This window comes from Gluconobacter albidus (assembly GCF_002005485.1).
GTDB lineage: Bacteria > Pseudomonadota > Alphaproteobacteria > Acetobacterales > Acetobacteraceae > Gluconobacter > Gluconobacter albidus.
Genome location: NZ_CP014689.1, coordinates 1255312 through 1312982 on the forward strand (window position 1 = coordinate 1255312; position 57671 = coordinate 1312982).

At 56.2% G+C, this 57671-nt stretch carries 47 protein-coding genes and 1 pseudogene (1 of these 48 running past the window's edge); 22 read left to right on the forward strand and 26 right to left on the reverse strand.

All coding sequences use genetic code 11. The features are described from left to right. The 4 genes from A0U94_RS05585 to A0U94_RS05600 all read right to left on the reverse strand — a co-directional run. Positions 1-1552, reverse strand: the 5' portion of a protein-coding gene (locus A0U94_RS05585) for a TonB-dependent receptor (protein ID WP_077802729.1). Its footprint begins 833 nt before the window's first position; only the first 1552 of its 2385 coding nucleotides appear in the window; its start codon is at positions 1550-1552; its stop codon lies beyond the left edge, outside the window. Then, complete coding sequence (locus A0U94_RS05590) at positions 1549-2847, reverse strand: MFS transporter (protein ID WP_077802730.1); 1299 nt, start codon at positions 2845-2847, stop codon at positions 1549-1551. Before A0U94_RS05590 ends, A0U94_RS05585 begins: the two co-directional genes overlap by 4 nt. Then, entirely contained in the window at positions 2844-4067 is a 1224-nt protein-coding gene (locus tag A0U94_RS05595; RefSeq protein WP_077802731.1) for a LysR family transcriptional regulator, read from the reverse strand. Before A0U94_RS05595 ends, A0U94_RS05590 begins: the two co-directional genes overlap by 4 nt. Positions 4068-4670: 603 nt before the next feature. Beyond that, positions 4671-5849 carry a globin domain-containing protein gene (locus tag A0U94_RS05600; protein WP_077802732.1) on the reverse strand — a complete coding sequence of 393 codons (1179 nt, stop codon included), beginning with the start codon at positions 5847-5849 and terminating at the stop codon, positions 4671-4673. Between the two features lie 79 nt (positions 5850-5928). On the opposite strand from A0U94_RS05600, the gene A0U94_RS05605 reads away from it, so the two are divergent. Further along, complete coding sequence (locus tag A0U94_RS05605; RefSeq protein ID WP_062029055.1) at positions 5929-6381, forward strand: RrF2 family transcriptional regulator; 453 nt, start codon at positions 5929-5931, stop codon at positions 6379-6381. Positions 6382-6400: 19 nt separating this feature from the next. Here the strand turns inward: A0U94_RS05605 and A0U94_RS05610 are convergent, their stop codons facing one another. The 5 genes from A0U94_RS05610 to pxpB all read right to left on the reverse strand — a co-directional run bounded on the left by A0U94_RS05610 (position 6401) and on the right by pxpB (position 11111). Then, entirely contained in the window at positions 6401-7576 is a 1176-nt protein-coding gene (locus A0U94_RS05610) for an MFS transporter (RefSeq protein WP_149026689.1), read from the reverse strand. Positions 7577-7724: 148 nt separating this feature from the next. After that, the gene (locus tag A0U94_RS05615; protein ID WP_077802734.1) at positions 7725-8642 is read right to left on the reverse strand and encodes a DMT family transporter; all 918 of its coding nucleotides are present in this window, start codon (positions 8640-8642) and stop codon (positions 7725-7727) included. 71 nt (positions 8643-8713) lie between these two features. Then, the gene (locus A0U94_RS05620) at positions 8714-9481 is read right to left on the reverse strand and encodes a LamB/YcsF family protein (RefSeq protein WP_062107241.1); all 768 of its coding nucleotides are present in this window, start codon (positions 9479-9481) and stop codon (positions 8714-8716) included. Continuing rightward, the gene (locus A0U94_RS05625) at positions 9478-10482 is read right to left on the reverse strand and encodes a 5-oxoprolinase subunit C family protein (protein WP_077802735.1); all 1005 of its coding nucleotides are present in this window, start codon (positions 10480-10482) and stop codon (positions 9478-9480) included. Before A0U94_RS05625 ends, A0U94_RS05620 begins: the two co-directional genes overlap by 4 nt. After that, complete coding sequence (pxpB, locus tag A0U94_RS05630; RefSeq protein WP_077803868.1) at positions 10479-11111, reverse strand: 5-oxoprolinase subunit PxpB; 633 nt, start codon at positions 11109-11111, stop codon at positions 10479-10481. Before pxpB ends, A0U94_RS05625 begins: the two co-directional genes overlap by 4 nt. Before the next feature lie 377 nt (positions 11112-11488). Between pxpB and A0U94_RS05635 the strand changes: the two genes are divergently transcribed. The 4 genes from A0U94_RS05635 to A0U94_RS05650 are packed head-to-tail and all read left to right on the forward strand — an operon-like array spanning position 11489 to position 14488. Next, positions 11489-12244, forward strand: a complete 756-nt coding sequence (locus A0U94_RS05635) for an SDR family oxidoreductase (RefSeq protein WP_062107297.1) — start codon at positions 11489-11491, stop codon at positions 12242-12244. Between the two features lie 5 nt (positions 12245-12249). Next, complete coding sequence (locus tag A0U94_RS05640) at positions 12250-12684, forward strand: acetyl-CoA carboxylase biotin carboxyl carrier protein (RefSeq protein WP_077802736.1); 435 nt, start codon at positions 12250-12252, stop codon at positions 12682-12684. Continuing rightward, positions 12681-14048: an acetyl-CoA carboxylase biotin carboxylase subunit gene (gene accC, locus A0U94_RS05645; protein WP_077802737.1), complete on the forward strand. Its 1368-nt coding sequence runs from the start codon at positions 12681-12683 to the stop codon at positions 14046-14048. Before A0U94_RS05640 ends, accC begins: the two co-directional genes overlap by 4 nt. After that, positions 14045-14488: a biotin/lipoyl attachment domain-containing protein gene (locus A0U94_RS05650; RefSeq protein ID WP_077802738.1), complete on the forward strand. Its 444-nt coding sequence runs from the start codon at positions 14045-14047 to the stop codon at positions 14486-14488. The genes accC and A0U94_RS05650 overlap by 4 nt, the downstream gene beginning before the upstream one ends. Before the next feature lie 52 nt (positions 14489-14540). Here A0U94_RS05650 and A0U94_RS05655 read toward each other — a convergent pair whose 3' ends face one another. Next, positions 14541-15743, reverse strand: coding sequence for a pyridoxal phosphate-dependent aminotransferase (locus A0U94_RS05655; RefSeq protein ID WP_077802739.1), 1203 nt, complete (start codon positions 15741-15743; stop codon positions 14541-14543). Positions 15744-15917: 174 nt separating this feature from the next. Here A0U94_RS05655 and A0U94_RS05660 point away from each other — a divergent pair, with 174 nt between their 5' ends. Beyond that, positions 15918-17393 (forward strand): aspartate ammonia-lyase, encoded by a 1476-nt coding sequence (locus A0U94_RS05660; RefSeq protein ID WP_149026691.1) that lies wholly within the window; start codon positions 15918-15920, stop codon positions 17391-17393. On the opposite strand, the gene A0U94_RS05665 is transcribed toward A0U94_RS05660, so the two are convergent. Further along, on the reverse strand, positions 17386-18324 hold the full coding sequence (locus tag A0U94_RS05665; RefSeq protein ID WP_062029076.1) for a LysR substrate-binding domain-containing protein: 939 nt from the start codon (positions 18322-18324) through the stop codon (positions 17386-17388). The genes A0U94_RS05660 and A0U94_RS05665 overlap by 8 nt on opposite strands. 235 nt (positions 18325-18559) lie before the next feature. Here A0U94_RS05665 and A0U94_RS05670 point away from each other — a divergent pair, with 235 nt between their 5' ends. Beyond that, positions 18560-21037: a TonB-dependent receptor plug domain-containing protein gene (locus tag A0U94_RS05670; protein WP_077802740.1), complete on the forward strand. Its 2478-nt coding sequence runs from the start codon at positions 18560-18562 to the stop codon at positions 21035-21037. A 1-nt stretch (position 21038) separates the two neighbouring features. On the opposite strand, the gene A0U94_RS05675 is transcribed toward A0U94_RS05670, so the two are convergent. Genes A0U94_RS05675 through A0U94_RS05690 form a run of 4 tightly spaced genes read right to left on the reverse strand, consistent with a single transcriptional unit; the run spans position 21039 to position 26048 of the window. After that, entirely contained in the window at positions 21039-22640 is a 1602-nt protein-coding gene (locus tag A0U94_RS05675) for a dipeptide ABC transporter ATP-binding protein (RefSeq protein WP_077802741.1), read from the reverse strand. Then, entirely contained in the window at positions 22637-23452 is an 816-nt protein-coding gene (locus tag A0U94_RS05680) for an ABC transporter permease (protein ID WP_077802742.1), read from the reverse strand. Before A0U94_RS05680 ends, A0U94_RS05675 begins: the two co-directional genes overlap by 4 nt. Continuing rightward, a complete protein-coding gene (locus A0U94_RS05685; protein ID WP_077802743.1) occupies positions 23449-24441 on the reverse strand; it encodes an ABC transporter permease in 993 nt (330 codons plus the stop codon). Before A0U94_RS05685 ends, A0U94_RS05680 begins: the two co-directional genes overlap by 4 nt. Continuing rightward, positions 24438-26048 carry a TIGR04028 family ABC transporter substrate-binding protein gene (locus tag A0U94_RS05690; RefSeq protein WP_244178087.1) on the reverse strand — a complete coding sequence of 537 codons (1611 nt, stop codon included), beginning with the start codon at positions 26046-26048 and terminating at the stop codon, positions 24438-24440. Before A0U94_RS05690 ends, A0U94_RS05685 begins: the two co-directional genes overlap by 4 nt. A 366-nt stretch (positions 26049-26414) precedes the next feature. Here A0U94_RS05690 and A0U94_RS05695 point away from each other — a divergent pair, with 366 nt between their 5' ends. From A0U94_RS05695 to A0U94_RS05715, 5 genes are all read left to right on the forward strand, one after another. Further along, entirely contained in the window at positions 26415-29045 is a 2631-nt protein-coding gene (locus A0U94_RS05695; protein WP_244178088.1) for a TonB-dependent receptor plug domain-containing protein, read from the forward strand. Between the two features lie 34 nt (positions 29046-29079). Continuing rightward, positions 29080-29730 (forward strand): CMD domain protein, encoded by a 651-nt coding sequence (locus A0U94_RS05700; RefSeq protein ID WP_077802744.1) that lies wholly within the window; start codon positions 29080-29082, stop codon positions 29728-29730. Beyond that, the gene (locus A0U94_RS05705; RefSeq protein ID WP_077802745.1) at positions 29727-30341 is read left to right on the forward strand and encodes an alkylhydroperoxidase domain protein; all 615 of its coding nucleotides are present in this window, start codon (positions 29727-29729) and stop codon (positions 30339-30341) included. The genes A0U94_RS05700 and A0U94_RS05705 overlap by 4 nt, the downstream gene beginning before the upstream one ends. Before the next feature lie 96 nt (positions 30342-30437). Then, positions 30438-31445, forward strand: coding sequence for a putative FMN-dependent luciferase-like monooxygenase (locus A0U94_RS05710; protein WP_062028081.1), 1008 nt, complete (start codon positions 30438-30440; stop codon positions 31443-31445). Positions 31446-31558: 113 nt separating this feature from the next. Continuing rightward, positions 31559-32419: an SDR family oxidoreductase gene (locus A0U94_RS05715; protein WP_062028082.1), complete on the forward strand. Its 861-nt coding sequence runs from the start codon at positions 31559-31561 to the stop codon at positions 32417-32419. A gap of 146 nt (positions 32420-32565) precedes the next feature. On the opposite strand, the gene A0U94_RS05720 is transcribed toward A0U94_RS05715, so the two are convergent. The 9 genes from A0U94_RS05720 to A0U94_RS05760 all read right to left on the reverse strand — a co-directional run bounded on the left by A0U94_RS05720 (position 32566) and on the right by A0U94_RS05760 (position 42711). Beyond that, on the reverse strand, positions 32566-34938 hold the full coding sequence (locus A0U94_RS05720) for a TonB-dependent receptor plug domain-containing protein (protein ID WP_244178089.1): 2373 nt from the start codon (positions 34936-34938) through the stop codon (positions 32566-32568). A gap of 288 nt (positions 34939-35226) precedes the next feature. Next, a complete protein-coding gene (locus A0U94_RS05725; protein ID WP_077802747.1) occupies positions 35227-36549 on the reverse strand; it encodes an LLM class flavin-dependent oxidoreductase in 1323 nt (440 codons plus the stop codon). An 11-nt stretch (positions 36550-36560) separates the two neighbouring features. Then, the gene (locus A0U94_RS05730; protein WP_077802748.1) at positions 36561-37502 is read right to left on the reverse strand and encodes an ABC transporter substrate-binding protein; all 942 of its coding nucleotides are present in this window, start codon (positions 37500-37502) and stop codon (positions 36561-36563) included. 141 nt (positions 37503-37643) lie between these two features. Then, positions 37644-38429 (reverse strand): ABC transporter ATP-binding protein, encoded by a 786-nt coding sequence (locus tag A0U94_RS05735; RefSeq protein ID WP_077802749.1) that lies wholly within the window; start codon positions 38427-38429, stop codon positions 37644-37646. Next, positions 38423-39343: an ABC transporter permease gene (locus A0U94_RS05740; RefSeq protein WP_244178090.1), complete on the reverse strand. Its 921-nt coding sequence runs from the start codon at positions 39341-39343 to the stop codon at positions 38423-38425. Before A0U94_RS05740 ends, A0U94_RS05735 begins: the two co-directional genes overlap by 7 nt. Positions 39344-39417: 74 nt before the next feature. After that, positions 39418-40482 carry an ABC transporter substrate-binding protein gene (locus tag A0U94_RS05745; RefSeq protein ID WP_077802751.1) on the reverse strand — a complete coding sequence of 355 codons (1065 nt, stop codon included), beginning with the start codon at positions 40480-40482 and terminating at the stop codon, positions 39418-39420. Positions 40483-40504: 22 nt separating this feature from the next. Further along, positions 40505-41050: a flavin reductase gene (locus A0U94_RS05750; RefSeq protein WP_077802752.1), complete on the reverse strand. Its 546-nt coding sequence runs from the start codon at positions 41048-41050 to the stop codon at positions 40505-40507. Further along, entirely contained in the window at positions 41040-41768 is a 729-nt protein-coding gene (locus A0U94_RS05755; RefSeq protein WP_338030058.1) for a peroxiredoxin-like family protein, read from the reverse strand. The genes A0U94_RS05750 and A0U94_RS05755 overlap by 11 nt, the downstream gene beginning before the upstream one ends. 58 nt (positions 41769-41826) lie before the next feature. Then, positions 41827-42711 (reverse strand): LysR substrate-binding domain-containing protein, encoded by an 885-nt coding sequence (locus A0U94_RS05760; RefSeq protein ID WP_077802753.1) that lies wholly within the window; start codon positions 42709-42711, stop codon positions 41827-41829. A gap of 133 nt (positions 42712-42844) precedes the next feature. Between A0U94_RS05760 and A0U94_RS05765 the strand changes: the two genes are divergently transcribed. The 4 genes from A0U94_RS05765 (at position 42845) to A0U94_RS05780 (ending at position 47099) form a co-directional block, all read left to right on the forward strand. Next, entirely contained in the window at positions 42845-43939 is a 1095-nt protein-coding gene (locus A0U94_RS05765) for an LLM class flavin-dependent oxidoreductase (protein WP_077802754.1), read from the forward strand. Positions 43940-44079: 140 nt separating this feature from the next. Continuing rightward, positions 44080-44886: a class II aldolase/adducin family protein gene (locus A0U94_RS05770; RefSeq protein WP_077802755.1), complete on the forward strand. Its 807-nt coding sequence runs from the start codon at positions 44080-44082 to the stop codon at positions 44884-44886. Positions 44887-44898: 12 nt separating this feature from the next. Next, on the forward strand, positions 44899-45495 hold the full coding sequence (locus A0U94_RS05775) for a cysteine dioxygenase family protein (protein WP_077802756.1): 597 nt from the start codon (positions 44899-44901) through the stop codon (positions 45493-45495). Further along, positions 45492-47099, forward strand: a complete 1608-nt coding sequence (locus A0U94_RS05780; RefSeq protein WP_077802757.1) for a rhodanese-like domain-containing protein — start codon at positions 45492-45494, stop codon at positions 47097-47099. Before A0U94_RS05775 ends, A0U94_RS05780 begins: the two co-directional genes overlap by 4 nt. 68 nt (positions 47100-47167) lie before the next feature. Here the strand turns inward: A0U94_RS05780 and A0U94_RS05785 are convergent, their stop codons facing one another. Then, positions 47168-48331, reverse strand: a complete 1164-nt coding sequence (locus tag A0U94_RS05785) for an acyl-CoA dehydrogenase family protein (protein ID WP_077802758.1) — start codon at positions 48329-48331, stop codon at positions 47168-47170. 238 nt (positions 48332-48569) lie between these two features. Between A0U94_RS05785 and A0U94_RS05790 the strand changes: the two genes are divergently transcribed. Beyond that, a complete protein-coding gene (locus A0U94_RS05790) occupies positions 48570-49409 on the forward strand; it encodes an ABC transporter permease (RefSeq protein ID WP_077802759.1) in 840 nt (279 codons plus the stop codon). After that, complete coding sequence (locus A0U94_RS05795) at positions 49409-50137, forward strand: ABC transporter ATP-binding protein (protein WP_077803872.1); 729 nt, start codon at positions 49409-49411, stop codon at positions 50135-50137. The genes A0U94_RS05790 and A0U94_RS05795 overlap by 1 nt, the downstream gene beginning before the upstream one ends. A gap of 33 nt (positions 50138-50170) precedes the next feature. On the opposite strand, the gene A0U94_RS05800 is transcribed toward A0U94_RS05795, so the two are convergent. Continuing rightward, the gene (locus A0U94_RS05800; RefSeq protein ID WP_077802760.1) at positions 50171-50497 is read right to left on the reverse strand and encodes a YnfA family protein; all 327 of its coding nucleotides are present in this window, start codon (positions 50495-50497) and stop codon (positions 50171-50173) included. Between the two features lie 120 nt (positions 50498-50617). On the opposite strand from A0U94_RS05800, the gene A0U94_RS05805 reads away from it, so the two are divergent. The 4 genes and pseudogenes from A0U94_RS05805 to A0U94_RS05835 all read left to right on the forward strand — a co-directional run bounded on the left by A0U94_RS05805 (position 50618) and on the right by A0U94_RS05835 (position 57091). Beyond that, positions 50618-51403 carry a meso-2,3-butanediol dehydrogenase gene (locus tag A0U94_RS05805; RefSeq protein ID WP_077802761.1) on the forward strand — a complete coding sequence of 262 codons (786 nt, stop codon included), beginning with the start codon at positions 50618-50620 and terminating at the stop codon, positions 51401-51403. A gap of 1166 nt (positions 51404-52569) precedes the next feature. Further along, complete coding sequence (locus tag A0U94_RS05815; RefSeq protein ID WP_077802762.1) at positions 52570-52755, forward strand: YaeH family protein; 186 nt, start codon at positions 52570-52572, stop codon at positions 52753-52755. Between the two features lie 1620 nt (positions 52756-54375). Next, positions 54376-55863: a xylulokinase gene (gene xylB, locus A0U94_RS05830; protein ID WP_077802763.1), complete on the forward strand. Its 1488-nt coding sequence runs from the start codon at positions 54376-54378 to the stop codon at positions 55861-55863. A gap of 146 nt (positions 55864-56009) precedes the next feature. Beyond that, positions 56010-57091: pseudogene (locus tag A0U94_RS05835) on the forward strand (IS5 family transposase). Positions 57092-57671 lie beyond the last annotated feature (580 nt).

Genomic DNA, 57671 nt, shown 5'->3' on the forward strand with positions numbered 1-57671 from the left:
CAAGCCGTCCCTGCGCGATCTGCGTCCCGTTGATGGCAAGGCTCTGCGTCGGAACACTGTTTCCCGCATTGACGATCATGGACTTGAAGCCTGCATTGACCGTCAGGTTTTTCGTAATGCGGTAGGTATCCTGAAGATGGAAGACGAACGTGTTGGTCGAAAATGCTTCCTGCCAGGGCTGGGCAAAAACCTTGCTGGTCGGAAAACCCGTTGTCGGATTGCCCAGTGTTCCCTGTCCCAGAAGCGGCGCTTCCGTGAAATAGCGGCTCTCGTTGAAGTTGCCGTACTCGTACCAGACACCGGCATTGATCGTATGACGTGCGATTTTGTAGGTGAGTGCGGTCTGAAAACCGCCACGAGCGATTTCCGGCGTCTGAATGCGTTGTGACAGCGGCGCTCCGTTTGGAGACGGCATGTAGGGCGTCGTCCAGGTGCTGTAGCCGGTATCGGCATGACCATAGAGCGTGGTCTTCCAGTTCAGACGGTCCGTGAAGTTTTCGTCCAGGGTCAGGCCCCCCAGATAGTCAACCCGGTTGGCCGTACCGGCATAATAGGCCGCGTCATAGGGATCGTTGGTCTTGAGATATTCCGGCCGATAGATCCCCTGTGCCGCATGATAGGCTGCCGTATAATCCGGATAGTAATTCGCAAGGTTGGGGCCGACCGTATGCAGGTAATTCATGGTCATGTCCTGGTAGTCAAACTGCTGCGTCGAGCTCCAGTCGAAGAAGGCCTTGATTGAGGAGCCCCGCGCCAGCGGCTGGACGATCTTGGCGTTCACCTGATCCGAATAATCATAGCCGCCACCCTTCCACAGGTTCATGTTCGTTCGGGCATAGGCGACATAAAAGCGCGTGCCGGACTTGTTGAGGTCTCCGCTGTCCAGTCGCACATAGGTCCGCATTGCAGAATTGCTGCCAAAGGTCTGGCTGACGGTGCCACCGCGTTTGTGATCGGGGTCGAGGGAATGGATCTGGATTGCACCGCCCAGATTGCTGGTGGAGGCTACGTCGATCGCCCCCGCCCCCTGCGAAACATCCACGCCGCCGACATCATCGGAGATGATCGAGCGCGTAACGCTGAGTCCGTTGTAATTATTGAACTGCTGGTCTCCGAGAGGGATGTCGTCAAGCGTGAATCCGAGCTGGGACTGGCTGAAACCGCGCATGAAAATCTGGCTGGAATATTCATAGGCTCCGAACGGATCGGCGGACTGGTAGACGACGCCGGGCAACTGGCTCAGGACCTTGAGCGGAGAGGTTCCCGGCGCGCTCTGCTGCATCATGCTGTGCGTAATGCTGGTCATCTGGCGTGTAGAGCCATGACCGAAAACGGTAATGGCCTCATCGCGTCCGAGAATTCCGGGTTCCTTTTTCGCAGGAACTCTCGGAACGCTCTTCTGAGCGGCCGGAGTATGTGCCTTCCGGGCTGTACCATCCGGAACCCGGTCGGCCGCCTGCGCCCCTGCAGACAGTATTCCCGAAAAAAATACGGGAATGATTGCCACGCCACTGAGAACGGTCGAAAGCGTGAGAGCCTGTCGCGTGATCATTTCATTGTTCCTTGGTTTGCCCGATCAGGCAGGGAGAAAGGGGACATCGGGAATGGAGCGTGGCTGCTCGACGCATCCGTTTCACGAAGTCCGAACTGGTAGATGGCGGCGCAGATGACCCCTACGCCGCAGGCAACGAGCATCGAGGGGGCGAAGGATCCGAAATGGTCCACCATGATGCCGGTAATGACGGGGGCAAGCGCGCCACCAAGTGAGCCCCCCGTATTCTGGATCGCCTCAAGCGTCGCGACGCGATGCTCTGCGGCAATGACGGTTCCGAGCGTCCATGCCGCGCTCATGGCGAGACCTCCGGCAAACAGGGCGGTTGCCATGAAAGCCATCGAAATGACCAATCCGGTATGGAGTGTGGTCAGGCCCGTCATCACAGCCGCCGCGAGCATCGCGAGAACGACCGGCCGCCGGCAGGCTTCCAGCCGGCCCATACCCCTTGCCATCAGGCGGTCGGAAAGCAGCCCGCCCGTCAGGTTACCGGCAAAACCGCAGATCTGGGGAAGGGCCGAGAGCAGTCCTGCCTGTGCGGCAGTGAGATGGTAGGCGGACTGAAGCCACGCGGGCAGCCAGGTCGCATACAGCCAGGTCAGGTAGATAATTCCGGCAAAACCCGCGGTCACAACCCAGCTGGACCGCTGGCGCAGCAGATATCCCAGGTCATCGCGAAGCACGGATGACGCCTGTGCGGGAGTAGTAACAGGGCCTGTCGGATCACGGTAATAGAGTACCCAGATCAACCCGAGCAGCAGGCTGAGGATCCCGATGCTGACGGACATTCCCCGCCATCCCTGAAACGCCATGATTGCCAGAAGCACCGGTGGCGCAAGAGCCGGGCCGAGGGCCGCAGACCCGTTGAACAGTCCGATAACGGTCCCTCGCTCCGCAGGCGGAAACCAGCGCACGAGAACGCGTGTTCCAGCCAGGAACAGCGGGGATTCCCCCATTCCGAGCAGAATTCGGCATATGAACAATCCCGCCACGCCTGACACGAAGCCAAAGCCGATCTGTGCGCAGGACCACAGGCACAGACCAGCCCCAAGCAACAGCCGTCCACCAAGGCGGTCCGCCAGAAGTCCCGCGGGAATCTGGCTGACCAGATAGGCCCATGCGAAGACGGACAGCAGCCAGCCCATGCCGGTGTAGGACATGTGCATGTCTGACATGATGGCGGTATTGCCGATGGAGAGAGCGGACCGGTCAATATAGCTGATGCAGCCTGCCAGCACGAGCAGAGCGACACTCAGGCGACGGCGCCACCCCGGAACAGCCGGAATGACTGTCATGCCGCAGACTTCCGGTGACGTCTGTTTTCCAGCAGGCAGGATTTCAAACGTTCAATGCTGGCGGGATTGGAATGGGTCTTTTTCCAGATCAGGCGCGTGATCATGCGATAGCGTGAAGGCAGCGGCAGAGAGTCCACATCCTGCGGGCGAAAGGAGCCGGCAGGCATGATGGCGCAGCATGTTCCATCAATGACGAGGCGAAGCATGAGAGAGATGGACTGCGTTTCAAACACCGATGCTGGTACCAGCCCTGCGTGTTCCAGAAACTGGTCTGTCAGGCGTCGTAACCCCGTACCGAACGCGGGTATGGCCAGCGTGCCACCTTCGATCAGTGAAGAGAGCATTCCGCCGTTCAGAGTATGCCCTCGGGCGAAGACCAGATGCAGGTCCGATATTTCCAGATCCACGTGATCAAGAGTGGGGGGAACATCCAGAAGGTCGGTCAGGCCAACATCGTAAGTATCTTCCAGAAGTCCTTCGACCATCGTGGGGGCTGCCAGCGTGGAAACCGTCAGGGTGGGCTGATAACGGCGTTCACGCCACAGACGCACAAGTCTGGCCAGTGTCAGCGTCAGGGAACTGTCGCTGCTGGACGGCATCATGGAGGCCAGTCGCAATGTGCGGAATTGGCGGAAATAGCTGAAATTTTCGTCCCGCATGATGCTGCGATAGGTTTGATCGGCCCGCTGGCATCCTTCCAGCAGCAATTGTGCTTCAGGCGTAAGCTGCATTCCGAAAGGAGAACGTATCAGAAGCTTCCGATTGAGGATTGTCTCCAGTTTCTGGATTTGACGCGACAGGGTTGGCTGGGAGATCGAAAGCTTTCGGGCGGCTTTTGCGACGCTCCCGACCTCGCAGACCGTCAGGAAGTAGCCAATCATGCGAAGGGTCAGGCCCGTCTGCAGGAGCATCCGCAAGTCCGTAAGACTCAGGGATATTACTGATTTTTCCAATGCGTCCTGCGGAGGTGACACGAGTTCAACACCCCAGTAAAGCAGAGACAGGGCAGACCGATAGAGGCTCTGTCCGCAAGCCGTTGGAACGGCTTCGGGGTATCGCCGCTTTGACGTGCGAAGGAGAAGCGGAAACTCCATCGACTGTTCAAGACCCTGCACCGCATGGTTGACGGTCGAGGAGCTGACGCCCAAGGCTTCAGCCGCTTTTGCCGGTGAGCCCACGTCAATCAGAGCCACAAAATATGTGAGCGCAGGTAATTCCATCGCCAACAGCCCTCACAAGACCCGAAATATATTGAACAATATAAAATAGTTCAATATAAAAATTAACTAACAAGATTGTATGAGAACACTGTCGTCACGGGGCTGCAATAAAAAAATGCTTTTATGCATATCTTATGCAAAAAAAAGCATTCCATGTTGCGCTATTCGGCAACGGCAATCCCGACTGACGACTGCTGAGGTCGGGTAATGCAGTTCATTTCACCGGACAGGTTTGTAAAGAAGATGCCTCTGACAGGAGGCTGGTTCAGATATATAATATGATGTTGTCTAGAAGACCTATTTTGAAAATAAAACGTGTTTGTGGGACCGTATACTTGGAGAATGTATTTTAGGTTCCTGTAGAACTCATGGGATCTTTAAGCCCGACCTAGGCATGGATACATTGCTTTGCAAATCCAATCTGGGACAAATCGACACGTGAATAAGAATGCGGTTGTCTGAGTATTCGAAACCAAGATCCGCCATAGCGACATGAAGCGACTGTTGAAGTCGGCCAGTCCGCTTTATAAAAAACATCCTGAAAAGAAGGTTTCTCTTCAGGATGCCTGTAAAATAAAAATGATTATTGCGGCGCTCTGAGGGTTAATCCGTGACGCCGGTGTCTGGTCCGAATGTTTCGTACCGAAGATGGTCGACGGGAATACCCGTTTTAGAAAGACCCTGGATCGTATCACGCATAAAGCCCACCGGGCCGCAGAGAAAGATCGTGGCGCTGTGCGGAATACGCGCTGCAATCCACTCCGCATCCGGGCGACCATCAATTGATGTCAAGCGTGTATCAAGGGTGATGCGACTGCCAGAATTACGAACGATTTCAGCCAGTCGGGTGGCAAAAGGCGCCGTCTCGCGGGAGTGGGCGATCTGTACGATGCTGACGGCAGGGTCTTGGGGACGGGCAGCCAGATCCTCGATCATGCCGATCATGGACGTTGCTCCAATACCTGCGAAAACGAATGCCACCGGGGTATCGAAATGTTCAGGCAAAATGAAGTTGCCTGCAGGTGGAGAGAGCCGGACTTCATGCCCTTCGCAACTCTGGCTGTTCAGCCATGACGATACGGTACCATCCTGAACATGGCGCACGCTGATGGTGTAAGAATCATGGTTCGGGCGGGACGTGATGCTATAGTTTCGGCGCGTCCGGCCATGATCCGGAATATCCAGATCCACACCGACATACTGTCCGGGTACAGCCTTGATAACAGGCTTGCCGTCCGTCGGCCTGAGTTCCAACGTAGTGACATTTTCACAGAGCGGGGTGGCCTGAACGATCCTGAAAGTCCTCCATCCTGTCCAGCCCCCTTCAGCATGAGTACTGACATCGTAAAGCTGGTGTTCGCGGCCCATCAGGATATCTGCCAGAGCCCAGTAGGCGCGGCCCCAGGCATCGAGAATGGCGGGCGTTGCGGCGGCACCGAGGACATGCTGGATTGCCCCCAGCAGAGCGGTTGCAACATGCGGATAGTGTTCCGGCAGAATTTCCAGACTGACATGCTTCTGTGCAATCCGTTCTACGGCGCTCCCCATGACACCAAGATTGTCGATGTTCTTCGCATAAGCGAGAACCGCCATCGCAAGGGCGCGGGGCTGCGTGCCTTTGGACTGGTGGGTGGGATCAAACAATTCCGAAATGGCCGGATCCGCCAGAAGGCGATGATACATTTCCGTAGTGATGGCCAGTCCGTGCGCTTCAAGTGCAGGCACGGTAGCCTTGATGATGGCGATAACGTCTGGAGTAAGGCTGCGATCTGAAGTGGACATGATGGGTCCCCTTAAAGGTGTATATAATTTACACCTTTAAGGTCGTGACTTCTGTGTGTCAATCTGTCAAATGACTCGTATGCGCCTGACCCTTCATACCGATTACGCATTGCGGACCCTGCTGTATCTGGGCGCGCGCCCTGAAGTGCGGGTTTCGATCCGTGAGATCGCGCATGCTTACGGAATCTCCGAAAATCATCTTGTTAAAGTGGTGCATCGTCTGGGGCAGGGGGAATTCATCAAGACAATCCGTGGTCGAGGCGGCGGTCTGATGCTGGCGCGCCCTGCCGAAGAGATCAGGATCGGGACTGTGGTGCGGTTTACGGAAGAGGACATGATGTTGGTGGACTGCGATGGTCTGTCCTCAGGAGGCCGGCCCTGCATCCTGTCACCAGCCTGCAGGCTGCGAGGGGTTCTCGGTGAAGCGCTGGACGCTTTTATGGGTGTGCTCGACCGCTATACGCTGGCGGATATCCTTCAACCCACCGATCTCGCCAGGCTCTTTCCAGAACTCGCCAAGCCGTCTTCATAAAATACTTTCTGCTCTGGTTTTACGGGGCGCGTTGCATGGAAATTGGAGCGCGAACCAGCAGGAGTGAGAGCAATCCGGCTCCTGTCAGGGCCGCCGAACACATATACCACGCCATATCGAAACGCCCGGTGTAGGACACGATATAACCCGTTACGATCGGTGCAAAAAGACCAAGAGAGTTGCTACAGGTCAGGGTAACGCCCGTCACCGTGCCGATTTTGTCTCCGTCTTCGACCAGGTCTGTAAGCAGAGCCGTATTCGCACCGTTCGCTGCAATCAGGCAGGCCAGCGAACCTCCAAGGATCAGGAGAATGGGTGTCATGGTATGGAACCGGGGGAGAAAGCCGATCGTGGCGGCTCCTCCAAGGCAGGCTGCAACGATGAACCTGCGGCGTGGCGGATGGATGCCGTTCCGGAAAGTGAAATGTTCAAGAATACGGCCGATGACGATCGCACCAACAGCTGCGGCGAGATAGCAGAGTGCTGTCCGATTACCTGTTCCGGTAATATCAATATGAAGTTCGTGAATGAGGTAAAGGGGCATCCAGGACATGACCAGAAAATTCAGGTAGTTCTGGGTACACTGGACAACGAGAATACCCAGAAAAGACCGTGATCTGAAAAGGTTCCGGATTGACCCAAGGGAAAAGGGCGCGCGGGTAGGGAGAGACGTCCTGTCGGCTGGGGCGCGATAGACCAGCCACCAGATTGCGGCCCAGACCAGCCCGATCACCCCGAGTGCCATGAATTCGAAGCGCCAACCGAAGAACGAGATCAGGTAAGCCCCGGCGATCGTACCCCCAGCCAGTCCAAGCTGCATGCCGGTCAACAGGATCGTCATGACGGAGCCGCGTTCTTTTGGGAGCGCCCAGTTACGGACAACCGTAGCGCCGACACCAAAGGTCGGTGCCTCTCCGACGCCGAGCAGAACACGCGTCATCAGGAACTGGGTGATGTTGTGAGCCATTCCCCCCAGCAACATTGCAAAAGACCATATCGATACTGCGAGACTGCCGATCAGTCGCGCCCCTTTGCGGTCGAGGAGCATGGTTGAAGGAAGATTCAGCAGGAAATACGACCAGAGAAAGCTGGAGGAGACCCAGCCCATCTGTACGGGAGAAAGTGTGAATTCTTTCCCGAGCGTGGGCAGGGCGATGGAAAGCGCTGCACGGTCACCGTAGCTGATGACGTACATCAGAAAGACCAGAATGAAAAATATGTATCGAGACGGAATGTTCCGTTTCCGGGATATGAACGTTGTGGCTTGATCGGGTGTCACGCTGTCATTCTCCGGGAATTTTTGCTGTTGGGTACGATGATAGGTATGGAAAGACGAGGAAAGCTCAGGAGCCCTCGGCGGCTTCAACTGTTGCGACGACTGCCGCTCTGGCTTTCGATGCCCGGTCATGGCGCAGCATCCAGACGCCTGATCCGATGATCAGAACTGCGCCGGCAGCCATGGCGGAGCTGGGAATTTCGCCAAAGCCGAGCCAGCCGATCAGTGCCGCCCAGAGCAGACCCGTATAGGCGAATGGACCAATGGCAGAGACCTGCGTCGAAGCAAAAGCCTCGGTCTGAAGAACCTGGGCAATTCCGGCAAAAGCGCCCACAACCACCAGACACAAACCGTCCTGCCACCCTGGTGTGATCCAGATGAAAGGGAGGGGCGCAGCCGTCATGACTGTCATGAGAATGGCCTGCCATAACGAAATCGTCGTACTGGCCTCGGTGGCCGAAAGCTGGCGGATCTGCATGGTCGTCAGCGCACCGACCGCTCCCTGTGCCAGCGCCAGCAGATAGATGATGGTGGACACCGATGTAGCGTCTGTATTGAGAAGCCCTTTTCCAAGAGCGACAACCACGACACCTGAAAACCCGATCAGAACCGCAATCCAGCGCTGAAGGGAAGGCCGCTCCTGCAGCAGCGGGATTGAAAGCAGCACAAGAAACAGGGGCTGGGTGTAGGAAAGGACCTGCTGTTCTGCCAGCGGCAGTCGTGTCACGGTGATGACGACCATGATCATGCTGATCAGCCCGACGACAGATCTGATCAGGTGACCACCAAAGTGATGCGTTCTGAGGACAATACCTGTTCTGGAGGCGATCAGAAGTACAAAAGGCAGAGAAAAGAGGTTGCGAAAAAAGATGATCTCAAGAGCTGGAAGCCGCGTTCCGGTGAGCTTTTGAAGGGCATTGAGCGCCGCAACAAAAAACGTGGCCGATGCCAGAAGCAGGGCGCCGCGTTTCAGATCATGCTTCATTTTAACTTATACCTCGATGCACGATACTGACGCAGTAGTGTCTGAAGGACTGGTCAGGGGCATTATGATTGTTAGTCGTGAAGCCGGAACGCCGGTGTCAGGACTGCCCCGACAGCTTCAATTTCTGAGCGGATGGCTTTTGCCAGTTCCAGTGATCCCGGCGTATCGCTATGCACCAGAATGGACTGTGCCTTGACCTGAAGCCGCGATCCCACAGAGGTCGTGACAGACCCGTCTTCAAGAAACTGCCTGACACGCGCTCTGATGGCAGCCAGATCGTGGATGACGGCGCCCGGCTGGTCGCGCGGAACAAGCGTTCCAAGGCTTGTATAGGCCCGGTCTGCAAGAAACAGGGTCTGAACACGAAGCCCTGCCGTCTCGGCTGCACGCTCCGTCAGCTGTCCGGGCATACAGAAGACCGTCAGTTCACGATCCAGCGCGGCGATGGCGCGGGCAAGCCTCAATGCCAGACCGGCATCGGCATTGGCCATGTTTCCGAAGGCGGCGTGATAGCTGACATGCGTGACGCGATGTCCGTGTAAGGCTGCCACGGCCTGCAGCGCACCGATCTGGTAAACCATCATGGCTTCCATATCCGCATCCGAAATGGACATGGAACGGCGCCCAAAACCTATCAGATCCGGCAATCCCGGATGTGCACCAATTCCGACACCTTTTGTTTTCGCGCGCTGAACGGTGCGGTTCATGATGGCGTAGTCGCCGGCATGAAAGCCACAGGCGATATTGGCTGACGAGATAACGTCCATCAGCCCGTCATCGTCAGCGATACGCCAGCGGCCAAAGCCTTCGCCCATGTCGGAGTTTAGGTCGATCTTCATGCTGTGCCTCGGGAGTTTGTGCCATTTCGTGACTGACAGGAGGCGCGGTAATGGGCGACCATCAGGCGGAGATCATCAAGGTAACTGTCGATTGGCTGCTGGGCCGCGATGCCTGTCTTATGGCTGCATTCGACAAAGCGGATAGATGTTCCAATCCGCGCCTGGGCCAGACGCCACAGATCGGCCTCGATCACGGTTGCGATGCGAGGGTAACCCCCAGCGGTATTCGCATCGGCGAGCTGGACGATAGGCTCACCCGCCGGAGGCACCTGTACGATGCCCGGAATAATGCCGTATGATCGCAGCTCGATCCGTTCGAGCAGGGTAAGTGGGGTGCCGCTCAGGCGATATCCCACGCGATTGCTCTGGGGCGTGATGCGCCAGCCCTGATCCCAGAAACGCTCCCGGGACTCAGGTGTAAAACGCGTATAATCCGTTCCAGGCACCGCGCGCAGCAGAACGATTTTCCCGTCGTCAGACTGATTTTCAAGAACGCGCGCTGGTGGAACCGCGCCATAACCTGAGAGCGAAGCGGACGCGGGTTTCGTGGCAAGCTCATCACCGGCCTCGAGAAAGCGTCCATCCATTCCGCCGAAACCGCCTCGAAGCTGGGTGCTGCGTGAACCCAGCACCACAGGAACGTCGATGCCGCCTTCCACACAGATATATGCCCGGGCACCCGTTCTGGGGATGCCCACCCGCAGCACCTGTCCGGGAGCCGCGGTTTCCACGGACCAAGCAAGAACAGGCCTGTCGTCCAGTGTCAGAGGCGCGTCAATCCCTGTGACGGCGAAGCTGCTTGGGGTGTCGAACCGGATTACGAAAGGATAGGTCTGAAGCTCGATGCAGGCTGCCTCTAGCGCGTTTCCCAGAAGAATATTGCCAATTTTCAGGGCAAGCGGGTCCATGACGCCCGAGCTTCCAACCCCGAGATTACGATAGCCCGGACGTCCCTGATCCTGAATGGTGTTGAGCGGTGCGGTTTCGAGGATCGTGATCACAGCTCAATGCTCTCCGGGCAAAAACGGATGCGATCGCCTATGGCGAACAGGGAAGGAGAGCTGCGATACGGGTCAAAAAGACAGATTTCGCTATAACCGATCGAATTCCAGCCATTGGGGCCAGTCAGTGCGGAAATCCCTGCCTGCATCCCTCCGATCGTTACGGTTCCTGCGGGCATGTTGAGAGAGGGAATGGATTTTCGCGGCGTTGCGATACGCGGATTCAGGCCATGAAGGTAGCCGAACCCGGGCGCGCTTCCGACCGCGCAGACGGTATATTCGCCTTCATGATGCAGCCGGATAACCTCTTCGGGAGACAGTCCGGTATGAGCGGAGACCGCGGCCAGATCCTCCCCCAGTGCGCCACCATAGCGAACATTCACTTCAAAGAGACGTCCGGCGATCTGGCGGGGTGGAAGGCTCTCCCAGGCGTTGCGGAGCCAGTCAGCAATCTGTTCCGGATATTCCGGAGCGTGGGTGAAGATCAGAAGCAGGTTGGTGACGCCGGGAACGAGTTCCTGAATGTCAGGATGGTTTTCGGCGTGCTCAATGAGCGCCCAGATCCGCTGCTGTTGCTCCATGGTAAAGGCGCCGGGTGCTTCGAACAGTATGGCGCGCGTGCCCATCATGCTGATGACTGGCGCGCTGCTGGCGTGATGCCGGTCAGATGTGAGAAGCGTGTCTGCGGTCAAAACATGCAGTTCCCGGGCTGTGACGGATCCGTCTCATTGTCTCAAAGGCCGTTTTTGAGGCGGCATCGAAACGATATGACTGGTACGGGAATGATGACCAGAGGAATTCGGCGTTTGAGGTCATCGGATAATCTTATGGTTGAGTGATGGAGTACGAGTTCCATCGGATAATGTTATGGGGCAAGAACGAACGGCTCTTGGTGTTTGTACACTAACTCCATTAGCGTCAGGCCGACATTCCGGTCTGATGCTCCGTCTTGCGGATGAAGCTGATGGCAGTCTTTTTTCATTTTCCAGCAATGGGTTTTCTTCGCATGAGCAATACTCCTTACCGCACAGCCCTCGTCACAGGTGCTTCTTCAGGCATCGGCGCTGCCATTGTCCGGCGGCTGAGCGAGAGCGGCATTGAAGTTCATGCTCTGGCGCGTGATGCGCAGCGCCTCGAAACGCTGGCAAGTGAAACAGGATGCATCCCCCATGCCGTCAGCGTATCGGATCAGGCGGGGCTCGAGGCTCTCATCGCCAGTCTGGAAATCGATGTTCTGGTCAACAATGCGGGTCAGTCCCGGACTGGGAACATCACAAGCACGACCCCTGAGGACATCGACGCGCTTGTGGACGTGAATCTGCGTGCCGTCCTGCAACTGACGCGTCTGGTGGTGCCGGGAATGATTGAGCGCAACCGCGGGCATATCGTGAATATCAGTTCGATTGCCGGTCACTACGCCTTTGCAGGCGGCAACACGGTCTATCATACCACGAAGGCCGGCGTGCATTCGCTTTCCCAGCAGTTGCGGTGCGATCTGTTCGGCCGTCAGATCCGGGTGACGGAAGTCTCTCCCGCACGGGTGGAGACCGAGGTTTTCGGCCGTCTGATCGGGGATATGGCCGAAGCGAAGAAGCGCTTCTTCGACGAGTATGATTCTCTGCTGCCAGAAGACATTGCCAACTCCGTGGCCTTTGCGGTTCTGGCGCCGCAGCGCATGAATGTCAGCTTCATGGAAGTGCTGCCGACGATGCAGGTCGTGGGTGGTCTGAACTTTGCAAAGAAAACTTCTGCTCCGGGCTGATATCAGTGGATCTCTCACAGATCAGACGTCTGATCGATCTCATGGCTCAGGCTCCGATTGCGGAGCTTGAGATTGAGGAAAATGGCCGCAGGATCCGCCTTGCGAGAGCGCAGAACGGCCAAGGGGCTGGTGTTGTTGCTGCAAAGCCAGCAGAAACAACACCAGCCGTCCCTAAGCCCTCCGTGATGACATCCGCCTCAGATGCGCAGGAGACCATTACCGCGCCGTCGTATGGCGTCTTTCACCTTGCGCCTTCACCGGATGCGCCGCCTTACGTTGCTGTCGGACAGAAAGTGGAAGCAGGGCAGCAGGTCGGATTGCTGGAGGCCATGAAGGTTTTCAATCCAGTCCGTGCGGGTGTTGCAGGAACGATTGAAGCAGTTCTGGTGGCGGGTGGCACTGAAGTCGATATGGGAACGCCTCTGTTCCGTCTGGTATGAATGAAATGCAGCGTTTCAAAAGAGTTCTGATTGCCAATCGCGGGGAAATTGCCTTGCGGATCCAGCGCGCCTGCCGTCAGCTGGGACTGGAGACGGTGGCCGTATATTCGGAAGCCGATGCAGAGAGCCGACATGTCCGTGAAGCGGATGTGTCTCTGTGCATCGGCCCTGCGGCCGCATCGAAAAGCTACCTCGACAGGGACGGGCTGCTTCTGGCGGCGAAAGTGACGGGAGCAGGAGCCATCCATCCGGGATATGGGTTCCTTTCGGAAAATGCGGATTTTGCAGATGCGGTTGAAGCGGCGGGTCTGACATTCATCGGCCCGACCGGAGACTCCATCCGCATGATGGGAGACAAGATTACCGCCAAGCGGGCCATGCGGGAGGCAGGAGTGCCCTGCGTGCCGGGTTCGGACGGACCACTTTCGGCTTCTGCGGAAGAAGTTCGGGCTATTGCACTCGAAGTCGGTTTCCCCGTGATCGTCAAGGCCTCCGGCGGCGGTGGGGGTCGTGGCATGCGGGTCGTGCATGGTGGGGACGAGCTGGAGAACGCCGTAGCACTGACGGCCAAGGAGGCCCAGCAGGCCTTCGGCAACCCAACGCTGTATCTTGAAAAATACATGCAGAAGCCGCGCCATGTCGAAATCCAGGTCCTGTGTGATACGCATGGAACGGCTCTCTGGCTTGGCGCACGGGACTGCTCTTTGCAGCGGCGTCATCAGAAAGTTCTGGAAGAAGCCCCCGCACCTGGAATCCCGCCCGAAACCATCGCCGGGATCGGAGAACGCTGTGTTCAGGCCTGCCGACAGATTGGCTATCGCGGGGCAGGGACCTTCGAGTTCCTGTATGAAGACGGGATCTTCGCGTTCATCGAGATGAACACACGCGTGCAGGTCGAGCATCCCATTACGGAAGAAACGACCGGCATTGATATCGTGGCCCAGCAGATTCGGATTGCACAGGGTGAAACACTGGGCCTGCGCCAGAACGATATCCTGATGCAGGGTCATGCGATTGAATGTCGTCTGAATGCGGAAGATGCGGCAACGTTCATGCCGTCTCCGGGAACGGTGACACGGTGGGACCTGCCTGGCGGTCCAGGCATTCGCGTGGATACGCATGTGGTCAGTAACTATACCGTCCAGCCTTACTATGACTCTCTGATCGGCAAAATCATCAGCTACGGCGCAACACGCGAACAGGCGATTGCCCGGATGCGCGTGGCGCTGGCTGAAATGCGGGTTGAGGGAATTTCTACCAATATTGCCCTTCATCAAGCACTTCTGGCCGATCCGCAGTTTCAGGAAGGAGGCGTCGATATTCACCATCTCGAACGCTGGCTTGCAGAGAGGTCGCCATCATGAACGCCGTAGAAAATCAGGTTCCGGAGTTTGAAGGCATTCCGTCTGCAGAGGATCTTGCACGGATTGCGGATCTGCTGATCGAGGCCGGGCTGGAGACAATCGAGCTTTCCGATGGCAAGGGTGCACGCTGTTTTATGCGTGTAACGTCCTCTGTCGCGAAATCGGATGTGCAGATTGCAGAAAATGTTCCGCCTGTCCAGGATCTCTCGAGCCGTATTGCAGTCAGTGCGCCATATTTTGGCACTCTGGTCCTGACGGAACTGGCGAAAGTCGGAACATCGGTGCAGCCGGGAGATGTGGTGGCACAGATGCGGATCGGAGCCTTGCAGATCCCGGTTCTGGTTCTGGTGACGGGGACGATCGTTGACGTCGCCGGGGAGGATGGTGCGCTGACGGGGTATGGAGCTCCGGTTGTGCAGGTTGAACCAACAAGCCGATAGCCACGATACCTTAAAGGGACGGGGAGGCTTCAGCTGCTTCCCCGCCGTCTTTTCAACTTAAAGAGCTTACAAAATCCGAGATACGTCGGCAGCCTTCCTTCAGGGTTTCCCGGTCGGTTGCATAGGAAATACGGAAGAACGGACTCATGCCGTAAGCTCCCCCCTGAACGGATGCAACCTGCTGTTCTTCCAGGAGAGCCATGACGAAATCTGCATCCGTGGCGAGATGACGTCCCTTGGGTGTGGTCTTGCCCAGGCAGGCGCCGATTTCAGGGTAGACGTAGAATGCGCCCTGCGGTGTATGGCACGTGACGCCCGGAATGGCGTTTAGCAGACTAACAACCAGATCGCGGCGGAACTGGTATTCGGCAGCACGCTCTTTCAGGAAATCCTGCGGACCTTCGAGGGCGGCAATGGCAGCGGCCTGCGCGATGGTGTTGATACCGCTGGTGGACTGCCCCTGCATGTTGTTCATGGCGGCAATCAGGTTCCGTGGGCCGCCACAATAGCCGACGCGCCAGCCCGTCATGGCATAGGCCTTGGAGACACCATTGACCGTCAGAACACGGTCTTTCAGGCGCGGTTCGACTTCGGCAATGGTGCAGAAGTCGAACCCGTCATAGATCAGGTGTTCGTAAATATCATCCGTCATGATCCAGACATGAGGATGCTTCAGCAGGACGGCCGCGATTTCTTCCATATCCTCGCGCGGGCAACATGCGCCAGTCGGATTGTTGGGGAAGTTCAGCAGCAGCCATTTGGTGTTGGGTGTAATGGCGGCATCCAGCGCTTTGGCAGACAGGCGGAAATTGTCTTCGGCCGGGCAGTCGATCTGCACAGGTCTGGCGCCACACAGACGCGCGATATCCGAATAGCTGATCCAGTATGGAGCGGCGAGAACAACCTCGTCGCCTGTGTTACAGGTTGCCATCAGGGCGTCGAAAATGATCTGTTTGGCGCCATTGGCGACGAGAATTTCGTCAAGGGCATAATCGAGATGGTTTTCGCGCAGGAACTTGGCCTGAACGGCCTTTTTGAGCGCGGGTTTTCCATCCTGCGGCGGATACTTGGTATCGCCCCCACGAGCGGCCGCGATGGCGGCCTCCACGACGTGGTCGGGGGTCGGGAAATCGGGTTCGCCGGAAGACAGGCTGACGATTTTGAGGCCTTCTGCCTTGAGTTCGCGGGCCTTGTCGGTCATGGCGGCAGAGGCCGAGACTCCAATTCCGTTCAGTCGATCAGCAAAACCGGGCATTGATGTCTCCATTGCCGCATAAGGGTAGCGCATACGCGAATGAACGTATCGTAAATCGTTTCGTAGGCGTCGAGATACTGCCGAAAATTGTCTGACCCTATATCACAATCATATGGGGTTGAATCGAAGTCGCAATAATAGGCTCGGGGTCCATCACAGCTCTGGATACCCGAAATGACGACATCCGCATCCCGGTCCGACGTTGCGGCAGACATGATGCCGCCACTGGATGGCTTCAGGGTCGAGAAAGACCTGCTGGGAGAGGCTTGTATCCCGAAGAATGCCTTGTGGGGGGTTCATACCAGCCGCGCAGCAGAAAATTTTCCCATCAGCGGGGAGCCCGTCGGAGCATTTTCCGATTTCATCCGGGCATTTGTGACGGTCAAGCAGGCTGCCGCGCGGACGAACAGAGCGCTTGGCTATCTGGATGAAGAGCGAGCCAGTCTGATCGAGGCGGCCTGCAGGGCCCTGCTGACCCGTGACGATTATCGCAACCATTTTATTGTGGACGTCATGCAGGGTGGGGCAGGGACATCCACCAACATGAACGTCAACGAAGTCATCGCCAATGTCGCGCTGGAACTGGCCGGCCAAAAGCCCGGTGATTACCAGATCCTGCATCCAAACGACCATGTAAACATGGCACAGTCCACAAATGATGTTTACCCAACCGCCCTGCGCCTGGGGCTTCTTACAGCAACTGCGCCTCTGCTTGAGGCCCTGGAAGAACTGGCCCGGGCTTTCGGAAAGAAAGCCGATGAATTCTCGGACATTCTGAAAGTCGGCCGCACGCAGTTGCGCGATGCGGTACCCATGACGCTTGGACAGGAGTTCAGGGCATTCCAGCATGCGATGGAAACGGAAATCCGTCACATACGCAGCCAGTGCGAAGCTTTTCTGACGGTCAATCTTGGCGGAACGGCGATCGGGACAGGCCTGAACACTGATCCCCGTTATGCGGACGCCGTCATCCGGGAGCTTGGAAAACTGACTGGTCTGGCCGTAACGGGAGCCGCTGACAGGATTGAAGCGACATCGGATGTTGGAGCTTTCGTCCTGTTCTCCGGCGTGCTCAAGCGGCTGGCGCTCAAACTATCCAAGATTTCAAGCGATCTGCGCCTGCTGTCGAGCGGCCCGCGGGCGGGCATTGGAGAGATTACCCTGCCGTCCGTACAGGCAGGGTCTTCGATCATGCCAGGCAAAGTCAATCCGGTCATCCCGGAAGCCGTCAATCAGGTGGCCTATCTCGTTGCAGGTTATGATGTCACGCTGAGCATGTGTGCTGATGGAGGACAGTTTCAGCTCAATCCTTTCGAGCCGATGATCGGATACTGTCTTTTTTCGTCCCTGAAGACGCTCACGGCAGCTATTAGGCTTCTGACCACAAAATGCGTCTCCGGAATTGCCGCGGACGCCGAGCAGTGCCGGTTTCTGTTTGAACGGAATATTGGTATCGTCACCGCGCTGGTTCCGCTTCTTGGCTACGATACCTGTTCCCGGATTGCCCGCCGGGCTCTGGCTGAAAACCGGAGTGTTCCGGAGCTTGTCCTTCAGGAAAAACTGGTGACTCAGGACGTACTCGCAGGTCTGCTTCGTCCGGAATTCCTGACGCGGCCCAATGTCGGACAGGTTGAAGCGGCTTTCAGGTAGATGCCTGCGTCCCCGGCCAGTTGCGTGATGATGCCATGGCCCTGGCCAGCTCGATGAGCCGCTCCCGGACGGCCACGGATGCCTCCGTTTCAGGAACCAGCTCGGGAATGCAGAGGGAAACATTCTCGCTGATGACCGGGTTGCGCAGGGCGTATATGCGCGACTGGCCTTCAACGGCAATTCTGCTCGCGACCGACCAGGGAAGGATGGTGCTCCCGATCCCTTCCTGAATGGCTCCCTGAAGCGTTGTCAGAGCTTCGATTTCCGCGACGATGTTCGGCTCCAGTCCTTTGCGCATGAATGCCATGTCGATCGCCTTGCGGACAAAGTTGTGCTTGGGCGGTACGAGAAGGGGAATCTCCGTGATATCTGCGAGCTGAACCGTGTTTTCGCCGTCGTGAGGAATGGCAAGCGCCTCCGGAGCAAGCAGGAAGAATTCCTCCTTCATCAGAGGCGTGAAGCTGACACCTTTCATGGGCCCCGAGCCATGTATGACGGCCATGTCCAGGCGTCCGGTCATGACGAGTTCGCTGTAAATGTCGTCAAAACTTTCGGTCAGATGCAAGACGATGCCTGGAAGTTCTTCCCGGATACGGCGCAGAAGCTCCACGGATAGCGTCGAGCCTGCGCTGTATGGAGACAGGCCGACCGAAACCTTGCCGACAAGGGGACCAGCCCCCTGGGTGATTTCGACCATGGCCCGGTCGAACTGTTTGCTCAGGATCTGGACGTGACGGTACAGGACGGAACCGGCAATCGTAGGCGTGACGCCACTTTTGCTCCGGATCACCAGTTTCTGGCGGAACGCGCTTTCAAGGGCTGCCAGTTGCTGGCTGAGCGCGGGCTGGGCGATGTTCAGTAGATCGGCGGCGCGGGAAATGCTGCCAAGATCAATGATCTTCACGAAGGCCTGCAAACGCCTGATATCCAACGGGCCAATCTCCTGATGTGACGAACTGTGAATCCAATACTCTGCCGATTGGAGAAAATGGTCAATGAATCCATCGGAATGCGATTGAACCCGACCACGGTACCAGCAGAGGGATTCCGAAAAATTCTCGTTGCGGGATTGGAATATAAATAATCCATATGACGCCAAAACATAACGTATCCGTACCATAAACTCATACTTCGTATCGGAATTCCGGCGACTTGAGAGGGATGCAATGTTGATTGGGTCAAATTGGAAACTCTGTCTGGTCGCAGGAGCTGCACTGGGCGCGTTCATGCCGGACAGGGTTCTTGCGGCATCGGCTTCAGCAACGGCTCCAGTGAAACATCACAGGGTCGTTGCCAAAAAAAGGGCAGGTGCTTCTCCTGCCCAAAGCAAGCCTTCGGTTCATCGTGCTCCGACGTCGCTTCAGGCGATATCAACGGAGAGTATTCAGGTCGGTGGACGGCAGACGAATTCGGTTTTCTCTCCGGTTACGGCGCGCCACAGCACGACGCAGGTGACTGTGGTGACCGGCGCTGAACTGCTCAAGACAGGCCAGACGAACGTGCTTTCCGCACTGGCGCAGGCCAACCCGGCCATCACAACGGCCGCGCTTCCAGGCGGTGGAGCGAGTGCATTCGTTCAGACGATGCAGCTTCGTGGCCAGTCTCCTGATGACACGCTGATTCTCGTCAACGGGCATCGCCGTCATATCGGCGCCAACTTCAACTCGAATGCCGGAACGAACTGGGGCAGTGAACCGAGCGACATTTCGCTGATCCCGGTCTCTGCCATTGACCATATTGAGGTGATTACCGAAGGGGCATCTGCCCTTTACGGACAGGATGCCATTGCAGGCGCGGTTAATATTGTCCTCAAACGCGACACCCATGGCGGCAGCATCAATTTCAAGAACAATGGTTATTACGCTGGCGATGGGCAGGGGCTCGACGGATCGGCCAATTATGGCATGGCTCTGGGCAATAATGGCGGATACCTCGATCTTGCCGCGCAGGTTACCCATCAGCTCCCCACAACGCGTGGTGGAGATTTCTATGGCACCCTCTTCAGCGATTCCCGAAACGAGACGGCCAATCGGGATGTCCAGCGGGGGCTTGGTCTTCCGAAGTCAACGCTGGAGACCCTGAGCGAGAACATGTCCCTGCCGCTTGGGCACGGCTTCAGTGCCTATAGCACCTCAACATTCTCGCACCGTCGCGCCAATGTCGCCGAGACGTATCGCAGTGCGGCCGATACGGATACCTGGATCAACACCAACCTGTATCCCAACGGCAACCAGCCCTATATCACGATGGACCAGTATGACTTTGAGACGGATAATGGCATCCGGGCTCACAAGTTTGGATTTGCCTGGGACGCCTATGTCACGTTCGGACGTGATGCGCAGAAATACGGGACCAAGGATTCAGAAAACGTTTCCATCCCCGACAGCACGCAGACGTCCTTTTATGATGGAGCGTCCATCGCAACAGAACTGACGAGTGGCATTCGCGGCTCCCGGTCGTTCCAGACAGGTTTCCTGCCGCGACCGGTTGATCTGAAATTTGGCGCGGAATACCGCCATGATACATTCCAGATGACCGAAGGTGAGACGGCATCTTGGGAAGGGCTGGGAGCTACGGATCATCCGGGGAACGTGCCGATGGCCGTCACCAACCAGAACCGTGACGTTTACGAGGGCTTTGCGAATCTGGACTTCTACGTCACTAAAAAATGGGAGTGGACACTGGGTGGCCGCGTTGCGAGCTACAACAACCTCGCCACTGTCGAAACGGGCTCGGTCGGCACACGATACAACTTCAACAAACGATGGGCTGTGCGCGCCAACGTCAATACCGGTTATCGTCCGCCAACGCTGGGTGAGATGTCCTATTTCTATTCCGCGCCTTACCCCGGCTACACGGTGGATCAGGTTCCCGCAAACAGCACCATCGCCAGATATCTCGGTTCCGGCACGATGAAGGGTGAATATTCCCGGAGTTACAGCATTGGTCTCGATGCTACGCCGGTGAATAATTTTCATGTCACCGGAAATCTTTATTACATTGCCATCAACTCCCGTCTGGGAAGCACGAAAACCTATAGCGTTGATAAAGACGATTCCGTCCTCATGAACCTGCTGGCGCAGAACAATCTTGAGAGCGCGACATCGCTTTCCTATTACGCAAACCTCTATAATACCCAGACATTCGGCGGCGACTTCAGCGCAGATTATACGCTGCACACGCAGCGTCTGGGGCAGTTCCGGTTTGCGATGGGAATCAATTTCTCGGATACCGAAATCCGCTCCGCGAAAGACAGCTTCGTCAACGAATATACCAAGGAAATCGTCCTGCACGCTGCTCCAAAAAACCGCGAGCAGATCAGCGTGAACTGGACCTATGGCAAATGGTCCGCATTCGTGCAGGAAATGCGTTACGGCTCGATCATCTACATGGCGGCTCCAACGGGGCCGGGCAGCGTGCCGTTCATGCAGAATCCGGCACTGCTGACCAATCTTGAAGTGGATTACAAAATCCTGCCACGCTGGAGCATCGGAGTGGGGGCCAACAATGTCGGCAACAAGTATCCGACGCGTGTGCCGTCTTCGATTTCCCATACGCAGCAGGGCCTGACGAAATATGCCTCTTATTCGCCTTACGGCTTCAATGGCGGCATGTATTACGTCAAAACATCCATCGACTTCTGAGTTACAGACAATCTGAAGCGGATTTCCCGGGAATGGCCTGAAGCAGGGTTCGGGTATAGTCCGATGCGGGGTGCGAAAAGATGCTTTCCGCACGCCCGTATTCTTCCTGCTGTCCGTGTCGAATGATGGAGAGGGTATCAGAGATCTGTCTGACAACCGCAAGATCATGGGATACGAAAACGAATGTCAGGCCAAGATCATTCTGTAACTCCGTCAGGAGTTCCAGAATGCGGGCCTGTACCGTGACGTCCAGTGCGGAAACGAATTCGTCCAGCACAAGAATGTCGGGTTCCGCAGCAAGAGCCCGCGCCAGAGCCACACGCTGGCACTGACCTCCGGAAATATCGGAAGGATACCGCTCAAGGATGTCGGGCTTCAGATGCACCCGCTCCAGAAGTGTGTGGATCCGCTGGAGACGCCATGAACGGTTTTCATTAAAATGGTTACGCAGGGGCTCCTCTATGATCCGACGAACCGTCAGCCGCGGGTCCAGCGAACTCCAGGGATTTTGATAGACAAGCTGCATGCTGCGGAACGGGCCCCGGTCGCCGGGGCGGCCACCAAAAGCATCTGCCCCATGGATCCGGACGCTTCCTGAAATCGGAGCAATCAGTCCCATAAGGCAACGCAGGATCGTGGTCTTGCCGGAACCGGATTCTCCGATAATGCCGTGGGTCGTGCCACGCTGCACGGTAAAGGAAACATTCCGCACGGTCGGACTTGTGCGCCCTCCGTGAGTCCTATGGGTGATGGTGAGGTTTGAGACCTCCAGGGCCGGAACCTGCGCCGGGCCGACCTTTCGCGCAGGAGGAGTTCTGGGATGAAAGGCAGGAGAATCCCTCAGGAGTCTGCGGGTATACGGAGAATGGGGTGCACTGAAGAGGCTGTCTGAAAGACCGCGTTCCGCGACAACGCCGTGTTGCATGACGACGACGTCATGCGCCCTGTCACGGGCGATGGCGAGATCATGGGTAATCATGAGAACCGAACAGCCGTTTTCCTCGCGCAGAAGGTCGAGCAGGTCCAGAATCTGACGCTGGACCGTGACGTCCAGAGCACTCGTGGGTTCGTCGGCAATAATGAGCCCGGGAGCGAGGGCAACGGCGATGGCAATGAGCACGCGCTGCTTCATGCCTCCCGAGAGTTCATGGGGAAACTGCGAAAAGCACCGTCCAGGATCGGGCAGCCCAACCTTCTCCAGAAGAGTCAGCGCGTGGTCACGACGCTCCTGCCGACCTTCGGAGGTGTGCAGACGCAGAATTTCCCCCACCTGTCGGCCGATGGGAATGCGAGGATCAAGCGAACTGCCCGGATCCTGAGGGATGAACCCGATCTGACGTCCACGGATGGTATTGAGGGTGCGTGACGATGCCGCAAGCAGAGACTGCCCGTTCAGGGTGATACTGCCACGATCAATACGCGCGGAAGGCGGTAACAGGCGGATGACAGCCTTGGCGATGGTGGATTTTCCGGAGCCGGATTCTCCGATCAGGGCTGTCGTCTTTCCGGGCAGCGCCGTAAACGAAATGCCGTTCACGGCGATCCTGTCACCATAGAAAATGGCCAGATCGTTTACGTCCAGAACAGGGGCTGGAGAGGTCATGGCCGTTCTTCCCCTGCGTTCGTCATGGCCTGGCTCAGGCGGTTGGCTGCCAGAGCGACGGTCAGCAGGGCGAGGCCGGGGAATGTGGTCATCCACCACGCTGTGGCCAGATAACCCCGTCCTTCTGAAATCATGAGCCCCCATTCCGGCGTTGGCGGAGGCGCGCTGTACCCAAGAAAGCCCAGAGTGGCGAGGGACAGGATGGCCGTGGCATAGCGCAGGATCCCCATCCCGAGCAGCGGACGAAAGGTATTGGGAAGGATATGCCATCCGACTATGCCCCAGAAACCGGTTCCTGACAGGCGGGCGGCCTCGACATAGGTCTGCGACCGTAGTGTCCGGACGAGGTTGCGGACAATGCGCGCAAAGCCGGCCGTCTGGCTTATACCGACGGCAAGAGCGGCATGAACCGGGCCAAAACCCGTCAGAATGACGACCGTCAGAGCCAGAAGAAGTTCAGGAATAGCGAGAAGGACATCAATGACACCCGAAAGCAGCGTGTCCACCGCAGGCCCTGACAGTGCGGCAAATCCCCCGATGACCGAGCCAAGCACAATACCGGTCATGGTCGCCACGAAAGCGGCTGGCAGCGTTTCGCGCGCGCCGTAAATGATGCGGGTCAGGACGTCGCGCCCAAGCTGATCGGTTCCACACCAGTGCGCACTATCTGGCGGCAGAAGATGTTCCGGAGCCACGCCTGTCGCCGGATCTCCGCTTGTCAAAGCGGAGGGCCACAGGATTGCAACCACACAGACCCCGATGACAATGGCGGAGAGCACAGAGAGGGGAGAAGGAATGGAAAATCGCTTCATGATCCGGACTTGCCGCCTCCGATCCGATGGGACATGCGCAAAGTCGGGTCAATCAGGGGAATGAGAAGATCAACAGCGAGGTTGGCGCCTACGAAACCTGCCGCACCAATCAAGACGACAGCCTGAAGAACGGCCACGTCCTGCCCCGAGACGGCATCCCGCGTCATTTGGCCCAGACCGTTCAGACCAAAAACGGTCTCGGTGACGATGGCGCCTGCAATCAGTTCCCCCAGCGACAGCCCTGCCACCGTCAGGGACGGAATGACGGAATTGGGGAGAATATGACGGAAGAAAACAGAAACCCGACTGGCCCCGCGTGTCCGGCTGGCCATGACGAAAGGAAGGCGCTCCGTTTCCTCGATTTGCTGGAGCAGAAGTTTGGCCTGAGGGGCTGCAACCGGCAGACTGACGGCCAAACCCGGTAAAAGCACACCTTCCCATGCCCCGACTCCGACGACAGGCAGCAGGTGCAACCTGAAGGACAGAACCTGAATGATAAGAATGCCGGACCAGTAGAGTGGAATTGCGCTCCAGAGTCCGGGGAGGGCATGAACGGCCTGTCGCAGGGCCCGCATCGGCAGAAGACTGGCCCCTACGGCAATCGCTAGGGTCCAGACGAGAGAGAGCAGAAACCCGACGCCTGCCAGCCGCAGAGTAACGGGAAGTGCCGTTGACAGCAGTTTCCCGACAGGAACGCCAAGCTGGACGGAATATCCGAAATTGCCATGCAGAACCTGCCAGAGGGTGTGAAAATACTGAAACACAGGGTTTGACGACCCGCTGTACAGAACGCGCATGGTTTCGATCTGCTCGGGCGACAGGCCAAGTTCAGGGTCCATGAAGCGGATCATGACGGCATCTCCCGGCATCATCTGCAACAGGATAAAAGTCAGCGTGAAGGCGCCCCAGAGGATCAGAAGAGCCCGACCGACCTGCACCAGGAAATGTCCGGCAAAGCCACGGTGTTCAGGGAAATGAGAGACATTCATGGGGCCGCAAACTCCAGATCCCGCAGAACCGGTCGGCCGACAGCCTCAAAGCGCAGGCCTTTCAAGTCCGGGGATGCTGCATAGACCTGCGGCTCTTCGAAAAGCGGGATGTCATAGGCATTGTCGATCAGATATTCCTGAACCGCGACAACCCGTCTCAGGCGTTCCTCACGATCGGTGATGGAGGCGATATCAAGCAGCATCGTGTCGAGAGTCTCGTCCCTGAAAGCACGGACTTTCGTGCTTTGTCCTCCCTTCTGAAGAAGGGAATCGCGGTTTCGTGGAAAGAATTCGCTCTTGAGAACATCGGGATCGGCCCGTCCCACTTCCGAAACGGTCAGGGGCGTTCTTTGCGGGTTGAGGTTGTCCAGAAGAACCCCTGCGGCAGCCCCGGACATGATGTCGAGCTGCACGCCCAGTCGACGCCATTGCTGGGCAATCAGTTCGAGCATGGTCTTGTTCTGGGGATGGGGCAGGGAGACATGAATTCCCAATCGTAACGTCTGTCCGTTGCGGTGACGCAGGCCATCTTCGCCCATTCTCCAGCCCGCGCTGTCCAGAAGACTCGCAGCAAGGGCAGGATCATATTTCAGTTTTTGGGAGAAATCGGCATATCCTGCGGCCTGTGAGGACAGGATCGAACGGGCTACGGGATAGTTCCGCGAATACAGAACACTCACGATTTCCTGCCGGTCCGTTCCATGGAGGAGCGCCTTCCGAACCCGGATATCCGCTACCAGAGGGTTATCGGGCCGGAAGGCAAGGCCGGTGTTCACGCCGCGAGTGGATGGTGCAAAAAGCCTGTATCCCGCACGGCGTATCTGTTCTTCGTCATAGGCTTCGACCTGCCGGATAATGTCGGCCTGACCTGCAAGAAGCGCTCCCACCCGAATACTATCCTCAGGAACGACCAGAATCTTGATCCGGTCCACCGTGGCTCTACCCTCTTCTGCTTTTGGCCCCCAGCGATAGTCTTGACGCGCGACAAGATCGACCTCCCGCCCCGGAATATCAGCTGAAACGACGAAAGGACCGGAGCCTATGATGCCTGTTGCCGTTCCCAGGTCATCGAACGGACGCCCCAGTGTCGTGGGAGAGACAATCCCCGAACCCAGAACAGACGTGGCCTGCAGAAAGCCGGGGGCAGGGTGCGTGAAATGGAAAATGACGGTTGTGGGACTGGCAACTTCCGCATGATCGAAATTGCTGATGGCTTCTGAAACCGGGAAATGAAGTGCCTGATTGCCTTTGCCGTATGTCTGGAAATTCAAGGCTACAGCCTGCGCATCGAGCGGCGTCCCGTCAGAAAACGTGACACCGGAACGCAGGTGGAATGTGTAAATCGTACTATCGGCATTCACGGACCAGTCGGTTGCCAGCCATGGTTTGATTTCAAGCGTTTCAGGATCCTGCCAGGTCAGACGATCCGTGATCTGGCTCAGAATGCCGCCGTTTGGATAGAATCCGCCAGCGGGAGGGTAGAGATTGGTATGCTCCTGTGGGTCCAGGTAGATGATCGTTCGGTCCGGGACCCGGCTCTGGGCCTGCGGAAAAGCAGAGAGCCCCGCAAGAAACACGGTTGCCAGCGCAGATCGTCGGACAGACACGGAGTGATGAACCGGCATTATCACCTTCAGGAGGGACTGCGTTGAGACGCGGGTAGGGAATAATAACTTAAATAAATAGTTGTTAATATGTATATCCTTAAATTCCCCATTTTGGAAAGATGTTTGGTGAAAATATTTGTTGCGCTCTCAGAGCGTCATTCAGGCGTCTTAACCCCCAGGACAAGAAGGGCGGAGCGTTTTTCCTGAAAAACAGGAAGCGGATCACAGACAAAAATAAACTATATATAGTAGTTATTATATTCATAAAACATTTCGGGTTGTTGTTTATGTCGAATCATGTTTATCAACATTGAAGACTGGTGATTCATCGCTGGCACAAACATCATATCCGATGGTGAAATAGCTATGCCGTATAGACGGACTCATGACTCTCTGCGGCGTTCCGGTTCAAGACCCGTATGGATTGCCACGACTCTTCTGCTGTCTCTGGGGGCGACCGGCGCCGCGATTGCCGCAGATGCAACAACTGCGTCGGAAAGCGAGCGGGACACACGGAAATACGTCAAGGCCAGACGCCCACAGTCTGCGGAACACAAGGCAAGTTCCCCCGCCAAATCACTTTCGCACACTGCTTCGACGGCGCCCGGAAGTGTTGAAGACCACAGCGGGGTCGAGCGGATCGTCGCGACAGGAAGTCAGGGCAATATCGCGCCCGCGTTCAGGGTTGCGACACCCACGAAAAGTACGGTCAGCGTCGCTATTGTTTCAGGGGCACAGCTTCTGCAGACAGGGCAGACCAATGTCATCGCAGCTCTTCAGCAGACATCGCCCGAACTGAATGCTCCGCCGGGAGGAGGTGGGGGCGCCTATTCAACAACGCCCACCCAGACGGTCATTCTTCGCAATCTCAATGCTGATGAAACGCTCGTCCTTGTCAACGGTGTGCGGCGGCACATCAGCGCTCTTGGCAACTGGGGCGATGGTCCCGCCAAAGGAACCGAGCCTGCGGATCTGAGCCTCATCCCGCTGAGCGCCATTGATCATATCGAAATCATTACAGAGGGTGCGACGGCTCTTTACGGGCAGGACGCAATTGGTGGTGCCATCAATATCGTTCTGAAGAGCGGTACAAAAAATGGTGGCACGGTCAACCTCATGAACAGCGGATTTTATGCGGGAGACGGACAGGCCGTTGAAGGCTATGGCGATATCGAGCACAAGATCGGCAATCAGGGTGGCGGAATTGATGTCGCCTGGCAGGTCCTGAACCAGCTTCCAAGCCATCGGGACGCGCTCAACACGGCCAAACTTTACGAGCTGCCACAGGATGCCGAAATGCAGCAGCGGGTCGGGCAGGATGTCAATCGTGTCGAGGGTGTCAGCAAATCTCTGGCTGAAGTCTTCAGCTTCAATGGTCATGTCCCCATTACCGACCGCGTGGAAGGTTATGCGACTGGCACTCTCGGACATCGCTCGACCGTGCGTGTCGGATTTTTTCGCGGGCCGGCCAATAATAATACCACCCGCGCTCTTTACCCTAACGGATACTCGCCACTTGAAACATTCGATGAACTGGATTTTCAGGTCAATGGCGGTTTGCGTGGGGTTCTGGCGCATGGGCTCGCTTGGAATACCTACGCCTCGTTCGGACGTGAGCGTGTGAACGAAAATGTCGAAAACGACGAAAACCCGACTTTCGGCGTGGATAGCCAGACGAACTTCCATCAGGGACAGATCATCGCATCCGAACTGATCGGGGGGGCGAAATTCTCAAAGAAGTTTGCAATTCCGCAGCTTGCGAAACCTGCCGAACTTAATTTCGGTCTGGAATATCGTCACGATACCTATCAGATCGGGCAGGGAGACTATCAGTCCTGGGCAACCGGACCTGTTCTTGTTGGACAAACGGGTGTCCAGCCGAGTTCAGGCGCCGCCGGTTATGCCGGCTTTGAGCCGCAGAACGCTGGCAACTGGTCCCGCGATATTTTTGACGGTCACGTCGGCCTCGATCTGTTCCTGACCCGGAAGTGGGAACTGACGATCGGCGGCCGTGCAGTTAGTTATTCCGACAAGGGGGCTGCTCCGACAGGTTCGATTGGGATGCGTTACAATTTCAACAAGCGCTTTGCTCTGCGCGCCAGCATCAATACAGGCTATCGGGCGCCGACCCTGGGAGCGGTTCATTACAACGCAACGTCAACTGGCCCCGGACAGGTGACGGAAAACCTGTCTTCGTTTGATCCGGTTGCCAGACTTCTCGGTGCAACCGGCGTCAAAGGAGAAACCTCCCGCAGTTATGACATCGGTTTTGATTGGACACCCATCGACTCTCTTCGCGTGACGCTGGACGGTTACCGGATCGACATCAATGACCGGATCGAGAGCACGACGGAATTTTCAGGCACCCGGATGAATGAATTCCTGTACAGTCAGGGAATTACCAGCAGCCCAACCGACAGAATATTCGTCAATTACATGACCAATATCGGCAACACGACCACCAATGGCTTTACGGCAAAGCTCAGTTACCAGTTTCCTCTCGCAAAACGCTGGGGCGTTCTGACAGGAAGTGTACAGGCCAATGTGGCGGACACCGAAGTAACGCATTACGCCGACACTCCCGGCGTTCTACAGCAGCTTGGGCAGACGTATTATGACAGCCTGTCGCGAAACAATCTGCTGAGGGCATCTCCAAAGAACAAGGAATCCTTTGCGCTGGACTGGAGCAGGGGGCGCTACAATCTCTATGTTCAGGAACAGCGCTACGCGGGGGTGGAATGGATCAATTATAGCGGCGATCCCTCCTCAACCTGGACACATATAAGACCACAGGTTCAGACCAACTTTGCTTTCAGCGCCCGCGTTGGGAGCGGTTTTACGCTGACGGCAGGGGCCAATAATCTGTTCAACAAGTTTCCCACCCGCGTGAAGACCAGCACCATTTCCGAAACCCAGGGCACAATCAAGTATCCGGAGACGGCCCCTGGCGGGTACGAGGGCGGATATTATTATGCCCGGATTGGATATGTCTTCTGAACTTTCCAGATACTTCAGATATTCGGATAGACTGATGACTACAATTTTTTCTTTCAAAGCAGATCCACCCCTAGATCTTATTGATTACGTGGTCGGAATTGATTCAGATTCCTGGCTGGATACCCTCAGGCGGGGGCGTGAGGTTTTGCGTGACAATGCGCAAAAGAGCGCTGAGCTGCTCCTCAATCCCCTGGAGGACGAAGAATTCCCGCAGACGCATCGACTGGCCGTCGCCGCCTTTGTTGCGGGACTACATGGCGATACGGCGATCTATCGCCTCTATCTGGACCTTCTTGAACGATCGGAACAAGAAAAGGAGCTGTCACCGGTTATCGAAAATCTGTCCCGGCAGGGAAGAACACTGGGGCCTTATGGAGCTTATCCAGCCGGTCCACTTTCAGGTGAGGATCTCAAGGGCTCTGAATTTGAAGTTTCGGACGTCAATGTTGACAGATCATTGGCGCGGGCTCTGGAGCACGCTCATTTCCTGACATTTCATCCCCGGGACGCCTCGGTACAGGCACTTGAAAGACTGAAAAAAGCCGGGTGGACTGACACGGGCATCGTGACGTTATCCCAGCTCATTTCATTTTTGGCGTTCCAGATCCGCGTTATTCATGGCCTGAGCGTGCTGCGCGATGTCGGCCCGGCAGCAGGTGCCACCCTTTCGGAGAACCCATCATGAGCGTGACAGAACAGACTGTTTCAAAGACAGACACTCAGGAACCCGACCGTTTTACAAAGGCTCAACTGGACTGGCACCCGTGGCTTGAGCCTCTTGAAGAAGGCAACCTGACTGAGGTCCATTACGAGGGGCTTGTAGACCGTGCACGGGCTAAATCTCCATATTTCAGGCTGCTGGCACGGGACCCTGAGATCCTTGGAGCCCGGACACGCAGCGACAAGGATATTTTCTACAATGTCTCAGGAGGATTGCCACGCAGGGAACGGGAGCTTGCGGCCACTGTTGTTTCGCGATTTAACGGATGCATCTACTGCGCTTCCGTCCACGCACGTTTCAGTGAGCGTCAAGGCGGTTCCCCAGAGGCTCTCGCCGCATTGCTGGAAACGGGGCAGCTTCCCCACGACACAGATCTGAAATGGCAGCTTGTGGAGGAAATCGCCCGACGTGTGTCTGAAACACCAGTCGGATTTTCGCATGTTCATATCAGAGTGTTGAGACAGGCCGGGTTTGAAGACGCGGAAATTCTGGATCTGATCAATGCCTCTTCATTCTTTAACTGGGCAAATCGTCTCATGCTTTCTTTGGGATATCCGACACTCCCGTCAGAGTAATCAATCGGCATTCCCTGCAGGAGATACCGATTGATTATGGAATATTTCATAGAGCACCAAACCATACCCTGAATCAGACTGAAAGTTATCTGGTCCGTGTCACAAAAACAGTTCGGTTTTTTTACCCGCCTTCTGGATGATGTCCCTGCCGCTCAGCGATATGCTCTTGCGCTGGAGCAGATCAGGGCTGCGGAAGCTTATGGCTTTCAGAGCGCTTGGGTTGCCCAGCACCATTTCCATGGGGATGAAGGCGGCCTTCCGTCCCCTTTTCCCTTTCTGGCTCATGCTGCTGCCCAGACGTCTCGAATTCGTCTGGGAACCGGCGTTGTCACGCTCGTCATGGAAGATGCTGTGCGGGTTGCGGAAGATGCTGTTGTTACAGACATTTTATCAGGAGGGCGACTGGAAGTCGGTTTTGGCTCTGGGGGAACCCCGACGTCTTATCCGGCATTTGGTGAAAATTTTGCGGATCGACATGCCGTTTTCAACCGAAAACTCCATACGGTGAAATCGGCATGGACCGGAGAAGAATTACCGGACGGCAACCGTTTGTGGCCGGGTGGCACGGGGCTTGAGAACCGTAGCTGGCAGGCAACGTTCTCCGTATTCGGGGGGGAGCGGGCAGGGAGCGATGGTGACGGATTGCTACTGTCGCGTACGCAGCCCCGCCGGCCGGAAAAACCGGATGCTTCATTGTGGGAATTGCAGGTTCCAATGGTGGAAGCCTACCTCAACGCCCTTCCTGACGGTCGGAACCCGCGAATTCTGGCGTCACGGTCGGTTTTTGTTGCCGATGATCGGGCCGAGGCCTTGCGACTGGCGGAAAAAGGCCTGTCACGTCAGGTGAGGAAATTCCGTGCCGCAGGCCATACGATAGATGATACGAATATTGATACCCTGATCCGCACCTTTGACGTGCACATTGGCACACCGGAAGAAGTCGTTGCTTCCCTTCTGCGGGACAGGACATTGGAGCATGCGACCGAAATTGCCATTCAGGTGCATTCCATTGATCCGGAACATACGTATATTCTGCGTTCTCTGGAGCTTTTCGCTACTCAGGTTGCACCTGTGCTGCACGAATATTTTTCCCGCACGAACTAACCTCCGGATCCCATCCCGCAAAGACGTGAGGCAACGCTTGTCCGCTTCGGCAGTTAAACGGAAAGGAAGTGTTTTCTTCTGAAAGCACCTGAACCCTTTCGGAGCGTTGTCCCATGCCTGATCATATCTCTCCGCAGTCCCAGACCCATCAGCCCGGTCTTGAAGAGCTGATGCAGCCCAAGGCCATCCATATCCGCCCTGATTACCGCGGAAGTGGCAAACTCGCAGGAAAGAAGGCCCTGATCAGCGGGGGAGATAGCGGGATCGGGCGTGCTGCGGCTATACATTTTGCCCGCGAAGGTGCGGATGTTGCGATCCTCTATCTGGAAGAGCATGAGGATGCCAAGGAAACGGTCCGTCTTATTGAAAAAGAAGGACGTAAAGGGCTCGCCATCGCGGGAGATGTTTCTTCCAGTCAGATCTGTAACGACGCCGTGGAGCACACGGTAAAGGAACTTGGCGGACTGGACATTCTGGTCAACAATGCCGGAGTTCAGATCGTGGAACAAGACATCGAAGCCATTTCCGATCAGGAATGGCAACTTCACATGGACACCAATATCAACGGCTATTTCTATCTTGTTCGCGCGGCACTTGCACATCTGAAAAAGGGCAGCGCCATCGTCAACACATCGTCCATTAATGCTTTTGCAGGAAACAAGGCTCTTCTGGCCTATTCCACGACCAAGGCAGCGGAAATGGGGATGACGCGGGCTCTGGCGCTTCAGCTGGTGTCGAAGGGCATCCGGGTAAATGCCGTGGCTCCGGGACCAGTGTGGACGCCGCTCCAGCCGGCAAGCTGGGGTGTTGTTGACCCGCAGGCGGTTGCCGACCTGGGGAAGGATACGCCGATGGGGCGTTGTGGTGATCCGGCCGAGCTGGGCCCAGCTTATGTTTATCTGGCAAGCGAGGATGCGTCGTTCGTAACGGGCCAGACACTGCATGTGAATGGTGGGATGATCATCAACGGCTGATAAAGCTCCTTATGTGCCTCTTGCAGCGGTTTGACTGCAAAAAGAGGCACAGACAGAGCGGTCTCGGTCGTCTCAATCCTTCGAACTGGAGTGTAGGTTCAAGGATCATCGGCCAAGGTATCAGCTTCACGCGGTCATTCTGGGTTTCACCATGAATAACTGACACGCCCATAAAAATAGCTCCCATCCAGCCCATATGCTGAAGCATAGCTGTAGTTCGGGTTCACCTGAAGGAGAGACTGGGCACCCTGCGCCAGTTTGCTGAGGGTCTGTGGACGGTGGTTGAAGACATTATTGCCGCCTGCTGAAACGCGGATACGGTTCGGGAAAGTATAGGACACATCAAAGTCCATCAACCATGCGGGAGCTACCGTTTGATCATAAGCGGCCCCGCGATCGCTCCAGAGCTGAGTTTTTGAATAACGTGAGACCCGGACGGTCGTGCTCCAGTTGTCTATGTTCCAAGTTCCGCTGAGACGAAGGGTATTGCGGGGATAAATCGCGGTAATGTTGCCGATCTGGCTGCGGTAGAGTGCCGTAACGCCAGAACCCAGGTTCACGTTCAGAGGATTGACCCTCATGATCTGGTGCTGTTGCTGGTTCATCATGACAGTCCACAGAACGCTTCCGGCTCGTCCGAAACTGCTGAGATAGTGCGCCTGAAGGTCAAGGCCCATGGCACGGGTATGAGCTGCGTTCCGTTCGTAAGTATAGCCGTAGTAGCGACCGTCGTTCGGAACGATACCCTCCTGATGAAGGATATTCAGTACGGTCGCGCCGGAAACGCCTGCGCCGGAGACAGAAATGGGAACGATCTGGTTGAAAATGTCGATACGATAGGCGTCCAGAGAGATATCAAGCCGTTTAAGAGGCGTGAGAACGAAGCCAGCACTGAAATTATGTGAGGTTTCGGGTTTGAGAGGCGTTGCACCGAGAGCCCGTGCACCAGCATTCGTGACGGAGGCGTAGTTCGTATAGGATTGCACGAGCTGGTTGGTGCTGGGCAGAATGGAATAATAAAGAGCCGTGCTCTGGTAATATTCCTGCTGGAGCGTCGGAGCATGAAAGCCATTACTGGCTGATCCGCGCAGTGCGATCCAGGGCGTGACCTGGTAACGCAGTGAAGCTTTCCCGCTCAGTGCGTTGCCAAAATCGCTGTACTGTTCATCTCGACCGGAAAGGGCAACCGTTATTTTGTCCGTCACTTTCTGGGTCAGATCGAGATAAAAAGCGCCATTCATCCGGGAATGGGTGCCCGCCTGAGAGGGAGAGGTTGCGCCCAGACCGGATGCGAAGGGAAGGGCGGGAGTCGCATTGGGGAAGACGTAGCTGGCAGGATTGATGTAGCCGCCATCCGCCCAGGCTGAATGCTCACCTGCGTCAACCTCGTACTGCTGGTAGCGATATTCAATACCGGCTGCGACCTGAAGAGGGTTTTTGAAGAGGCCTGTCCGGAATGAATGACGAATATCGAAATCCGCTGTCAGCTCAGAGTTCGCCAGAGATTGCAGGTGAAAATTGTGCGGACTGTCCGGGCCGAGCGAATTGTTGATGGTGTTCTGGATGCCGATGCTGCTGTCGTTACGACCGTAATTGACGCTGCCGTCCCAGTGCCAGCCGAAGAAGTCATCCCCTTTCAGCCCACTCGTAAACTGGAAATCATTATCCTCAGTCGTATCGGTCGGCAGATAGCCGTCCGGATAAATACTCATGATATTCTGTTGGGAGTTTGACGGCCGGTACCAGGCGGCGACGAAAGACGTGCGGTGGGTATAGGTGGCATAAGAATAAAACCGGATTTTCTCGTTCAGGGGAATTTCAAGATTATACGCCACACTTTGCCGCTCGGACTCCGGACTGCCTGAAATCTGGCGGTAACGGTTACCGTTTTCCCGAGGATCCTGCGATCCATCAGCAAGGAGCGGATATAGTAGAACCGGGCTTCCACCCTGCGTCCTGGGGACATAGCCACCATAATTCGTGGACTGGTTGCCGACAAATTCTGCCGTCAGATTCAGGTAGCCGTCCCGGCCTATTTTGAAGCCCTGATTGTAATTCAGGTTTCCGCCTTTGCCGTAATCTCCTAGCGGCCCAACGCTTGAGCCGTACTGGTTATATCCGACATCCACAGTACCTCCGTGATCTGCGGATTTGAGGATGATGTTGATCACGCCAGCGATGGCGTCGGAGCCATACTGGGCAGCCGCACCATCCTTGAGGATTTCAATATGATCGACGGCGCTCATCGGGATCATGTCGAGATCGACGGGAGACTGCCCCTGCATGGCGCCCCCATAGAAAACAGACGACATGGTATGCCGACGTTTCCCGTTGACCAGTACGAGCGTTTCATTCGCCCCAAGACCCCGCAGAGACATCGTCTTGGTAGTGAAGCCAAGCTGCCCCGGATAGCCGGGTGTGTTGTTCGCTGAAGGATCAAGGGCCACGAGAGCATTCTTCAGGCTGGTCTGACCGGTTTTTTTCAGGTCAGCCGCCGTGAAAATGGCAATAGGAGACATGCTTTTCGAGGCTTTGACGGAAGATCGTGTACCCGTAACGATTACCGCTTCAGGTGTCTGGGCGGTTGTGCTCCTTACAGTCTGCGCCCAACCTGTCACAGGTGGCAGAATGCCGGAAACGAGGCTTAACGGGACTGCCACATGTCTATTCCATCGAAGGATAGAGAACGAAGCCTTCATTTCGAATTTCCAAATATTTGGGTGAGTTCGTAAGTGTATAATCAATATGATTGATCCTTTTTTTAAGTAAAATGAGTTTATTAAAAACCAGAGTTTTAAATTATTGTTTTATGTAGACGGTATTTTCAGGTTTTCCCGCAAATTTCTGCTTTTGTAAGCCTGTTGTGTTAGGCCTCTCCTTCGAAGCTCTGGAACAACGAGCTCCACGAAATCATTGATTCCATCGGGTGCGGATGTGAACATGATGTTGAAACCATCGCAGGCACCTGTGCGATACCATTCCTCGATTTCATCGACGATAGACGCCGGAGTTCCCACCAGAAGGCGGTGTCCGCCGCGCGTGAAATTCTGGAGGATGTCTTTGACTGTGGGGCGCGTTTTCCGGATCCAGTCCACGATCAGGGACTGACGGCTTTTGTGGGTGTTGGTTTCTTCGACCAGACCCAATTCGACGGGTTTGTCTTCCGGCCACTGGGACAGGTCTGTCCCAAGGCTGGAATAGGATGAAATGGCCTGCAGGATATCGGCCTTGTCGAGATAACTTTGATAACGCTCAAATTTTTCGCGTGCTTCGCTTTCCGTCCTTCCGACAACAGGCGCGAGACCCGGCAGAATGCGGATATGCCGTTCATCACGTCCATAACGCGCAGCTCTCTCAAGAACATCGGCGCGGTAAGCGCGGGCGGCATCGATATCGTATTCGGCAGTATAGATGACTTCGCCTATGCGCGCGGCGAGCTCCTTTCCCGCGCCTGAGGCACCCGCCTGTGCCAGAATGGGAGGGTGTTGAATGGGAGGCGGCGCATTGAGCGGCCCCGCGACCTGAAAGAATCGTCCTTTGTGATTCAGGGGGTGCACGCGGGAGGGATCGAGCCACACGCCAGTGTGTTTGTCCCGGATGAAAGCTTCCGTCTCGGTGCTCTTCCACAATCCTTTGACGACATCGACAAATTCATGGGCGCGTTCATAGCGTAGAGCATGATCAACATGGGAAACGAGGTTGAAATTTTCGCCGCCGCCCGTAGCTGTCACGACGTTCCATCCCGCTCTTCCGCCACTCAGCACATCAAGAGAGGCGATACGCCGCGCGATGTTGTAGGGTTCGTTGAAAGTGGTTGAGGCCGTGCCGATCAGGCCGATATGAGAAGACGTAACCGCCAGCGCGGCAAGCAGGGTGAAAGTGTCCCAGCGCGCGAGGGCAGGAGTGCGGGCAATACGCGAAGGATCAGGGACGGGCAGGACGTTGTCGTAAAGAAAAATGGCGTCGAAGCGCCCTTTTTCCAGAGTTGCGACATAGTCACGATAACGTTCGAACGAGAGATCGGCGTCCGTGTCCTCACCCGGCGCACGCCAGGCATCTCCGTTGGTGGCTGAACCCGTAAAATAAGCCCCAAGAACAAAGGGCGCGCGCGTGCTGCGTAAAGCCGTCATGCAAAAGTCTCCTAAAAGGCCACGCCCGGATCGGTTACGGCTTTTGCGCTCCACGATCCGGGGATCATTTTGGTTGCGGTCATAAAATCAGAGACGCCCTGCTGTTTCCTGATGATGTCGGGTGTGATGGGCACGACGGTTGCCATCGAGGTCCGGACGACTTCGTGCGCGACGGGAAGGGATAGCCCCGTCTCTTTGCCCCATGCGGCGGCGTAGTCCTCCGCATGGGTGAGCATCCACTGATGCCCCTCGCTGAGAAGGCGGTTGTAGGCGCCTATGGCGTTCCGCTGATTTTGGAGCGCCTCATCCGTTGCGACAACATAGCTCAGACCACTCATCAGGCGGCCCCCGTTCACGATTTCCCGCGCCCCGTCATCAATCTTGGCGTCTGCGATATAGGGGCCCCATGTTGCCCAGGCATCGACATTGCCATTTTGCAGGGCCATTTTTGCAGCTGTGGGAGGAATGAAGACGAAGTGGACATCATCATCCTGCAGTCCTGCATCGCGGAGGGCTGCAAGCGTCAGATAATGTCCGGTCTGGCTTTTCAGGGTGGCGACAGAACGCCCTTTGAGATCGCGTACGCTACGGATGGGGCTGTCCTTACGGACGACGATCGCCGTCATCGTGCCATCTGTCTGGATGGCCGCAACCGCTTTGATCGGGCTGCCGCCGGCCTGTGCGAAAACGAGCGGGGCATCTCCGATCACGCCAACATCCACAGCACCTGCCGTCAAAGCCTGAATCAACATCGGAGCACCGGCAAAGAGGCTCCATTGCAACGGCACCGACGACCGCTCCGTCAGGCCCGCTGCAGTGAGGAGGGCTCTTGCCCCGCCTTTCTGGTCGCCGACATGCAGGGACGTTGCGGCAAGGGCACGAGAGGCGGAAAGCAGATTTGCGCCAGCCGCTGAGGATAAACCCGCAAGAAAGATACGACGACTGAATGACATGGGCGATCCTTGCTGAAAGAGGAATAACCAATTTCAACAGGGAAAGCAGACGGTGCAAAACGAGTTAGCTTTATCAGTATATTTGGAATTATTTGATAGTCTTCCGGTCTGCTGAAAAGGCGCAGCTTGACAGACTGTCTGTCAGGCAGCAGCGATGTTGGAAATTCCAGTTTCAAGCTGTTCAAGAATATGAGCGCGAAGCTCCTGAAGACGCGGATTTTCGCGATGCCGCGGCTCCGGCCAGTTCACATGGATATCAGCCAGAATACGGGCTGGTCTCGGGCTGAAGACAATGACGCGCGATGCCAGAAGCAGTGCTTCCTCCACATCGTGAGTGACCATCAGGGCCGTAAAGCCCTGCCTCTTCCACAGCCGGAACAGCTCGGTCTGCATGGCAAGGCGGGTCAGGCTGTCAAGTTTGCCGAGAGGTTCGTCAAGAATGAGCAGACGGGGGCTGTTGATGAGGGCACGGGCCAGCGCAACGCGCTGTGCCATGCCGCCGGACAACTGGTGGGGCCAGGCTTTCGCGAAGTCTTCAAGGCCCACAAGACGGATGGCTGCGGCAACAGCTTCGGGATTTCTTTCTCCACGGATATCCAGTCCAAGAGAGATGTTGCCACGGACTGTCCGCCAGGGATAAAGCGTCGGGTCCTGAAACATGATGATGCGGCTGGGATCCGGTTCGGTAACCAGGACGTCCTCTGCCAGCACCTCGCCTGTGTCGGGTGTTTCAAGCCCTGCGACCAGACGCAGGAGCGTGGATTTCCCACAACCCGAAGGACCAATCAGGGCGACGAACTCGCCGGGCGCAATATCAAGGCTGACATCGTCCAGAACAGGGCGAGCTCCTGAAGGCATGTCATAGCTATGGCTGATATGGGACAGGGTCAGGCCGAGGGGCGAAACGGGATGAGGTGAGATTACCATTTGAGACCGTTCTTCTGCCATTTGAGGAAATGATCGCGCAGTTTGAAGAGGAGCGTCATCAGGGTCGTGCACATCACAGACATAACGAGAAGCGCGGCATACATGTTGGGATAAGCCGCCCAGCCCTGGGCCCATTGCATGTAAAAGCCTAGGCCTGACTTGACACCCAGCATCTCTGCCACAACCAGCATGGCGAAAGACGAGCCCAGCCCCATGAAAAGCCCGACGAAGATCTGCGGCGTGGCGGCGGGGAGGGCGATGCGCAGGACAAGAAAACGATTGCTGGCGCCCATCGTTCTGGCAACGTCATAATAGGCCGGATCCACAGCCGAAACGCCGGACCAGGTCAGAACAGCGGCGGGAAAGCCAGCAGCGAGCGCCATGAGGACTTCACCAGCCAGACGGGTGGAAGGAAAGATCACGAATGTCAGGGGAAGAAGAGCGACGGGCGGCAAAGGCCCGATCAGTCGCATGAGCGGACGCACCCAGTAGCGGACGTGATGCGATCTGCCCAATGCGACGCCCGTGATAATACCGAGAACAGAACCGGAAGCATACCCGATGGCAAGCAGGAGCAGGGAGTGAAAGAGGCTGTCTCCAAGACGTTTCCAGTCTGTCAGGAAAACGTCCAGCAAATCCTGCGGTGTTCCAAAAAATGGTCGAGGAAGCAGAAGGAATTTGGCCTGCACCACTTCCCATAGGCCCAATCCGAGACCCAGAGCCAGAGCCCACGGGGCAAGCCCATTCAAGCGTCTGGTAGCCGTGAGGATCAGGAGACACAGGCCTACCGCAAGAAGCAGGAGAGCGAACCGATCCGTATCCGGGAAGTCATCCCCGTCCGGCAGCTTCCATGTCAGCAGTGCAGCCAGAAGCCAGGCAGGGCCAGCCAGCCAGTTCCAGAACGGTGCGGGCACAGGGCCTGGATTTCCGGTCTTTGTACGGATGGCAGAGGTTCTAGTGGGCTCTGATATCGTCTGGCTGTTCTGCATCAGATGAAGAGATCCTGTGTGATGCGCTTTGCATAACGTTCACTGTCGAGGGAGGAGCGGAAAACGCCCACCTGTTTCAGAGCATCGGCATAACGGACGATTTCCTGCCTGAAATCCTGCGTCAGTGTCTGGTGATGATGGCCCTGCATCTTCAGCATGGCTGCAAGATCTGCGGCGTTTGCCCTGGGGGCGTAAGGCTGAAAAATAGTGGCGGCTTCTTCCGGATTGCAGGCGAGCCATGCACCGGCTTCCAGAATGGCGCGGGTTACGGCTGCAGCGACCTTGGGTTCGTTGCGGACCAGACTGCCGCGCAAGCCTATGACGCAGCAGGACAGGCTAGCCCATTCTCCTTTCATGTTGTTGTCAATGTCGATAAGGCCGAACTGGTGCCGCTGAGGGTAGGAAAACGGATCGGCATCCGAAAAGGCCTGAATATCGCCGCGCTGGAGGGCAAGTGGCAGAAGATCGGCCGGAAACTGTCGCCACTGGACGTCGGTTTCAGGATCAATTCCGGCTTCTTTGAGTCGGATACTGAAAAAATTCCGGTCGGGGCCGCCTATATCCGTGACGCCGATGGTTTTGCCCTTCAGGTCCGGCAGGGTTTTGATCCCTGTTGGGGGCGTCGTCATAAGATACATGCATCCTGCATGCAGGCCTGCGACCAGCTTGACGTCGAAACCCTGCTGGAGGGGTTTCAGCCAGCGCAGGGCCATGCCGGGGGCGCCATCGGCTTTGCCGGTGGACAGGGCTTCAAGAAGCTGATCCGTGGCACCGGCAAAATTGACGTAATCAATGTCGAGATTGTATTTTTTGAAAAACCCCTTGGCCTTTGCAACCGGCACTGCAGCAGTGCAGATCGAGGCTTCGTTCCAGGCGATTGTGAGTTTGCGGGCCGGCCCCGGAACGGGTTCGACCGTCGCCGGGCCAGCAGCCTGACACCGGGTGCTCATATCCATCGGCGTTGCGGACTGCGCAAGAACGTTCCGGAAAAGGCCCGAGACAGCAAGTCCTGCAAGAGAACCCGTCAGAACAGTGCGGCGGGACGGGAATGGAGTGATGGACATCGGAATTGATCCTGCAGGAGTGTCAGGGACGTTTGACCGGAAGGTGATGAAAGCCTCGCGAGAACCATGCCAGGCCGTGTTCAGCTTCGGAATTGGTGGTAATGGCTCTGACGCCACAGAACAGGACGTCATGTGTCCCGGCGCTGTGTATGGCTTCAATGGTACAGTCGAGCGTGACGAGAGCATCTGAGAGGAGTGGTGACCCTGTTTCTGCCGTGACCCACGGGGCGCTGGAGAACTTCTCGTCTGCACTGATCGAGCGGCTTGCAAAAGAAGAGGCAAGCCTGTCATGGGCAGGGGAGAGAATACTGATCCCCACGACACCATTCTTCAGAAAAGCCTGATGGGACCGGTTGCTGCGATTAAGACAGACCAGAACGGTTGGAGGGGTATCGCTGACGCTGCTGATGGCTGAAACAGTCAGGCCCTGTCGACCGCCGGGACCGTCAGTGGTGACGAGCACAACCGGCGCTCCCAGAAGGCTCATGGCCTCACGGAAGTCTTCCTGCCTCACAGGCTGTACGTCTTCAACGCGGGCAAGGGAGCGGGCGATCGCGTTATGCGGCATCGGAAACGCCCTTGTCCGTGAGGTCGAGCGCTTTCAGAATCGTCTCTGTTTCAGGTCGGTTCATCCAGTCCGGCGAAATCTCCACGAAGCTCACGATGCGCCCCGGCTCCAGAACAAGGATCGTCGGTTTTGGGAGTTCCCAGCTTTCGGTACCATTCAACGCTTGGCTACGTTCTCCTTTACTCAGGGCGGTATCGCGCGCCGCGTCGTCAAAAACATAGGTAATGCCCAAAATCCGCGCGAGCGTCAGTCCCGGGTCATTCAGGACGGGAAATGGAAGATCATGGCGTGTCCTTATCTCTTCCAGCACAGGGAAGGGTTGTGCAGAAACCGCGACCAGAGGAATGCCGGCAGTTTTAAGGCTGGGGGCTAGGGTTTCGGCATAGTAGGGAAGGGCGATGTTGCAGGCGGAACAGTCTGAAAATCTGAAAAAAACAAGGACTGCTGCCCCGGAGGCGGTCAGGTCATCCAAAGAAACCGCTGCTCCGCTCGCGTCCAGGAACGAGTGGTACGGCAGAACATCCCCAACCTCGACATGGGAGGTTCGGGCGTGGTCACGCGCAATGGCCTGCCTTTGTGCAATATTTCGGGATACGTCTTCGGGAGGCCATGTCTGACGTCGTTCAGCCTCAAGGCTCCTGTATCGGCTTTGCAGGGAAGGAGGTGAAAGAGTGCTCATGCTGGAAAGACCCTGATGGTAACTGGACCCGACAAGCATGGGTGATGGGGCAGCATGAAGGCCAAGGAGTTTTCCTGATGGAACAGTTTACGACCCGTCATTGATCCGAGGCGGCCTGTTCGAGAAGGTCCGCGAGATCCAGAGCTGTGTCGGGAATGCCGTTCCTCTGGACGAGGACGGTTTCGATTTCAGGGACTTCCGGAAGAAGACCCGGCGGCAGAATGGAAAGTCCTTCGGCAGCGGCAAAGCGGCGCGTCCGGCAGCTGGCGCCCAGTCCACTGCGTACGCCTGCCCGCATGGCAGGAAGATGCGGCGTTTCCAGCACGATCCGGTAATCACGGCGGGCTTTGGCAAGCGTTCGAAGGGCCGCTTCCCGGAAACGGCAGGGTGGTTCCAGAAGCACAAGGGGAATTTCCGGCTGATCCAGTGTTCCCGGATCCCCCAGCCAGGCCATCCGGTCATGGCCGACAATGCGTGAGGACGAATTGGGGCGGTCGCCGTGCTGACCAAGGCACAGAACGATATCCAGCCGGGAGCGATCAAACATTTCCAGCAGTTCCGCCGACCCGCCAACGCGGATTGTCAGGCGGCAGCGGGGATGTTCAAGCCGGAAACGGGCAAGGACATCCGGCAGCAGTGTGTCGGCAAAATCCTGCACCATCCCGATGGTGATCGGCTCAGGCTCTGAGACGTCACCCAGCTTGTGCATGATCCGGTCGTTGAGTGCGAGAAGCTGGCGTGCGTATGCCACAAGTTCCTCGCCGGCGGGGGTCAGGACCAGCTTGCGCCCGTCACGCCGGAACAGTTTCTGTTGAAGGACGTCTTCGAGCCTCTTCATCTGGAGACTCAAAGCTGACTGGGTCAGAAAAATGGTCTCTGTGGCCTGTGCCATGGACCCGGCTTCCACGATCGCGACAAAAGAACGCAGAAGCTCGGTAGGGACATTGCGAGCCATGCGTTGCGGGGGAGAAGGGCTGGACATGGCGACACTCCACGTTGGGATAAACAACTATATAAAAGTGTGTGTTTTATGTTTCTTGTTGGAAGTACTCTGCATGGAGAGTGCTATGTCGTAGATGCAATAGTCAATCGTGTTTTATTTGGAGGGTTCAGACATGCCCGTGGAATTCATTGGGTTCGTAAGCAGCCGGAATCATTCTGAAACCATTACCCCCTCAGGGCCCGTCATCGATCTCGACCATATCGAGACTGCTGCCAAAATTCATGAAAATGGCCGTTTTGATCGTGTGCTGATCGCTTTCCATTCCAATTCGCCCGAAAGTATTCTGCTGGCGCAGCACGTGGCGGCCAGTACCCGGGATCTGGGGCTGATGGTAGCGCACCGTCCCGGGTTCACGGCGCCCACGCTGGCGGCACGTCAGCTCGCAACACTTGATCAGATTTCTCGCGGGCGGGCAGCGGTGCATATCATCACGGGCGGAAGCGATGTCGAACTTGAGGCGGATGGCGATCATACAACCAAGGCTGACCGCTATGCCCGGACACGCGAATATCTGGAAATTTTGCGCAAAGAATGGGGCAGTCAGGAACCTTTTGATTATGCAGGCCGGTTTTACACCGTAAAAGGCGCCAGTTCTCTGGTGAAGCCCTATCAGGGGGAGGCGATCCCGGTCTATTTTGGCGGCTCGTCAGAGGAAGCCATTGCGGTGGCGGGTGAGCAGGCAGACATCTATGCTCTGTGGGGTGAAACCTACGAACAGGTTCGTGAAACCATCGCCCGCGTCCGGGCCTCAGCGGAAAAAGCCGGACGCGCTCCGCCACGTTTTTCGCTCTCCCTGCGCCCGATTCTGGCGGAAACGGAAGAGGCGGCCTGGGCAAAGGCGGATGCGATTCTTGAACAGGCCCGGCAACTTCAGGACAAGACGGGATATACCCGCTCATCCGTTATCCCGAATGAGGGATCACGGCGGCTTCTGGCTGCGGCGAAGCAGGGCTCGCGGCTGGACAAACGGTTGTGGACAGGCATCGCCGAACTGACGGGGGCCAAGGGGAATTCAACCTCTCTTGTCGGAACGCCGGATCAGGTGGCCGAAGCACTTCTGGACTATTATCGCCTGGGAATTTCGACGTTCCTGATCCGTGGGTTTGATCCGCTGGCCGATGCCTATGCCTATGGACGGGACCTGCTCCCGCGTGTTCGCGCGTTGGTGGCGAAAGAAGACCAGCGCGTCGGCCAAAAGGCTGCGTGAGGCATTGGGCAGACATTCTCCTGACAGGTCCGTCAAAAAACGCCCCATCATCATCCGGAACATCGAGAATTTTTTCACGGCCGGCCGCTGGACTCCCTTCTGGCTGCTGGCCACGGATACTGACTTCTAGGAAGATCGTCATGAGTGCCACGCTACAGAAAATCTCCTCCCTGCAGGAGGTCCGCGCACGGAGCCATCGCCTTCAGCCCAGACAACCAGCCGCGACTTTTGAAGAAGAGCGGCTGCACCGCAAGCAGCGTCTGGCTGCAACGTTCCGGCTGTTCGGTCGATATGGTTTTGACCAGGGGCTGGCGGGCCATGTAACGGCCCGGGATCCTGAATTTCCAGACCGGTACTGGATAAACCCGCTGGCAGTGCATTTTTCCCAGATCCGCGTCTCCGATCTTCAACTGGTGGATCATGAAGGCAACATCCTGATTGGCGAACGTCCGATCAACACGGCCGGCTTCACCATTCATTCCGCCCTGCACCGGGCGCGGCCGGATGTCATCGCGGCAGCCCATACACATTCGACCTATGGAAAGGCCTTTTCAGCGCTCGGAACGGAGCTTCTGCCGATCACGCAGGATTCCTGCGCCTTTTACGAAGACCACGCCGTTTTCGATCCGTTCAGCGGTGTTGTGCTGGATGACAATGAAGGCGACCGTCTTGCCACAACACTCGGCAGCCGGAAGGCTCTGATCCTGCAGAACCACGGCCTGCTGACGGCAGGGCCAACGGTGGAGGCTGTGGCCTGGTGGTTCCTGGCCATGGACAACGCAGCCCACACGCAGCTTCTGGCGCAGGCCGCAGGCCCCCTGAAGCCGATCGCACCGGAAATTGCCCGTCTGACAGCCAGTCAGGTCGGAACGGCGCAGGGAGCCTATTATTCTTTCCAGCCCCTCTGGGACTGGATCGTCGCCCTTGAGCCTGAATTTCTGGACTGAGGGGCCCCATTCATGACGAGCATTGAACCCCTGCGCGAATTCGTAACCCTTTTTACGGGGCTGTTTGACGAACGCTCCACTCCTGTGGAAATCCAGAAGACAGGAGCCAAACTGCTGAAAACGCTTGTGTCGCGTGATGACTGGCTGCCCGAGCCGTATACGCGGCCCCATCCGGAACGCTACAGCCAGTATCTGCTTCATTGTGATCCTTTGGAGCGTTTTTCCGTCGTCAGTTTCGTCTGGGGGTCCGGGCAGAAAACGCCCCTGCATGATCATCGTGTCTGGGGGCTGATCGGCATGCTTCGGGGCAGGGAAAGCGAGACGCAGTTTACCCGGCGCGAAGATGGAACCTTCGCAAAAGGGGAGACCGGCTATCTCGAACCGGGTGAGGTCTCGTTTCTGCTGCCGGGCGTGAACGACTATCACCTCGTCGCCAACGCTCTGGCGGATCGGACCTCCATCTCCATTCACGTCTATGGCGCCAATATCGGCGGTGTTTCGCGCGCTGTCTATGAAGAGGGCACTGGCGTCGAGAAGACCTTCATTTCCGGATATTCGAGTGAGGATGTTCCAAATCTCTGGGACCGCTCCAGGAGCAAAGCTGCATGAACAGCATCACCCGTCTTCAGCCTTTGACGACTTCCGAAGCCGTCCGGGCGAAACTGAGAAGCGGCGCGGAAATCGCCCTGCTGGATGTGCGGGAGGAAGCTTTGTTTGCCTCGGCTCATCCCTTGTTTGCGGTTAATCTTCCTCTGGGACGGATTGAAGAACGGATTGCAGGACTTGTGCCGCGCAGAGACGTTCCTGTGGTCGTCTATGACAATGGGGAAGGGCGGACAGTGCAGGCGGTCCGTCTGCTCCGCGTCCTGGGTTACACGGATGTTTCCGCACTGGAGGATGGGCTGGAAGGCTGGCGTCGTTCAGGCGGAGAAATCTTCATTGACGTCAATGTGCCGTCCAAGGCTTTTGGCGAACTGGTCGAACATGTCCGCCATACGCCGTCGCTTCCGGCCAGGGAGCTTCATGACAGGATTGGACGGGGAGATGATCTGGTCATTCTCGATGCCCGTCGGTTCATTGAATACAATGTGATGTCCATTCCCGGAGGGCGTTCGGTCCCCGGGGGGGAGCTCGCTCTTCGCATCAGGGATATCGCGCCATCTCCCGAAACAACGGTGGTGGTGAATTGTGCGGGGCGCACCCGTTCCATCATCGGCGCCCAGTCCCTGATCAACGCTGGAATTCCCAACCCCGTCTATGCCCTGCGTAATGGAACCATCGGCTGGACGCTCGAAGGTCTGTCGCTGGCACATGGGGCGGACAGGACGGGGCCGGATATCTCAGAACCCAATCTTGAAGCTGCCCGAAACCGTGCGGAACATCTCGCCGGGAAAACGGGAGTTCGTTATGTCGATAAACCCGGCCTTGAAGCCCTGCTGTCAGATCCCCACAGAACGGTCTATCGGCTGGATGTGCGTTCTCCCGAAGAATACGCCAAGAGGCATCTGGCTGGTTTCAGGTGTGCTCCGGGAGGGCAGCTTGTTCAGGCTACGGATGAATGGATCGGGGTGCGTCATGGGACTATTGTCCTGACGGATGACGATGGTGTCCGTGCCCGCATGACGGCTCACTGGCTCAGACAGCTCGGCTGGAATGAGGTGTATGTTCTCATCTCATGGGCTAGCCTGCCGTCAGAAACAGGCTCGGAAGCGCCACATCCTGCGCGGCCTTTACCGAAGGTGGAAACCATTTCCGCCGAAGAACTGGGGCGTCTGATTGCAGATGCACAGGCCCTCATTCTGGATCTGGCGAGCAGTTCGGTTTTCCGGAAAAATCATATCGCCGGGGCCCGTTTCGTGATTCGGCCGGATCTGGTGTCTTCGCCAGTTATTCAGAAAGCAAAAGATATCATTCTGGTGTCTCCCGATGACATCGCCGCACATCTTGCTACGCCGGATCTGACCGAAACAGGAGCGCGGGTGCGGGTTCTGAAAGGCGGTACAGACGCCTGGAAGGCGGCGGGATACCCGATTGAAACAGGGCTTGATGAAGCGACGGCTCTCTCTGTTCCAAATGACGTCTACAAGCGTCCTTATGAGGGAACGGATAACGCAGCGGAGGCCATGCAGGCCTATCTGGACTGGGAGTTCGGACTGGTTGCCCAGCTCGAGAAAGACGGAACGCACGGCTTCAGGGTTCTGGAGCACACCTGAATTCTTCCTCAGCCGCGCAGAATGTTGCGACCCGGCCATTTTTTGCGAAGTGGTCGGGCCTTTCTGTTTCAGACCCCCAGGGTTTTCCGTCCGGCAGCAAGGAAAGCACTGTCGGCCTGCGGGGTATGTACTCTTCCACACTGAACGTCCCTGTAGTGACGTTCCAGCGGGTTATTCTGGCTGAGACCGGGATTGCCGATGGCCGCGACGGCTTTACCGACAGCCGCAATGGCATTTTCCGTGATGACCTGCTTGGCCAGTCCAGCGGCTGCTTCGCTTTCTTCTCCCAGCTCCGTCAGGCGGATTGCATGTTCGATCAAGGCGGTATTGGACAGAAGGAGCGCATCAATTTCTCCAAGAAGAATCTGAAAGCGTGGCAGGTTTGCGAGGGGCGCGCCGAGATTCGCGGGAACACGCTGGTGAAGGAATGTCACCAGCCAGTCCCGTGCGGCCTGCGCGATACCATCATACAGGGCAGCCACAACGACGGCGTGCCAGCTTACGATTGCAAGCGGATTGTTTCCAGAAGTCGCAGGCGTGGTCAACAGGCCCAGATAGCGCTCAGGAACCTCAACATCATCGAAAATGATCGTGTGACTCCCTGTGGCGCGCATGCCGAGCTGATGCCAGCTTTTCTCTATCCGCACGCCCCGCAGATCCAGCGGAACCAGAACGGGGCCTACCCGCGGCTCGGTTTCATCTGTTCTGGCCCAGACAATGCCCCAGTGCAGCGCGGTTGAGCCCGTTGAAAAGCTTTTGCGGCCGTTTAGGCGCCATGTATTTCCCTGCCGACGGACTGTGGTCGCTGGCAGGCCGCCACGGGCGGGCGTTCCGAGATCCGGCTCGACCCGAAGGGCATTAATGAGTGCGCCTTCCTGTTGAATGCTCTCGAAGACTTCCTGCTTCACCGTATCCGACCACAGGCATGAGTGTGCGAATGAGCCTGACTGGAGATACTGCATGGCCAGGATGAGGGCTGTAGACGGATCACCCTGCGCCAGCCGACTGACGATCTGCACGATGGTCTGAAGGGAGATATTCTGTCCACCCGCGGATTTTGGAAGAGCAAGAGACAGTAAGCCTGCATCCTGAAGATCACGCAGGTTTTCTGTCGAGATGTTGCCGCTCCGATCATATTGTGAGGCACGCTTTGCAAAAAGTTTTGCCAGATTTTCGAGAACGTCATCCAAAGATGAAGAGCCGGCTGCTTCTGAAAAAGGAATGTCACCCATGGCGGATCTCCGCTCTTCCAATTTTACCTGTCTGTCAGGAACAGAAACCGTCTTGGTCGAATGTTTTTTTTGAGATCCGGGCCAGCGGAAATGACAGGAACATACGCATCGTGCCGCTCCATTAAGGCAGAGACAATCAAATCCCGTCAAACAGAAGCATTGAGAATACTCACCTGACATTCGGACCCGGAAGCTGGAAAACGGTTTTCTCAACATACCGCCTGTGGGAGTTAACCCGATGTCAGACACCATCACCCTGACAGGAACACACAAGACGGGAGACTCCCGAAAAAAGAAGCTCACTCTGGAAAAGCTCGTTTTTGTACGGCGTTATGCGTCTCCGCTTCTGCTTGTCTGTTTTTGGCAACTTGCCTGCTCGTCAGGAATGATTTCAACGCGGCTGGTGGCGTCACCCGCGCAGATTGCCGTGACGGGCTGGTCGCTTCTGCGCGACGGGACGTTACCCTACAATCTGGGTGTCTCGCTTCTAAGGGCGGTGAGCGGTCTGGGCATTGCCATCAGCACAGGTGTCGTACTCGCTCTCATTTCCGGTTTGTCCCGCCTGGGAGAAGACATTGTCGATGCGCCGCTGCAGATCCTGCGGACACTGCCGGCGCTCGCTTTGGTGCCTCTGTTCATTCTCTGGTTTGGAATTGGTGAGACCCCGAAGGTCCTGCTTGTGGCTCTTGGAGCGACATTCCCGATCTACCTGAACCTTCACAAAGGCATCCGGACCATCGACCCCAAACTGCTGGAAATGGCCTCAACGCTGGGCCTGACGCGCTGGCAGACCATCAAAGATGTATTTCTCCCCGGCGCCCTGCCGGACTTCCTGACAGGTTTGCGCTACGCGGTTGGCGTTTCGTGGCTGATGCTCGTCGTAGCCGAACAGGTCAACGCGGAAAGCGGCATCGGTCACATGATGATGGATGCTGAGGATTTCCTTCGTACAGATATCATCCTCGTCGGTCTGCTGGTTTACGGCATGCTGGGCCTGCTGTCCGACCAGATCGTCCGCTTTCTCGAAGCTGCACTACTTGCATGGCGCCCGGACAGAAGGAAAGGGCAGCAGGCATGATGAAGAGGGCAGAGGAGGAAATCGGACGCGGCACTGCTGTTATCGTTGAGCAACTGACAAAGCGGTTCAATGGCGGGGCTCCCGTACTGGATAGACTGGATCTGGCCATCGCACCGGGAGAGTTCGTAGCCTTGCTGGGACATAGTGGGTCGGGAAAATCCACGCTTTTGAGAACGCTTGCGGGCCTTGATCCGGTGACGGAAGGATCCGTGAAACGGCCTCGGGATGTCTCGGTTGTTTTTCAGGAACATCGTCTTCTGCCATGGAAGCGTGTGTGGAAAAACGTTGTTCTGGGGCAGGAGGGCAAAGACATCCGGCAGAGGGCGGAAACCGTTCTGGATGAAGTCGGCCTTTCACACCGCAAAACCGCATGGCCCCTCACGCTCTCCGGGGGAGAGGCGCAGCGTGCGGCACTTGCACGGGCGCTGGTGCGGGAACCAGCCTTTCTGATGCTGGATGAGCCATTTGCAGCGCTGGATGCGCTGACGCGTCTGAAAATGCAGCAGCTGGTGGCGGATCTGTGGGAAAAACATCGTTGTGCAGTTTTGCTCGTCACTCACGACGTCGACGAAGCGCTCCTTCTGGCGGACCGGGCAGTCGTGCTGGAACGTGGCCGGATCCGTGTGGATGTTTCTATTCCGCTACCGCGCCCGAGACGGCATGCCGATCCCGCATTCGAAGCCCTCCGGACACTGCTTCTCGATGCCCTTGGGGTTCACGCTTCCTGAAATCCGGCACAGCGTTAGGTCAGCGTAAACCCATCATCCCCGATGGGGGGCGAGGAAAATAACTGCGGCGCCTGCCAGACACAGAGTCAGTCCGAAAATGTCCCAGCGGTCAGGACGTACGCCCTCCACGCCCCACATCCAGAGCACCGCAAAGAGAATGTATATCCCTCCGTATACAGAATAGGCGCGCCCTGCTTCCGCGCTTTCAACGCGCGTGAGCAGAAAAGCGAATATGACCAGAGAAATGAGACCGGGAATCAGCCAATAAGGTGATTTAGACATCCTGAAGCATGCCCAGAAGGCGTAACACCCGGCGATCTCTGCTACCGCTGCACAAACGTAGAAAATGAATGATTCCATGGGCAGCATCCTAAAAGGCAAATTCGCGTATGTCAGGCCTGTAAAAGCTGCTCGCAGAACGCCTGGCAACCATCCGCCACGACGAGACTTTATGTCCTTAGCAACACAGGGACATTATTCATGCCTATCCATGGGTTATCACGCTTTGAAGGTAAAAAAGTCCTCGTTACGGGTGCCGCTTCGGGAATTGGCCGCGCAACGGCGCTCCGGTTCCTCGGAGAGGGCGCGCATGTCGTGCTTGTTGACCGGGACAGGGTAAAACTTGATGACGTCATGAAGACGCTGGACCCGAAATACGCAGTAGCATCACTGACAGATATTTCTGTTCCGGAGCAGGTTGAGGCGCTCTGCACATTCGTCAAAAAGCACTTCCATCAGCTTGATGTTCTGGTGAATAATGCTGGTGTAACGGCTATGGGCACCGTTCTGGACTGTGATCTGGAAACCTGGGGCACTGTCTGCGCGACGACCCTGACTGGCACCCTGAACGTCAGCCGCACCTTTCTTCCCCTGTTGATCACGACCAAAGGCAATATCGTCAACACTGCCTCCGTTTCCGGCATGCGCGGGGACTGGAACACGGCATATTACGATGTTGCCAAAGGAGGGGTCGTAAATCTCACCCGTGTCATGGCCATGGACCACGGCAAAGATGGTGTGCGTGTCAATGCGATCTGCCCCTCCGTCACACGTACGGCCATGACGGCAGAGGCAGTGAAGGACGAAGCCTTCGTGAAAAGCGTTGAAGACCGGGTCCCGTTACAGCGTCTGGGGGAGGCGGAAGACATGGCCGCCGCGATCACATTTCTGGCCAGCGGTGATGCCGCCTATATTACAGGCCTCATCATGCCGGTAGACGGGGGCGTAACGGCTTCTAACGGTCAACCTCCGTTCCCGATGTCTTGAGCTTGTAACGGTAAGGTGCAATCTAGGTCGCGTTACCAAAAGACCGCGGTTTGTGTTGGGTAAGATCTGTTTCGCTAATTGCCATGGTGAGGCAGCGTAATGGAGCAGGTATGGCACGAGGTAATCTGACGGATCAGGAATGGGCGATAACGGGCAGCATATGATCAACAGCACCGTAGTCCGTGCCTATTCACAGTATCCGGGTGCAGAAGGGAAGCTCATTCGGAGGCTTCTGGTCGACCATGCAGCAGCTTTACGAGCAAAATCCACGCTCGATGCGACAGTCAGGGACGCACTCCCGGCTTTGTCCTTACCGCAGGGCGGCTCTCGAATAACAAAGCTACGGACGCCCTGATAGAAGCTGTCTGTCCCGAACCACAAAGCCATGCTGGCCGATCGGGACAATGACAGCGACAGCTGCCGCCAGGACCTGCTGATCCACGGGACCCTGCCGGTTATTCCCTCACGAAAAGGCCGTGGCGCTCCCAGCAAGCAGACTGGAAACGCCATCGGGACTGCAGCCGCATCGCGACCCACGACGACAAGACCACGTTCTCCTCATGAGGCTCCTCAACCTCGCCGCCGCAAAGCTCTGGGTTAGGTCCTTTGTCAACGTGACCTAAGCTGATGGATAAAAGTTACTCGAAAGTGTTTTTTTAATTTGAGAGGAGGGAAGATTGAGTTCTTCACTAAAAACTGCGCCTCGTTCATCAATTGCACGCCGTCGCGCTAAGATTGAGATTGCCGGATGCATTGGCACAAGCGTTGCTCGTCCCCGTTGCCGCTGAACTCGTCCATGCCACCTTGAACGGTGAGAGATCCCGGCCACGCGAGTATGAATTCTGCACGTCTATATAAGACGTAAGATCTCCGCCGCTTCAGGGAGCGGGAGATAATGGCAGAAGGCTTTCAAAACGATGCCTAGGGCGCCAAATTTCATCGTATCAAAAGAATCCTTCAGGGTGTCATTGATAGATGAAGTTTGTTGGCTGTAGCCCTACAGGTCCATATTGACCGGCACCGTGCAGTCTGTTGTCGCCGCTAGGCCAAAGCGTGCCGTAGTCAGAAGATAACGAAAATAGAGCAGTCAGTACAAAGGGAAAGCAAACCGTGCTGGACAAGAAAGTCGTCTAGGGCGCACTATTCCATTTTTCCCGGAGGCACATGTGTCCTATCGCTCTAATAACGACGAAGACGGCATCAATTCAGAAATCCGTCAGACGATTTCTGAGTTGCGGAGTGATGTCGAACAGCTAAATATAACTGTTGATAAGTCAGAGGTCTCTGTTGACATCAAGCACATGGTCTCGGCACTGGCCGATAAGATCGACGGTTTGGCGTCTTTAGCGTGATGGGTTTGGCCCGACCAGTATAGTCCGAAACGGATTGACTGGCCGACACCAAGAGTAAAAGTTCTCACGCGTGCAAGTGCGGGAATGGCATCGTGAGACGATAATGCAGTTCCTCAGAGAAATTTTGTGATCAATAATTTTCCGGCTGTGATTGTAGAAAGGGAAGACAAAGTTCAGCCATCAATTTTTTTTATTCAAGGCCGATGAGAGCCTCATTTGTCAGCTCTGTCTGGTAAATGACGACAGCCTGCCGAGCTGACACATCCTTAATTCCGTCCGGGGCAATAGTGGCTAGCAGGAGCATCTAGGTCACGTTGACACAAGATCTGATCCGGACATTTGCTGCGACGAGGTTGAGGAAGCTCATGAATGACAAGGCGGTCTTGTCGTAGCATGTCGCGATGCGGCGCATCTGCGGGAGGTGGTTGCGGTCACTGTAACGCCGACAGTCTGTTTTCTGGGGAACGCTGCGGCCTGTTCTTGAGGAAATAACCGCAGGATCCCATGGATCAGCAGATCCTGGCGGAAAAAGCCAAGAGGACGTCCGTGAGTGTCGCATGGGGCGTGGATTTTGCTTGTAAAGCCGCCTCGTGACCGACCAGAAGCTTCCGCATGAGTCCTCCTTTGCGCGAGTGGCCTGTGAACGGGCACGAACTACGGTGTGCTGTCGAGTATATGGTGCCAGTTATCGGTCTGTCCCAGATCTGTAAGCGTTTGCAGCAGAATCCCAGGCAGCCTGTTCAACCCAACGCACGAACGAACCAGACGTAGACCGAATTTCATTTGCCATAGCGCTCATGCATGTCAAACCAGAGGCATCCCGTGCACAGGAGATTAAGCGCAGCATGCCATTGAGAAACAGGCAGTTGTCTCTGACCGGTCGATCTCAACGTCCGCGCTCAGGCGGCAGAAGCGGAACAATCATCGCCCATTTCCGATCCGTCAGGTCGTGTAGACCTTTTGTCAACGCGACCTAATGCATGGCATACCAATGATTTCCAGCATTCGGGAGTAATACTCTTCAAGTCATGGAAAGCAACGTATGACTGATCACCGGCAAGGCTGTAGCATGCTCGGTTGTGAAGCCCTGTTCGTCCAAAAACTGAGGAAGTTCGTGGATGCCTGTGCGTATCAATGCTGCCTGTCACTGCCGCAGCAAAGGATATTCCTTGGCTGCAATCTATGCACTGCCTTGCGACACAGGAAGCTAAAACCGCGGACAAAATGCTGATAGAGAAATGATCTCAGAAAATTCGATGTGCCAATGCTCTACGGCAAAAAAATAACAACTGAATATGAATGATTAAATTATCATAAGATAAAGTATAATAAACAAATATCATAGAATTATTATAATAATTTTTCAGTCAGGAATCGTTACTTTTATACCGCTTGCCGACATCCAAAGGAAAAGGAATACATTCCCGCGAAGCACTTCTCGAGAATCTCGTTATTTTCCAGATAACATGACAATCACAAAAAGCATTTCTCGCCTTGGGAATCAGGGTGAACTAGAAACCGTCACTACGAACTAATATTCATCCATCACACAAACGTGGCGCGCCATGGCATGCGAACAGGTCCAAACTTGCAGCCTAGTGATATGGCAGGTGGCAACAGATGTATATCGGAATCGATCTGGGTACGTCGGGGGTAAAAGTAGTCCTCACAGACAAAGCGCAGCGTGTGCTGGCCTCGGAGACGGTGAAGCTGGAAGTTTCCCGCCCGCATGAGGGGTGGAGCGAGCAAAATCCCGAAGATTGGCTCGCGGCCACACTCGACGCCATCGACGCACTGGCAAAGGCCTATCCGTCAGAAGTGTCGCAGGTGACGGGCATCGGCTTGTCGGGACAGCAGCACGGCGCTGTTCTACTCGATGAGAAGGACGTTGTGCTTCGTCCCTGCTTACTATGGAACGACACGCGGGCTGAAGCCGAGTGTGCAGTATTCGAGAGTCGCTTCCCCGAAAGCCGCGCGGTGACGGGCAATATTGCCATGCCGGGCTTCACGGCGCCGAAGCTGATCTGGGTGGCGGCGCATGAAAAGGACGTTTTTGCGAAGACGCATCGTGTACTTCTGCCCAAGGCGTGGCTGCGCTTTGTCATGACGGGCGAAGCGATTGAAGACATGTCGGACGCCTCAGGCACGTTGTGGCTTGACGTCGGACGGCGCCGGTGGTCGGAGGAAGCGCTGTCGGCGACGGGGCTGTCGCTGTCCCACATGCCGGAGTTACGAGAAGGAAGCGAAGCTGCCGGGGTCCTCAAGCCTGATCTGATGCGACGTTGGGGGATGCAGAAGGCACCGGTTTTCGCAGGCGGTGCCGGAGACAATGCCGCGGGAGCGGTCGGGCTGGGCGCGACGAAGCCGGGCGACGCGTTTCTCTCTCTTGGAACCTCTGGCGTGGTATGGGTGACGACGGATTCATATCGCGGGGGCGCTCAGGCCGCAATTCACACGTTTTGTCATGCTATACCGAGAGTGTGGCATCAGATGGGGGTAACGCTATCGGCAGCGGCGTGCCTGGCATGGTGGTCACGAGTGACGGGGATGACAGAAGCGTCTCTTTTGGCCGAGTTGCCCGACGCGCCCGACGCGCCCGACGCTCCCTCTCCCGTCCTGTTCGCGCCCTATCTTTCCGGCGAACGCACACCGCACAATGACGGTGCAGTGCGCGGCGGGTTTGCACTCCTTTCACAGGACACGACGCGCGCGCAGATGACACAGGCAGTCCTCGAGGGTGTAGCATTTTCGTTTCGAGATGCTCTGGAGGGGTTACGGAAATCTGGGTCTGAAATAGCCGAGGCATCCGTGATTGGCGGCGGATCGCGTAGTACTTTATGGGTAGCGATACTCGCCTCTGTGCTGGGAATTCCCCTACATCGTTTGGCGAACGGCGAGACGGGAGGAGCGTTCGGCGCGGCGCGGCTGGCGCGGCTGGCGGTAACGGGCGAGGATGTGGATGCAGTGTGCCTGTCCCCCGAGCGCATAGGGACGGTTGTCCCTGATACGTCGCTGCGTCGTGCTTACGAGATAGCCTATGCGGGATATCGAGCGCTGTATCCCAGCCTGAACATGGTGAAGGCGGTGGTCTTGGAAAGCCAGAAGTGATCAAATAAATTATGATCAAAAAATTTATATTATTACAAATGGAAAAGAATAATATGAATTTCTATAAGATGGAGGTTTTGCAAACCCCTCTGGTTTTGGGCCTCTCGCTGTGATTCCATTTCTTCCGTGTTGATTGGGGATGGGAGATGAAGCGGTCTGGTTTCTTTGATGTTGAAGAGCGGCTTGCGCGATTGAGTTGACTTGGCGATCAGCTCGCAGCGTTTTCCCAGACTGTGGATTTTGAAGTATTCCGTCCGGATCTGAACATGGCTCAGGCGTATTCAGACGGGAGCAAAGGCGGGCGCCCTCCGTTTGATCCGGCGCTGATGTTCAAGATCCTGGTGATCCAGACGTTGAACAATTTGTCTGATGAGCGGACGGAATGTCTGATCAATGACCGCCTGTCTTTTATGCGTTTCCTTGGTCCGGGGCTTTCGGATCGGGAGCCGGATGCCAAAACGGTCTGGCTGTTCCGCGAACGTCTGACACAGGTGGGGGTCATTGAAATTCCGTTCAATCGCTTTGACGCTATTTTGAGGAAGGCCGGTGATCTTGCCGATGTCAGGCCAGATCCTGGATGTTACGCTGGTCGCGGCTCCGAAGCAGCGCAATACGAACGCGGAGAAAGCGGATCTTCGGGAGGGACGGATCCCGCAGGACTGGAAGGACAAGCTGTCAAAGCTGTCTCATAAAGATCGTCATGCGCGCTGGACGCTGAAACTTACCAAAGCAAAGCGGCAGGAGGATGGAACCATCCGTCCAGCGATCTCGCCATCCCGTTCTTTGGCTACAAATTCCACGTCTCCATCGACGGAAATTTCGACTGATTCGCAAATGGAAGACGACGCATGATGGCGCCAGACTGCGCGAAGGCCTGCTGGATAGAGCCAATACAGCCTCAACGGTCTGGTCGGATACGGCCTACCGCTCAACGGCCAATGAGGACTTCATGGAAAAGCATGGCTTTGTCTCGAAGGTCCACAGGAAAAAACCGCATCTCAAGCCGATGCCCCGGCATATCCAGAGATCCAACGCCGGAAAATCCGTTATCCGGTCGCGTGTCAAGCATGTTTTTGCCGATCAGAAATCGCAAACAGGACTGTTCGTCCGAACTGTAGGCATAACGCGGGCCACCATGAGGGTCGGGCTGGCCAACATCCTCTACAATATGCGCCGCTTCCTCTTCCTGGAACGGATCAGCGCTGCAGCGTGGCAATCCAGCAGATGATAGCTCCCAATCCGCTCAAAACTCAGATCAGAAACCATCAATAAGTGCCTCAAAACTCAGAAATCACAGGCCAGGCACATCCATCAACAGTTCTTCCATCCCCCCAGATTTAATTAGTCAGTTTTTCTATTCTTTATGGGAATAATTTCTAAATTTACTTTCCAATGAGTAGTGACGACTATAAAAAACAAAATAATCCGCTTATCAGGACCTGCAATCATCAGGGGCGGCCATAAAACAACCTTTCCAGATATCCTATCGAAAAGGACCTGAATCGCCTGACGCTTTGAGATATCAACCCTAAAGCCGCCTGCCGCGATGATATAGTTCGTCCTGAATACCCATGTGATACCGTCAATTCAAGGACGTCATTTTCGACAACGATTTTTTGAATTGGGCAGTTAAGATAAAAAAATATTCAAATGTTGCGAAACATTCGGAATGCTGGGGGGGGGGCAGAAGCTTTTAAGCCGAAGCGTGGCGTCAAGAAAACGCCCTTCAAACGTCATTTCCACTCGTCCATCAGGTGACAAACTTCTGAACAACACCTTGGCTTCCGATTTCAGTGAACTATACCGCC

What these genes read in the sequence shown, in the direction of transcription:
- A0U94_RS05590 (WP_077802730.1), bottom strand. Translation starts at nt 2,847, where the DNA reads ATGACAGTCATTCCGGCTGTTCCGGGGTGGCGCCGTCGCCTGAGTGTC.
- A0U94_RS05595 (WP_077802731.1), bottom strand. Translation starts at nt 4,067, where the DNA reads ATGGAATTACCTGCGCTCACATATTTTGTGGCTCTGATTGACGTGGGC.
- A0U94_RS05600 (WP_077802732.1), bottom strand. Translation starts at nt 5,849, where the DNA reads ATGTCCACTTCAGATCGCAGCCTTACTCCAGACGTTATCGCCATCATC.
- A0U94_RS05605 (WP_062029055.1), top strand. Translation starts at nt 5,929, where the DNA reads ATGCGCCTGACCCTTCATACCGATTACGCATTGCGGACCCTGCTGTAT.
- A0U94_RS05610 (WP_149026689.1), bottom strand. Translation starts at nt 7,576, where the DNA reads ATGTACGTCATCAGCTACGGTGACCGTGCAGCGCTTTCCATCGCCCTG.
- A0U94_RS05615 (WP_077802734.1), bottom strand. Translation starts at nt 8,642, where the DNA reads ATGAAGCATGATCTGAAACGCGGCGCCCTGCTTCTGGCATCGGCCACG.
- A0U94_RS05620 (WP_062107241.1), bottom strand. Translation starts at nt 9,481, where the DNA reads ATGAAGATCGACCTAAACTCCGACATGGGCGAAGGCTTTGGCCGCTGG.
- pxpB (WP_077803868.1), bottom strand. Translation starts at nt 11,111, where the DNA reads ATGATGGGCACGCGCGCCATACTGTTCGAAGCACCCGGCGCCTTTACC.
- A0U94_RS05635 (WP_062107297.1), top strand. Translation starts at nt 11,489, where the DNA reads ATGAGCAATACTCCTTACCGCACAGCCCTCGTCACAGGTGCTTCTTCA.
- accC (WP_077802737.1), top strand. Translation starts at nt 12,681, where the DNA reads ATGAATGAAATGCAGCGTTTCAAAAGAGTTCTGATTGCCAATCGCGGG.
- A0U94_RS05650 (WP_077802738.1), top strand. Translation starts at nt 14,045, where the DNA reads ATGAACGCCGTAGAAAATCAGGTTCCGGAGTTTGAAGGCATTCCGTCT.
- A0U94_RS05655 (WP_077802739.1), bottom strand. Translation starts at nt 15,743, where the DNA reads ATGCCCGGTTTTGCTGATCGACTGAACGGAATTGGAGTCTCGGCCTCT.
- A0U94_RS05660 (WP_149026691.1), top strand. Translation starts at nt 15,918, where the DNA reads ATGACGACATCCGCATCCCGGTCCGACGTTGCGGCAGACATGATGCCG.
- A0U94_RS05670 (WP_077802740.1), top strand. Translation starts at nt 18,560, where the DNA reads ATGTTGATTGGGTCAAATTGGAAACTCTGTCTGGTCGCAGGAGCTGCA.
- A0U94_RS05675 (WP_077802741.1), bottom strand. Translation starts at nt 22,640, where the DNA reads ATGACCTCTCCAGCCCCTGTTCTGGACGTAAACGATCTGGCCATTTTC.
- A0U94_RS05680 (WP_077802742.1), bottom strand. Translation starts at nt 23,452, where the DNA reads ATGAAGCGATTTTCCATTCCTTCTCCCCTCTCTGTGCTCTCCGCCATT.
- A0U94_RS05685 (WP_077802743.1), bottom strand. Translation starts at nt 24,441, where the DNA reads ATGAATGTCTCTCATTTCCCTGAACACCGTGGCTTTGCCGGACATTTC.
- A0U94_RS05695 (WP_244178088.1), top strand. Translation starts at nt 26,415, where the DNA reads ATGCCGTATAGACGGACTCATGACTCTCTGCGGCGTTCCGGTTCAAGA.
- A0U94_RS05700 (WP_077802744.1), top strand. Translation starts at nt 29,080, where the DNA reads ATGACTACAATTTTTTCTTTCAAAGCAGATCCACCCCTAGATCTTATT.
- A0U94_RS05705 (WP_077802745.1), top strand. Translation starts at nt 29,727, where the DNA reads ATGAGCGTGACAGAACAGACTGTTTCAAAGACAGACACTCAGGAACCC.
- A0U94_RS05715 (WP_062028082.1), top strand. Translation starts at nt 31,559, where the DNA reads ATGCCTGATCATATCTCTCCGCAGTCCCAGACCCATCAGCCCGGTCTT.
- A0U94_RS05720 (WP_244178089.1), bottom strand. Translation starts at nt 34,938, where the DNA reads ATGTCTCCTATTGCCATTTTCACGGCGGCTGACCTGAAAAAAACCGGT.
- A0U94_RS05725 (WP_077802747.1), bottom strand. Translation starts at nt 36,549, where the DNA reads ATGACGGCTTTACGCAGCACGCGCGCGCCCTTTGTTCTTGGGGCTTAT.
- A0U94_RS05730 (WP_077802748.1), bottom strand. Translation starts at nt 37,502, where the DNA reads ATGTCATTCAGTCGTCGTATCTTTCTTGCGGGTTTATCCTCAGCGGCT.
- A0U94_RS05735 (WP_077802749.1), bottom strand. Translation starts at nt 38,429, where the DNA reads ATGGTAATCTCACCTCATCCCGTTTCGCCCCTCGGCCTGACCCTGTCC.
- A0U94_RS05745 (WP_077802751.1), bottom strand. Translation starts at nt 40,482, where the DNA reads ATGTCCATCACTCCATTCCCGTCCCGCCGCACTGTTCTGACGGGTTCT.
- A0U94_RS05750 (WP_077802752.1), bottom strand. Translation starts at nt 41,050, where the DNA reads ATGCCGCATAACGCGATCGCCCGCTCCCTTGCCCGCGTTGAAGACGTA.
- A0U94_RS05755 (WP_338030058.1), bottom strand. Translation starts at nt 41,768, where the DNA reads ATGCTTGTCGGGTCCAGTTACCATCAGGGTCTTTCCAGCATGAGCACT.
- A0U94_RS05760 (WP_077802753.1), bottom strand. Translation starts at nt 42,711, where the DNA reads ATGTCCAGCCCTTCTCCCCCGCAACGCATGGCTCGCAATGTCCCTACC.
- A0U94_RS05765 (WP_077802754.1), top strand. Translation starts at nt 42,845, where the DNA reads ATGCCCGTGGAATTCATTGGGTTCGTAAGCAGCCGGAATCATTCTGAA.
- A0U94_RS05770 (WP_077802755.1), top strand. Translation starts at nt 44,080, where the DNA reads ATGAGTGCCACGCTACAGAAAATCTCCTCCCTGCAGGAGGTCCGCGCA.
- A0U94_RS05775 (WP_077802756.1), top strand. Translation starts at nt 44,899, where the DNA reads ATGACGAGCATTGAACCCCTGCGCGAATTCGTAACCCTTTTTACGGGG.
- A0U94_RS05780 (WP_077802757.1), top strand. Translation starts at nt 45,492, where the DNA reads ATGAACAGCATCACCCGTCTTCAGCCTTTGACGACTTCCGAAGCCGTC.
- A0U94_RS05785 (WP_077802758.1), bottom strand. Translation starts at nt 48,331, where the DNA reads ATGGGTGACATTCCTTTTTCAGAAGCAGCCGGCTCTTCATCTTTGGAT.
- A0U94_RS05790 (WP_077802759.1), top strand. Translation starts at nt 48,570, where the DNA reads ATGTCAGACACCATCACCCTGACAGGAACACACAAGACGGGAGACTCC.
- A0U94_RS05795 (WP_077803872.1), top strand. Translation starts at nt 49,409, where the DNA reads ATGAAGAGGGCAGAGGAGGAAATCGGACGCGGCACTGCTGTTATCGTT.
- A0U94_RS05800 (WP_077802760.1), bottom strand. Translation starts at nt 50,497, where the DNA reads ATGGAATCATTCATTTTCTACGTTTGTGCAGCGGTAGCAGAGATCGCC.
- A0U94_RS05805 (WP_077802761.1), top strand. Translation starts at nt 50,618, where the DNA reads ATGCCTATCCATGGGTTATCACGCTTTGAAGGTAAAAAAGTCCTCGTT.
- xylB (WP_077802763.1), top strand. Translation starts at nt 54,376, where the DNA reads ATGTATATCGGAATCGATCTGGGTACGTCGGGGGTAAAAGTAGTCCTC.